Below are 52,639 nucleotides of genomic sequence, written 5' to 3'. Positions count from 1 at the left end.
GCCCGATCTCCCGCTGGCTTGTGCCCCGGCGATGCTCGGCAAAGATCACCGCCCGCTCACCCCCATCCAGATGCAGCCCCCGCCTCTTCATCGCAACCCCCCTCCAAACCTCACGTGTTGCGGTTCATTCTAGAGGAGAAGGTTTCTTAACCTCTGGCAGGTTGCGGAATGCAAGCCTCTCGGCCCTGTCACCCTGTCTCCGACCTGCGCCGCAGGGGCCGTGCTCATCGCCTGCGCGGGGACGACACGCTGCTGGCCCGCCAAATCCGGTGTCGGAGGAGTCCTGCAACCCGCGATCCTCGGGGCCTGGGACGGCGGTCTCGCTCGTCCGGTGACGGCGGCGCGGGTGGGCGGCGGCGGAGCCTCCGGCGGGGATATTTTCGCCAGTATGAAATGCAGACGGGGTGCCTGGGATATGGGTCGGCTGCCTCCGGCGGGGATATTTGGGGCAAAGATGAAAGCGCGGGCGAGCGCGTCGGGGTGGCCGGGCCGTTCGGCGATCATGCTTGACGGTGGGCAAATGCCCACAGTCAAGCTTTTCATCTGAAACGGATTTCCCGGATGGTCCAGCGCGGACAAGGTCTAGATGCGGATCGGGTCCAGCACCTCGGGCTCGATCACCTCGATGCCGGGGGGCAGGCCCGCCTTCAGCAGGCTTGCGTCCTGGGCGAGGATGCCGAAGGTCCGGTAGTGGCAGGGGATCACCCAACGGAAATTGAACCATTTCCGTGCAGCCCAGGCGGCGCGCTCCATGTCCATGGTGTAATGCCCGCCGCAGGAGAGGATGCCGATGTCGGGCTGGTGGTATTCCGCCATCCAGGCCATGTCGGCCATGATGTCGGTGTCGCCCGAGAGATAGATCGTGTGGCCTTCGCCCGTGATCATGAAGCCTGCGGCGTCGCCTGCGGGCAGGAGGCCCCTGGTCCCGAAGTCGATGCTGGCGGAATGGACGGCGTTGACCATTGTCACCTTCGCGCCACCGAGGGCCAGCGTGCCGCCCTTGCCGAAGCCCACCGTCTGAGCCAGCCCTTCGGCGTTGATCCATTCAGAAAGCTCGTGGATGCAGTGAATCTTGATCCCGAGCCTCGATGCCAGCCGCGCCGCATCCGAGGCATGATCGCCATGGGCATGGGTGAGGAGGATGTGGGTGGCGCCGGTGACGGCATCGTCCTCGCGGCCCGCGGGGAACATCGGGTTGCCGGTCAGCCAGGGGTCGACCAGCAGCACGGCCTCTTCGATCTGGATGCGGAAGCCGGAATGGCCGAGCCAGGTGATCTGCATGGGTCTCTCCTTCTTGTGGCAGCAACGCGTCAAGCTAGGGGGTAACTTGTATTGATGACAATCTTGCCGTGACGCAATGCGCGGGAATACCCGCCAGCCCTGTGGCCTCGGCGGCACAGCAAGCGGAAAAGTCGGGCGACGGGGCAGAGACTGCGTGCATGGCGGGCTGACCCTGGGTAAGGGGGTCGCCTTGCAACCGCGCACAGACAGGGAGGCGGACACATGACTGCATATATCCGCCAAGGCAATTCCCGTGGACTGGCCTCCGGGGCAACCGCCGTCACGCGCTGGCTTTGCCGACGCCCGTGAGGCTTGCCGGACCCGAGCGCCAGTGCGCCGGGGTCCATTCCTTCGAGACCGCTGATCGCTGACCTTCGGGCAAGTTGCCTGCATCCGGTCGGCCCCATTCCCCAGGCAGAGGACCGGCTGGCCATGCGCCGCCGGGCATGATCATGACCCATACGACCCTTCCCCGTCCCGTTGCACTGCGTGCGACGCTGGACGAGATCATCGAGACCCACGGGATTTTCCCGGTGCTGCGGACGCTTGTCGCGCGGCCGTTCCGCCGCGCTGCGCCGCTGCCGCCGCTGGGACTGAACGACCACCTGCGGCGCGATATCGGGCTGGAGCCGCTGGACGGCGGTGGCCCGCCCCGGGACCCGCTTCTGTAGGGCGTGCCCCCGGCCCACATCCGCTTGCGGGGCGGGGCGGGGGCGGCTAAACGGGGCCAAACCTCAAGGAGAGCCCGATGGCGATTGACATCGACACCGCCCGCAAGGTGGCAAAGCTGGCCCGCATCCGGGTCGAGGAGGCTGACCTGCCGAAACTGGCGGGGCAGCTGTCGGGCATCCTTGGCTTCATGGAAGAGCTGAACGAGGTCGATGTGACGGGGGTGGAGCCGATGACCAGCGTCACGCCGATGCGGCTGAAGCGGCGGGCGGATGTGGTGACGGATGGCAACATCCAGGCCGAGGTGCTGAAGAACGCGCCGGATGCGCGCGAGGGTTTCTTTGCGGTGCCGAAGGTGGTCGAATGAGCGCGAACAGCTGGACCATCGCGGCGGCGCGGGATGCGCTGCGCAAGGGCGAGATCTCGGCGGTCGACCTGACGATGTCGTGTCTGACGGCGATCGACGCGGGCGACGGGTTGAACGCCTTTGTCCACAAGACGCCGGAGATCGCGCTGGAGCAGGCGCGGGCGGCGGATGCGCGGATCGCGGCGGGAGATGTTCCGGCGATGTGCGGGATTCCCTTGGGGATCAAGGACCTGTTCTGCACCAGGGGCGTGCCGTCGCAGGCGGCGTCGAACATCCTGAAAGGCTTCCGGCCCGAATACGAATCGACTGTGACCTCGAAGCTGTTCGATGCGGGCGCGGTGATGCTGGGCAAGCTGAACATGGACGAATTTGCCATGGGAAGCTCGAACGAAACCTCGTGCTACGGCAATGCGGTCAACCCCTGGCAGCGCAAGGGGTCGAACGTGCAGCTGACGCCGGGGGGGTCCTCGGGCGGTTCGGCGGCGGCGGTGGCGGCGGACCTGTGCCTTGCGGCGACGGGGACGGATACCGGCGGGTCGATCCGGCAACCGGCGGCTTTCACCGGGATCGTCGGGATCAAGCCGACCTATGGGCGGGTCAGCCGCTGGGGGATCGTGGCCTTTGCCTCGTCCCTGGACCAGGCGGGGCCGATGACGAAATCGGTGCGCGATGCGGCGATCATGCTCGGGGCGATGGCGGGGCATGACCCGAAGGATTCGACCAGCGCGGATATTCCGGTGCCGGATTTCGAGGCGGCGCTGACCGGGGACATCCGGGGCAAGGTGATCGGGATCCCGAAGGAATACCGCATGGACGGGATGCCGGAGGAGATCGAGGCACTGTGGACGCGCGGTGTGGAGATGCTGCGCGATGCGGGGGCGGAGGTGCGGGATATCTCCTTGCCGCATACGAAATACGCGCTGCCGGCCTATTATGTGATCGCTCCGGCGGAGGCGTCGTCGAACCTCGCCCGCTATGACGGGGTGCGCTATGGCCACCGGGCAAAGCTGGCGCAGGGCGACGGGATCACCGAGATGTACGAGAAGACCCGGGCCGAGGGCTTCGGGCCGGAAGTGCAGCGCCGGGTGATGGTCGGGACCTATGTGCTGTCGGCGGGATTCTACGACGCCTATTACAACCGGGCGCGCAAAGTGCGGGCGCTGATCAAGCGGGACTTCGAGACGGTGTTTGCCGATGGGGTGGACGCGATCCTGACCCCGGCAACGCCCTCGGCGGCCTTCGGGCTGGGCGAGATGGCGGATGCGGACCCGGTGAAGATGTATCTGAACGACGTCTTCACGGTGACGGTGAACCTGGCGGGGCTGCCGGGCGTGGCTGTGCCGGTGGGGCTGGACGCGCAGGGGTTGCCGCTGGGGTTGCAACTGATCGGGCGGCCCTGGGAAGAGGCGGCGTTGCTGAATTACGCGCATGTGTTGGAAAGCCGTGCGGGCTTTGTGGCCAAAGCGGAAAAATGGTGGTAAGGGGCCGCGAAACGACGCTTTCGAGGCAGTGATGAGCCGTACCTTCCTTCCCGCCGCTGGCGCAACCGTTGCTGCGCTGATGCTGGCCGCCTGTACCCCCTCGACCCCCGACAGCGGGGCGGGCGTGGGCTTCCAGGACTACAACAGCTATATCCGCGGTGCCTCGCCCGCGCCTGCCGGGGCGCCGGTGACGGTGGTGCCTCCGGGCGGCGGCTTCGACCCGGCTGCCGCGGCGGCGGCGATCGACCGGTCGCAGGGCGTGGCCCCGGTGACGGCGGCGCCGGTGGTGGCGCCGACGCCCACGGCGACACCCTTGCCGACCTCCACGCCGACCGACAGCAGCGCGCGTCCGCGCGGCGGGGCTCCGGCGGGGATCAAGGAAGAATCGGGCGAAGTGGCCAGCCACACCGGGATTTCCGACGAGCAGGATTTCGACGCCGTCTCCTCGCGCGAGACCATCGAGAGCGACAAGGAGCGCATCGAGAAGAACCGCGCGGAATATGTGGTGGTGCAGCCGAAGGACCTGCCGCAGCGTCCGGGGGACACCGGGCCGAACATCGTGGAATTCGCGCTGGCGACGACCCATGCGCCGGGCGTACAGATGTACAAGCGGTCGGGGATGAGCCTGCGCAGCGCGGATTCGTCCTGCGCCAAATATTCCTCGCCCGACCAGGCACAGCAGGATTTCCTGGCCAAGGGTGGGCCGGACCGCGACCGGATGGGCATCGACCCGGACGGCGACGGCTTCGCCTGTTCCTGGGACCCGCGCCCGTTCCGCACCGCGCTGCAGTGAGCCTGACGCATCCCTCGCCGAACTTTGGCGAGCGGCGGGGCGGGGCCAGGGTGGAACTGGTCGTGCTGCATTATACCGCGATGCCCTCTTGTGGGGCGGCGCTGGAGCGGCTGTGCGATCCCGGTGCGGAGGTTTCGGCGCATTACCTGATCGACGGGGACGGCAGCGTGCTGTCGCTGGTGGATGAGGGGGCGCGGGCCTGGCATGCGGGGGCGGGGGAGTGGCGCGACGCGGGTGACGTCAATTCTCGCTCGATCGGGATAGAACTCGCCAACACCGGGCGGGAGCCGTTTGCCGAGCCGCAGATGGCTGCGCTGGAGCGGCTGCTGGCGGGTGTGCTGGAGCGGCACGGGCTGGGGCCAGCGGCGGTCATCGCCCATTCCGACATGGCGCCGGAGCGGAAGGGCGATCCGGGGGCCCGCTTCGACTGGCGGCGGCTGGCGCTGCAGGGGTTGGCGGTCTGGCCTGACTTGGTGGATGCCCCCCCACCCCATCCCTCTCCCACGCGGGGGGAGGGAGGCGCTTCACCGGAGATGACGGGCTTCATGTCCGACCTCCATGCCTACGGCTACCCCGACGCGGCGCCGGAGAGCCTGCTTGCCGCCTTCCGGCTGCGGTTCCGGCCCTGGGCCAGGGGGCCGCTGGATGCGACCGACCGGGCGATGGCAGCGGGGCTGCGGCGGTTTCCCGGTTGACGGACGCCGCGCGGATGCCTAACTGACCCCCGCGCGGAGGGCTGGATGGCCGCGGTCCCGGAAGGGGTCGAGGAAAGTCCGGACTCCCGTTGGCAAGGGTGCCGGGTAACGCCCGGCGGGGGCAACCCCAGGGAAAGCGCCACAGAGAAGAGACTGCCCCTGCCGCGAACGAAGGTTCGCCTTCGCGAACGGGAGGGGTAACGGTGAAACGGTGGGGCAAGAGCCCACCGCGGGACTGGCAACAGGACCGGCACGGCAAGCCCCACCCGGAGCAATGCCAAATAGGGGCCTCGCGCGGGGCTGGTCGGGAGACCGATACCGCCGCAGGGACGCCAACGCCCGAGAGGCCCGGGTTGGCAGCTTGACCGCCGTGGCGACACGGTCGGCAGAGGAATGGTCATCCATGGCCGCAAGGCCAGGACAGAATCCGGCTTACAGGCTCTCCGCGCAATTGATGGCCGCAAGCAGTGTGGAGTGCGGTCTTGCAAAAAGTAGCCCATTGGGATATACGTGCGGCATGCAGTCCGTCGCGGAAACCCCGATCTTCACCCGGCAGACGGAGAAGCTGTTCACCGAGGAGGAGAAGCGCGAGCTGATCGACTTTCTGTCAGAGAACCCCTTGGCTGGCGATGAAATCCCGGGAACGGGTGGGGTGCGCAAGGTTCGCTTTGCAGCCTCGGGCCGCGGTAAGAGGGGAGGGGCAAGGATCGTCTACTACTACCTTGACGACACCATGCCGCTCTATGCCCTGCTCGCCTACGCGAAGAACGACCAGGGCGACATGACGCCCGATGAGAAGCGCGCCGTTTCCGCTTTGGCGGCAGCCCTCAAGGCAACCCGGAAGGAGAAGAGATGAGCACCTTCGGCGACGATCTGATCCAGGCGATGTCCGAGGCCCTTGCCCATGCGAAGGGCGAAGGCCCTGCGGTCGTTCATGACCCCATCTCCCCCAGGGAGGTGCGGGAAGAGGCAAGGCTGACGCAGGCACAGATGGCGCCGCTTATGGGCATGAGTCTGTCCGGCTACCGGAAATGGGAGCAGGGCCAGCGCCGGGTCAGCGGTCCGGCGGCAGCCTTGCTGCGGCTGATCCAGAAAGAGCCGGACGCCGTGAAACGCGCGCTGCTTTCGTAGGACGCTTTCCGCCGCCCCGTCCGGTCGCGGCTTGTGCAAATCCCCACGCAGCCCATGGTTTCGCTGTTGACTCTGCCGGATGCGTGGCTAAAAGGCGGGCTTCAAGGATTTGACCGGGGGCCATGGAGTCCCCGATGCAGAGGAAACGACCATGGCAAAGCCCGCCACCATCAAGATCCGCCTGAACTCGACCGCGGGCACCGGCCACTTCTATGTGACCAAGAAGAACGCCCGCACGATGACCGAGAAGATGGTCATCAAGAAATACGACCCCGTGAAGCGGGAGCATGTCGAATACAAGGAAGGCAAGATCAAGTAAGGTCTTCGCCGATCCAAGGGATCAGGGGCCGTGTCCGTGGGACGCGGCCCTTTTCTGTTTCGGGGTAAGCCCGCGCTGACGCGACTGCGGGCGCTTTGGCTTGACCGCGGACCGAGGCGGGGCGAGGACGGACCCGTCGCGAACGGAGGCCGTCATGGAACGCAATCATCGGGAAGAACACTATGTCGCGCGGGTCGGCTGGCTGCGCGCGGCCGTGCTTGGGGCGAACGACGGGATCGTTTCGACTGCCTCGCTGATCGTGGGGGTCGCCGCTGCCTCGGGTCGGGGCGAGGTGCTTCTGGCGGGGATGGCCGGGCTTGCAGCGGGGGCCTTGTCGATGGCGGCGGGGGAATATGTCTCGGTCTCGTCTCAGTCGGATACCGAAGCGGCAGACATTGCGCGCGAGAAGCTCGAGATTGGCGCTGATCCTGCGGAAGAGCTGCGCGCGCTGGCGGGGATCTACGAGGATCGCGGGGTGCCGCCCGATCTTGCGCGGCAGGTCGCCGAGGCTCTGCATGCCAAGGATCCGCTTGCTGCCCATGTGCGCGACGAGCTGGGAATCTTCGAGCATACCGAGGCGCAGCCGCTGGTGGCAGCGGGGGCCTCGGCGCTCACTTTCGCGGTGGGGGCGGCACTGCCGCTGGCGACGGCGGCGCTGGTGCCGGAGGCGGTGATCAGCCTGTGGGTCACGGGACTGTCGCTGGTCTTTCTGGGGGTGCTGGGAGCGGTCGGCGCACGGGCGGGCGGAGCGTCGATCTGGCGTGGGGTCCTGCGCGTGACCTTCTGGGGCGCGGTGGCGATGGCCGTCACCGCACTGGTCGGCAAGCTGTTCGGCGCGGTGGTCTGAGCGACCCTGCGCAAACGAAAAGGGCCGGTCTTGCGACCGGCCCTTTCGCGCTCTGGTTCTGCGGTTATTCCCGGTTGCCCATGAATTGCAGCAGGAACATGAACAGGTTGATGAAGTCGAGGTAGAGGTTCAGCGCGCCCATGATGGCGGCCTTGCCCAGCCATTCCTGATCCATCGACACCGCATGCTGGATATAGGTGTTCTTGATGTTCTGCGTGTCGAAGGCGGTCAGGCCTGCGAAGATAAGCACGCCGATCACCGAGATCGCGAAGGCCAGCGCCGAGGAGGCGAGGAAGAAGTTCACGATCATCGCGACGATCAGGCCGATCAGCCCCATCATCAGGAAGGTGCCCATCGCGCTCAGGTCGCGCTTGGTGGTGTAGCCGTAGAGCGACAGGCCCGCGAAGGCGATGGCGGTGATCAGGAAGGTCTGCGCGATCGAGACGCCGGTGAAGACCTGGAAGATCCAGGCCATCGACAGGCCCATCGCCGCCGCGAAGGCGTAGAAGAAGATCTGCGCGGCAGCCGCCGACATCCGGTTGATCAAGGCGCCGAAGGCGAAGACCATGCCCAGCGGCAGGAACATCGCGACCCAGCCGAGAATGGTCATCTGCCCGGTCGCCGGGTTACGCAGGATCGAGAAAAGCTGGTCCGACGAGCCAACCGCCCAGGCAACACCCGCAGTCACGACCATCGCCACGGACATCAGCCCGTAGACCTTGTTCATATGGGCGCGAAGCCCCTCGTCGATCTGCGCGCGGGCGCCGACGCCTACGCTGCGGATCGTGTCATATTCAGCCATTGAAGCCTCCGATGTTGTCCCTAAGGGCAACGCCGGGGGAACCGGCGCGACCTCATGCGTGAAATATTGGGAATAGGACCCGTGATTTCAAGCACCTTGGTCGCGTCGGGGGAGCGAAACCGTACCGTTTCAGCCCTTCCAGTGCGCAGGGGCGTCCCAAGGGGCACGCTCGGCTTCGGAAAGCGCCTCGGCGCGGGTCAGGCCGATGTCGGCGAGGAGGCGGTCGTCCAGATGGCGCAGGCTGTGACGCGACCGGGCGATGGCGGCGGCGGCAAGCAGACGGTGCGGCATGTGCGCCAGCGTACCGGGGCGCAGGAAGGCGAGCGGGCGGGTGAGGAAACGGGTGGGCATGACGGGCTCCTTCATCGGAATTGGTGATGGTGCGATGTTGTCGCATCAGGATGCTTGAACTATGCGCTCTGCCGGTGCATTATGGAAACGAATGATTGTGCGATGACCCATCAGGATCCGTGATATGCCCCGCAACCTCGACATCGCCTCGCTGCGCTCCTTCGTTACTGTCGCCGATGTCGGTGGGGTGACGCGGGCGGCGGGCTATCTGAACCTGACGCAATCGGCGGTCTCGATGCAGATCAAGCGGCTGGAAGAGGCGCTGGGCCTGTCGCTGTTCCTGCGGGCGGCGCGGAAGCTGGCGCTCTCGCCCGAGGGGGAGCAGCTTCTGTCCTATGGCCGCCGGATGCTGGCCCTGAACGACGAGGCGCTGTCGGCGCTGTCGGCGACGGCCTGCGAGGGCGAAATCCGGCTGGGAGTGCCGCATGACGTGGTCTATCCGGCGATCCCCGGCATCCTGCGGCGGATGGCGCAGGCCTATCCGCGGGTGCGGATCAACCTGGTGTCCTCGTTCACCGTGCTGATGAAGCAGGACTTCGCGCGGGGGGCCTTCGACGTGATCATCACGACGGAGGAAACCCCGGACCCGGTAGCCGAGGTGCTGTCGTCGCGCGGGCTGGTCTGGGTGGGCGCGCCGGACGGGAATGCCTGGCAGCGGCGGCCCTTGCGGTTGGGGTTCAAGGACACCTGCATCTTCCGCCCCCACGCCCAGGCGGCGCTGGAGGCGGCGGGAATACCGTGGGAGATGGCGACGGGCGGGGAAAGCGAGCAGGCGGTCGAGGCGACGGTGGCGGCGGACCTTGCGGTGTCGATGCGGATGGTGGGCAGCATCCCCGAGGGGCTGGAGCCGATCGCGGCGGACAACCAGCTGCCGCAGGTGGCCCCGATGAAGCTGGCGCTCTACCGCGCGAACCGGCGCAGCGACGAGGCGGTGGACCTGCTGGTCAGCGAACTGCGCTGCGCCTACGGGTCCTGAACCCGGATCACAACCTTGCCGGTGGTCTTGCGGTCGCGGAGCAGCGCGAGCCCCTCGGGGAAGGCGTCGAACGGCAGGACCTGGCTGACATGCGGGCGGATCCGCCCTTCGGCCCGCCAGCGCAGGAGCTGCGCCATGCTGTCGGCGACAAGCTGCGGGGCGTGGCTTTCGTAGCCGCCATACCAGAAGCCCGAGACGGTGAGGTTCTTCACGAGGAGGAGGTTCGCCGGAACCTGCGGCACCTCGCCCGAGGCGAAGCCGATGGCCAGAAGCCGTCCGTCCGGCTTGCAGGCGCGCAGGGCGGCGTCGAAGGCGGGGCCGCCGACGACATCATAGACCACATCCACCCCGCCCTGCGCCCGCAGCGCCTCTTTCAGGTCGGGCGCGTCGCTGTCGATCACCGCATCCGCCCCGGCTGCCCGCGCGACTTCCATCCGCGCCGCACCGCGCGCCGAAGCGATGACGCGGGCCCCAAGGAGCTTGCCGATCTCGACCGCCGTCAGCCCGACGCCACCCGCCGCGCCGGTGACGAACAGCGTCTCGCCGGGCTGCAACCGTGCCGTGTGGATCAGCGCAAGATGAGAGGTGCCGTAGGCGATGGGAAACCCGGCGGCTTCCTCGAACCCCATTGCGTCGGGCAGCGGGGTCAGGCGATGGGCGGGCAGGCAAACCCGCTGGGCCAGTGCCCCGGCGGCACAGGTTGCCAGCACCCGCGTACCGGGAGCCGGGCCGCCGACTCCGGGACCCAGGGTATCGACCACACCCGAAAGTTCCATGCCGGGGATGAAGGGCGGGGTCTGACGGACTTGATATTTTCCCTGAATCGCCAGCATATCCGCAAAGTTGAGCCCAACTGCTTCCACTCGGAGAACGATTTCGCCTTTAGCGGGAGTTGGCGCCGGAATATCGACCTGAGCAGGGGCTGCGCCATGATCTGCGATCTGCCAAGCCAGCATCCCTTGCCCCTTTTTCCTTTTGTTGTTTCTACTACCTACGGTGTAGCGTTTTTATCCAAGCTACAGTTTCTTGCAACGCACTGATCGGGCTTTTCGCAAAATGCGACGAATCTTAGAGAATGGATGCAAAATGCAACGCGAAATGCGATACCACTTGGGGGCGAGTGCTGATTCGGTTGCGACTCTCCTGCGAGCATTCGGGGACAACCGTGCCGTGTGTTGTACGCTTGGATAATTGGACATATCCAAAAAGACAGGTTTTGGCGCGGCTGAGGAATATTTCGTTAATACTTCCCGGATCGCCGGACTTGGCACGAAACTTGCTTATAGATCACCGAGGGGAACGTACACTCGATTTTGGAGTCAAGAATGAAGCATCCCGTAGACGCCCATGTTGGCAAGCGCATCCGTCATCGCCGCTGGATGGTCGGCATGACCCAGCAGCAGCTCGCCGACAAGGTGGGAATCAAGTTCCAGCAGATCCAGAAATACGAAACCGGCATGAACCGGGTCAGCGCCTCCCGCCTCTGGGACGTGGCGGATGCGCTGGGCGTGTCGATCTCCTTCTTCTTCGAGGGCCTCGGCGAGGGCCAGTCCAACCCCACCTACGCGCATGGCGACATGATGTCGGACAAGGAAGCGCTGGAGCTGGTCCGGTCCTACTACGCGATCCCCGAGGCGCAGCGCCGTCGGCTGTTCGACCTGGCGCGGGTTCTTTCCGAAGCTGCCTGATCCCGATCTTGACCTCGACCCCCTGGGCGTTTAGCGCGCCCTGGGGGCGGCCCCCTCACGCGGGACCGGCAGGCCAAGGGAGAGAGGATGCGTATTTCCGAGACTTTGGCGTCCGAGCTGATTGCGACGGCGCATGAACTGGCGGATGTGGCGCGGGTCGCCACGCTGTCGCATTTCCGGACGCGGGACCTTGCGGCCGAAACCAAGGAAACCGCGCGCTTCGACCCGGTGACTGCCGCCGACCGCTTGTCCGAAGAGCGGATGCGCGAAGTCCTGGCCCGGCGCCGACCGCAGGATGCCATCCTGGGCGAGGAGTTCGGCGCGCTTGATGGTACTTCCGGCCTGACCTGGGTGCTCGACCCGATCGACGGCACGCGCAGCTATCTGGCGGGCACGCCCACCTGGGGCGTGCTGATCTCGGTCCGCGACGCGGAAGGCCCGCTTTTCGGGATCATCGACCAACCCTATATCGGCGAACGCTTCGAGGGCGGCCTCGGCCGGGCGCGGGTCACCGGGCCGATGGGCGAGGCGGCGCTTGCGGTGCGGGCCACGCGACCGCTGTCGCAGGCAATCCTGTTTTCCACCTTCCCCGAGGTCGGCACGCCCGAAGAAGGCGCGGCCTTCCGGCGCGTGGCCTCGGGGGCGAAGCTGGTGCGCTACGGCACCGATTGCTACGCCTATGCGCTGATCGCGGCGGGCCAGATCGACCTGGTGATCGAGGCGGGCTTGCAGGCCTATGACGTGCAAGCCCCCATCGCGGTGATCGAAGCTGCGGGTGGCATCGTCACCGACTGGCAGGGCCGCCCGGCGCATGAGGGCGGGCGCATCCTGGCGGCGGCGAGCCGGGAGCTGCACGCCGAGGCGCTGACGCTGTTGAACGCCTGAGGGCTGGGGCAGGTTCTTCGGGAAGATTTGAAGGTCCTTTGTCTGCCATCGGCGGTTGGCGCGTGACCGAAGGCTTGCGGGACAGGATCGTCGCCGTTTATGTTTGGCGGGCCTGCCGTGTCCTTCTCCCTTCTGACGGCGGGCACCGGTTTCCCTTGAAACCGAAGGGTGTGCGAAAGGTGCACCATGCCCGATCTCCTGATCCGCAATGCCGATATCGTCGTGACGATGAATGCCCGTCGGGACGAGCTTTCCGGTGCCGATGTTCTTGTACGGGGCGGGGCGATTGCCGCTGTCGGGTCCGGGCTGGTCGCGCCGGGGGCCGAGGTGATCGACGGCGCTGGCTGCGTGGTGACGCCGGGCCTGGTGAACACGCATCACCATCTTTACCAGACCCTGACGCGGGCGGTCCCGGGCGGGCAGGATGCGCTGCTCTTCGGTTGGCTCAAGACGCTCTACCCGATCTGGGCGCGGTTCGGGCCGGAAGAGATGTTCGTCTCGGCCCAGGTCGGGCTGGCGGAGCTGGCGCTGTCGGGCTGCACGATGACTTCGGATCACCTGTACCTCTATCCGAACGGCGCGCGGCTGGACGACACCGTTGCGGCGGCGGGAGAGGTGGGCCTGCGCTTCCACCCGACGCGGGGGGCGATGTCGATCGGCGAAAGCGCCGGGGGCCTGCCGCCGGACAGTCTGGTGGAGGGTGAGGCAGCGATCCTGGACGACATGATCCGGGTGGTGGACCGCTTTCACGATCCGCGTCCGGGGGCGATGCTGCGGGTGGGTCTGGCGCCATGCTCGCCCTTCTCGGTCAGCCGCGAGCTGATGCGCGACACGGCGCTGCTGGCGCGGGACAAGCAGGTGATGCTGCACACCCATCTGGCCGAGAACGACGAGGACGTGGCCTATTCGCTGGAGCGTTTCGGATGCCGCCCCGGCCAGTATGCCGAAGATCTCGGCTGGACCGGGGCGGATGTCTGGCACGCGCATTGCGTGAAGCTGGATGGTTCGGAAATTGAACTTTTCAGCCGGTCGGGGACGGGCGTCGCCCATTGCCCGTGTTCGAATTGTCGACTCGGCTCCGGTATCGCCCCTGTCCGCGCCATGCGGGACGCGGGGATGAAGGTGGGGTTGGGTGTGGACGGCTCGGCCTCGAACGATGCGGGGAACCTGGTGGCCGAGGCGCGGATGGCGATGCTGTTGCAGCGGGTCGCGCGGGGGGCGGATGCGATGAGCGCGCGCGAGGTGCTGGAGATCGCGACCCTGGGCGGCGCGCAGGTGCTGGGGCGGGATGACCTCGGGGTCATCGAGCCGGGCAAGCGAGCGGACCTCGCGATCTGGGACCTGCGTGGGGTAGAGGCGGCGGGGAGCTGGGACCCGGTGGCGGCGTTGGCCCTGTGCGGCCCGACGCGGGTGAGGCATCTGGTCGTCGAGGGTCGGCAGGTGGTGCGGGACGGGCAGATGGTGACGCTGGACCTGCCGCGTGTGCTGGAGCAGCAGCGGCGGCTGGCGGCGCGGCTGGCGGGATAGGGGCTGGTTTTCCTGCCCTTTCGCTTTCCGGACGGGGGCGGCATGGTCGCGGCACCTGATACCTGGGAGAGCCGAATGCGTGTGATTGCGAGCCTTGCCGTTTTTCTTGCCTGCGGCCTTCCCGCTGCGGCGGAGACCGTATTGTCGGAAGCCAGCGGCAACTGGGCCGGGACATCGGGTGACGGCTTCACCTTCCTTGCCCGGCTGTTGCAGAACGAGGACATGGCCCGTCTGGTGATCTGGGGCGGCAATCCGGGTAGCCTGGCGGTGGCCGAGGGCGAGCCTCAGTTCGACAACCCGGTGATTGCCATCGGTGCCTTCGCGACGAAGCAGGCGCTGGAGGTTGTGGAAACCGGGGACGGCAGCACGCTCCAGATCGTGACGGAATATGCCGACGAGGAGGGGACGGGGCGGATCGTCACCGAGGTGCAGTTCCTTGATAACCAGTTCACGGTGGTAGGCTACCATCACACGGGCGAGCCGGCGGGGCGGGCCTTCGCCTGCGAGGTCGACCTGTGGAACATGACGGCGGTCGAGGATGGTGAGACGCGGGTGCTGGAGCCGGTGGAGTTCGAGGCGCTGAACGCGAGCGACTGGACCTGGGACGCGGCCTATGAGCGGGGCTTCTGTCACCGGGCCGAGTGAGGTAGAAGGCGGGCAGGAGGCTGCCCATGTCGCACGATTATGCCGCCCAGCGGCGCGAGACGTTCCAGACTTTCAAGCAGTCGAAGGGGGTGAGCCTGCCGAAGACGGCGGTGGTCGAGTTTGCCTTCTTCATCGAGGAGAACGACGCGAGCTGGCCCGCTTTCGAGCGGGCGCTTCGGCTGGCGGGGTTCCAGACCCGGCGGCTGAAGGATGGCGACACGCTGGTGGCCTCGTTCGGGCCGATGCCGGTCACCGCCGAGGCGATCTGGGAGCGGGAACATGCGGCGACCGAGATCGCGTTGAAGCATGACTTCTACCCTGACGGCTGGGAGCTGGCGGAGTAACTGGTCCCGCTGGTCAGGCGTTTCGGATGCAGGGAAATCAAGGGGTCGCGCGGGCGCGATCGGGTGGTCTTTGCCTTGCTGGCCGGGTGCCGCCACCCCCCATCCCCTCTCTGCGGAGGGGAGGCGCCTGGGGCTGGTGCTGCGCGATGCGACCTTCTGCATCACGGGTTGGGGGCGGCTTTCGAATCGAGCGCCTGCGGCGCAAGTCTTTTGTCTCGGTTCTGCGCGTGAAGGACGCGCAGAACCTCGGGTGTTTGCCTCCGGCGGGGATATTTGCTGCCAGGTGAAAGGGCTGGCCGGTCAGAGGCGGTGGCGTTTTCCACTGATCCAGACCTCGGCAATCGCGCGGTCGTCGCCCATCATGATGGTGGGGAAGAGCTGTTGCCAGAGGTCTTCCGCCCGCCGCGTTGACTGTTCGATGGCGGGTGTGGAGGCGAGGTCGATGATCACGAGGTCGGCCTCCATGCCAGGGGCGATGTTGCCGATCCTGTCTTCGCAGCGTAGCGCCCGGGCCGAGCCTTGTGTGGCGAGCCACCAGAGTTGCGCGGGGTGCAGGGATTGGCCACGGAGCTGCGCCACCTCGTAGGCGGCGGCCATGGTGTGCAGCATCGAGAAGTTCGAGCCGCCGCCGGTGTCGGTGGCGAGGCCAACGCGGAGATGGCTGGCGAGGGTCATGTCGAAGAGGCCGGAGCCGATGAAGGTGTTCGAGGTAGGGCAGTGGACGAGGGACGCCCCCGCCTCGATCAGGCGCGATTTCTCGCGGTCGGTCAGGTGGATGGCGTGGCCGTAGACAGCGCCTTCGCGGAGAAGACCTTGCGCCTCGTAGGTGTCGAGATAGTCGCGGGACTGGGGGAAGAGGTCTTTCACCCAGGCGATTTCGTCGGTCTGCTCGCTGAGATGGGTCTGCATCAGGCAGTCGGGGTATTCCCGCCAGAGTTGGCCGAGCACATGAAGCTGTTCCGGCGTCGAAGTCGGCGAGAAGCGGGGGGTGATGACGTAGGAGAGGCGGCCCTTCGCGTGCCATTTTTCCAGCAGGGCCTTGCTGTCGTCATAGGCGGACTGGGCGGTGTCGCGGAGGCCTTCCGGGGCGTTGCGATCCATGCAGGTCTTCCCCGCGAAGACCCGCATCCCGCGCGACTGGGCGGCGGTGAAGATGGCGTCGACGCTGGCCGGGTGGATCGTCGCGTAGGAGCAGACGGTGGTGGTGCCGCGGGCGAGGATCAGGTCGAGGTAGCGGTTGGCGATCTCCTCGGCGTAAGCGGGATCGCTGAACCGCATTTCCTCGGGGAAGGTGTAGGTGTTCAGCCAGTCGATCAACCGCTTGCCCCAGGAGGCGATGATCGCGGTCTGGGGGTAGTGGACATGGGCGTCGATGAAGCCCGCGGAGATTAGCTTTTGCCCATGGTCATGCAAGCGGGCCTGGGGGAAGCGGGCGCGCAGGTCGGCGGCTTCACCCAACGCAGCGATGCGGCCAGCCTCCACGGCGACGGCGCCGTGGTGCAGGACTTGGGCGGCGGAGAGCCCGTCGCGAAACGGATCGCCCGTGTAGCGGAGAACCTGGCCCAGGATGAGATCGGTCATGACATGCCCCTTGAACCGGGTCAGACTAGGCGGTTTCCGGGCAGCGGTAAATTTGCCGTTGCAGATCATGGCTTGAAACTGTTTCGCAAAAGCGCGAAGGCGCAGGGGCGGGCGACAGGTGCTGCCGTTGCCGGAAAAGCCACCGAAGGGTGGCGAAAGAGCGGGGGGGCGCATGGCGGAGACGACGGTCAGAACGACGCCGGACGTGATGGATGCGGCCACGCTGGAAGCGACGCTGGATGCGGCGCTGGACGCTGCCCGCGCCGGGGACAGCGCGCGGGTCGAGGCCCTGCTCGATCCGGTGCACCCGGCCGACGTGGCCGACCTTCTGGAGCAGGTCAGCGAGACCGACCGCGAGGCGCTGCTGGCGATGGGTTCCGCCGTCATCGACGGCGAGGTGCTGTCGGAGATCAGCGACGCGATCCGCGAGGACGTGCTGGATGCGCTGCCGGACGATGTGGTGGCGGATGCGCTGCGGGAGCTGGATTCCGACGATCTCGTCGACATCGTCGAGGATCTGGAGGCGGAGGACCAGGGGCGCCTTCTGGGCGCGATGGACGCGGCCGACCGGATGGCGGTCGAACAGGCGCTGGCCTGGCCGGAACATTCCGCCGGCCGATTGATGCAGCGCGAAACGGTGGTGGCGCCCGAGCACTGGACCGTTGGAGAAGCGATCGACTTCCTGCGGAAAACCGATCACCTGCCCGATCAGTTCTATCATGTGATCCTGGTCGATCCGCGGATGCAGCCGGTGGGTTACGTGACGCTGGGACGGGTATTGTCGGCAGGCCGGTCCGTGCGGCTGAAGGATATCACCGAGGACAGTTTCCGCACCGTGGCCGCGACGGATGAAGAGGCGGATGTGGCCTATATCTTCAACCAGTATCACCTGATTTCCTGCCCTGTGGTCGATGGTTCGGGCCGGCTGGTGGGCGTGATCACCATCGACGATGCGATGATCGTGCTGGACGAGGAGCATGAGGAGGACATGCTGCTGCTGGCCGGGGTCGGCGAGGAAGCGAGCGTCAGCGACGGGCCGGTGGAGACGGTGAAGCAGCGGCTGCCCTGGCTGGTGGTGAACCTGTTCACGGCATCGCTCTCGGCGCTGGTGATCAGCCAGTTCCAGAACACGATCGCGACGCTGGTGGCGCTGGCGGCACTGATGCCCATCGTCGCCTCGACCGGAGGGATCGCCGGTACGCAGTCGCTGGCCGTGGCGGTGCGCGCGCTGGCGACGCGCGACCTGACGCGAGCCAATGCGGGGCGCGTGGTGCGGCGGGAATTGCTGGCCGGGTTGATGAACGGGGTGGGGCTGGCGCTGATCCTGGGGGCGGCGGGGGTGCTGATCTTTGGCGACTGGCATCTGGGGGCGGTGCTGGCGCTGGCGATGATGGTGAACCAGGTGGTTGCGGCGCTGGGCGGCGTGCTGGTGCCCCTGACGCTGGAGCGGATGGGGCTGGACCCCGCCCTGGCTTCGGGGACCTTTGTCACCACACTGACGGATGTGATGGGGTTCTTTGCCTTTCTGGGGCTGGCGACGGTGATGCTGACATGACGGACGGGAAGGCCGAGGATTTCAAGGCGGCGGCGCGGGCCGAGGCCTTTGCGCGGCGGGCGGAGGCTTTTGCCGGGGGGCAGGGGCAGGCGGCGGAGATACTCGCGGATTTCCTGGCGCCGCATCGGGGGAAGGCGCTGTCAGGCTACATGCCGATGCGGTCGGAGATCGACCCCTTGCCGGCGATGGCGGCGCATCAGGGGCCGGTGGGGGTGCCGGTGATTGTGGCGAAGGCCTCGCCGCTGCGGTTCCGGGAATGGTCGCCGGGGTGCAGGCTGGTTCAGGGCGCGTTCAAGGCGATGATCCCCGAGGAGGGGGCCTGGGTGGAGCCGGAGGTCATGATCGTGCCGATGCTGGCCTTCGACGCGCGCGGCTACCGGCTGGGCTATGGCGGGGGGTTCTACGACCGGACGCTGGAGCTGCTCAGGTCGCGGGGGCCGGTGCTGGCGGTGGGGTTTGCCTTTGCGGCGCAGGAGGTGGCCGAGGTGCCCACGGATGCGTTCGATCAGCGGCTGGATGCGGTGGTAACGGAAAAGGGCGTCACGGTTTTCGCGTGACGCCCAAAATTCTTGAGGAAGAATTTTGACAAATTCCTTGCTTAAGGAACTTGGGCCTCTCAGTGCGCGATTTCTTCCTGGCGAACGAACATGTTGCCCCAGGCGCGGTCGATCAGTTCGGGGGTCATCTGGTAGGGGATGTTCTCGAACTCGCAGACCGCGATCATCTGGTCGATCAGGAAGATCGGCTGGTAGTTCGCGTAGTTGTTGGCGATGGTCGGGAACTTGACCTTCATCAGGTGCATCAGCGCGGTTTCGTCCAGCGGCATCTTCTTCTTGCGCGCGACCATGGCGAAGATCTTCAGGAAGTTCTCCTGGCTTGGCCCGTCGATCTTGATCTTGAAGAAGATCCGGCGCAGGGCGGCGCCGTCGAAGATCTGGTTCGGGTGGAAGTTGGTCGAGAAGATGACCAGCGTGTCGAAGGGGACGGTGAATTTCTCGCCGGATTGCAGGGCGAGAATGTCGCGAGATTCCTCCAAGGGCACGATCCAGCGGTTGACGATCTTCTGTGGCGGTTCCTGCTGGCGGCCAAGGTCGTCGATGATGAAGATGCCGCCGGTGGCCTTGAGCTGCAGGGGCGCCTGGTAGGTGCGGGCGGTCGGGTTGTAGTTGAGATCGAGCATGTCGAGCGACAGTTCGCCGCCGGTGATCACCGAGGGACGCTCGCAATAGACGTAGCGGTTGTCGAAGCGGTTCGAGGTGCGGCGCAGCGAGTTCGGGTCGTCGACGGCGGCCTCGGCGGCGGAATGGACGATCGGGTCGTAGACCGAGATGATCTGGCCGGAATATTCGATGGCGCGGGGGACATAGACCTTGTCGCCGAGGGCGGCACGGATGCCGTGGCTGATCGAGGACTTGCCGTTTCCGGGCGGGCCGTACAAGAGGATCGAGCGGCCCGAGGTCACGGCGGGGCCGAGGTTGTCGATCAGGTCGGGCGGCAGGATCAGGTGGCCCATGCCGGAGAGGAGCTGTTCGCGGTTCAGGCGGATGTCACGGACGGACTGGCGCTTGATCTGCACCTGGTAATGGTCGAGCGGCACCGGCATCGCGCCGTAGTATTCCGACTGCGAGAGCGAATCCAGCGCGCGGGCCTTGCCGGCGTCGGTCAGTTCATAGCCCATCTCGTTGCCGGCGGTGGCGTGCATGGTGCCGGTCGCGGTGACGAGCTTCTGCGTGCGGCAGAGGTCCATCAGTTCCTGCGTCAGCGGCACGGGCAGACAGATCGACCTGGACAGGACCGAGACCTGGTCCTGGTTGGTGCGGAACATCGTTTTCAGGAAGATGTCGCGCATCATGATGGTCGACAGCCCCGTATCGGCCAGCGAACGGGGCGACGGGGGCGGTTGAACCCCGGAAACAGGGGGGGAAACCGGGGCTTCAGCGTTCATTTCACAAGCTCCGTGGACAATCGCGGCGAAGGGCTTTGATTTGAGTCGTAAACGTAACTTGTGTCAGCCCTGTGGCCAGATGGCGGCAAGAAGGTAGAAGACCACGATTGCCGAAAGCGCCAGGCCGAAGGGGAAGTAGCGCCGCCGGGTCCAGCTTTCCCAGTCGGGCGTCGCATTCCGCACGAAGGGCAGGCTGCGCAGGAGGCGGTGCAGGAACAGCGCACCGACCATGCAGACGAAGGTGATCAGCAGGATTTCACCGATGTCCCCGCCGACGAAGAGTCCCGCCATCGCGGCGGCGAACTTGGCGTCGCCCGCCCCGAAGGTGCCGGTCAGATACAGAAGGAAGCCGGCCACGAAGACCACGGCCATCAGCGCGAAGCCCCAGAACCACAGCGCCCAGGTGGGTACCACAAACCAGCCTAGAAGCGGCCAGACGGCAGCCATGGCAAGCACGGAGGCGTTCGGGATCTTCATCGCCTTCAGGTCGGACCAGGCCGCCCATATCGCAATGGGCAGCACCGGAACCAGAAGGATCATCGCATCGGTCGGTTCAAGCATCAGGTCTTCACATTGGCATCAAGGGCTTCAAGGCTGCGCACGGCGGCTTCGAAATATTTGGGATGGGTCTCGATCGCCTGGTTCAGAAGACCTTTGCCAACCGTGACGTCGCCTTGCTTGATTGCGGCGAGAGCCATGGAATACAGGAGCTCGGCCCGTTCGGTCTGGGTCATCTTGACGACCGGCAGGTCATATTTGCGCTGCGCTGCCCGGGCGAGGACCAGGTTGTTCTTGGCGGTGAAAAGCTGCGGATCATAGGTCAGCGCCTCGATGAACAGCTTTTCGGCGCCCTGCTTGTCGCCGCGGGTCAGCTTGGAGAAGCCCCAGTTGTTCAATGTGCTGGCCGGGGTGGTGGTCAGTCCGACGGCGGTTTCATAGAAGCTGTCGGCCTTCTTCCAGTTCTTGTCACTGTCCGCGACCATCGCTTCCAGACGGTAGCGGTCGAAGCTTTCGTGGGTCGGCGGAATCTGGTTCAGCTCGGCCTTGGCCTCGCCCCACAGGTTCGACCGGATCAATGCATCGGCCAGCATCACGCGGTCTTCCGGCGTGGATTCGGGATGGGCCACGACGTTGCGCCAGACCTGGGCGGATTCGGTGGTCTTCTGCGCCCGGATCAGCGAGCGGGCCAGCCCGCGCATCACGTCGATGCGGTCGGGGTTCTGTTGCAGCGTGCGGGTGAAATACTCCACCGCCTCGTTCGGGTCGGCGACCGAGAGCATCACGTCGTTGAGATTGGATTCGTCGATGACGTTGACGTCCTTGAGGGCCCTTTGCACCTGGGCGTCAGAGCTGTTCTGACAGGCCGACAAAATCACTGCGCCGCCAAGGCACAGCATGAGGGAAACCGGATGGCGCATCTTCAGCGTCCTTTTTATTGACTGCCCGTAGCTTGACTGGGCGCGTCTCCGCCTAGAGATCGGAGAGAAGGACGAACTTGCCCTTTTCCTGCCGGACGAGACGGAACCCGCCTGTTTCTTGTTCTTGGGTTGGATCATACACACTCGCTTCGCTTTTCGCGATAGCGAGCATCAGATTTTCGCGGATCGAGTCCGTTTCGCCACTATCCAGCGCGAAGGCCTTCTGGAACATCACGCGGGCCTCGCCGTAATTGTCCTGCTCCATCAGCGTGACGCCCAGGTTGTTCAAGGCGGGGACGAAATTCGGATCAAGCTCCAGCGCGCGGCGGAGGAGCTTCTCGGCCTGGCCGAGGCGCCCGAGCGCCAGGTTGGCCGAACCGATGGACGAGAGCACGTCGGCGTTGATGCCGACCTCTCCCGCGCCGCGCAGATATGCCTTGAGCGCAAGCTCGGGCTCGCCCGCTTCCATGAGCCGGTGGCCAACGGTCATGCCGTCGACCCCGTGACCTTTCGCGTCGATGCCGTAGGGGGAATTCCTGGAAACGCCACTGGTCGGCGTACAGCCGACCAGCAGAGCAGTGCAGACGGTCAACATCGCCGCTTGGCGCAAGTCACACCCTGTTCGAACCTCAGAGGCCGCTTGCAAGCTGGCCCAGCATTGTCACCATGCCGTAGATGGACGGCCCGATGAGAATGACCAGAAGGGGCGGAACTGTAAACAGCATAGTGCCGAGGGTGAGTTTCGTCGGCAACATGTTGGCCTTCTCTTCCGCGCGCATGATGCGCTTGTCGCGCATGTCTGCGGAATAGACCCGGAGCGCGTCGGCGACCGAGGTGCCGAAGGTCGCGGACTGGATGATCGTGGTCACGAAGGACGCGACGTCGGGCACGCCCACCCTCTCGGCCATGTCCTTGAGGACCGAAATCCGTTCCTTGCCGGCCTTGACCTCTTGCGCGACCATATCGAATTCATCGGCGAGGGCGGGATAGCCGACACGGCTTTCCTTGCCGACGCGGATGATCGACTGGTCCAGCGACTGACCGGCCTCGACGCAGACGAGCATCAGGTCGAGCGCATCGGGGAAGCCCTGGATGATCTCGGTCTGGCGCTGGTTGACGCGTTTGTTCACCCAGTAGCGCGGGAGATAGTAGCCGATGGCGCAGGGCAGGAGGCTGTACAGGAGGAGGTCGGTCATCGACATCTCCTGCGAGAAGGACTTCACGAGCGCGAAGATCAGCCCAGCGATGAGGAACAAGGTCGCCAGCAAGAACTGGATGGCGTGGAACATCCTGACCGAGTTCTTGCCGGTGTAGCCGGCCCGCAGCATGTTGAGCTTGGCGGCCGACAGTTCTTCCTTCTTCTGGGGTTCCAGGAAGTGGGCGAACTTTTCAAGTTTGTCGACCTTTTCCGTCTTGCGCAGCGCGCGCTTCTTTTCGCTGCCGGTATTGGGAACCTGGTCCTTCAACTCGCGGAAACGGTCGCGCTGCCGTTTCATCACCACCGGCAGGGCCAGAAGGATCAGCAGCATCCCGAGCAGGCCGACGCCGAGGAGCGGTGCCATTGGGCCGAAGCGGTCGGTCAGCCCGGTGAGGAAATCGGAAAAGAAGCTCATGGTCGACCTACACTTTGATGTTGGTCATCACCTTCATGTAGATGATGTTGATGATCAGGAACGTGACGACGAAAAGCGCCGCGGGGACATAGGCCGAGGTCGTCTTCACCTCGTCGTAGTAGTCGGGCTGGATGACGTTGATCATGACCAGCGCGACGATCGGGAAGCCCGAGAGGAACATGCCGGACCATTTTGCCTCGGCCGTGATGGCGCGGACGCGGCGGAAGAGCTTGAAGCGGGCGCGGACCACCTTGGACAGGCCTTCGAGGATCTCGGCCAGGTTGCCGCCGGACTGCTGCTGGATCGAGACGGCGACGGCGAGGAAGCGCAGGTCCTGGCTGTCCATCCGTTCGGCGAAGGCCTTCAGCGATTCCGCCACGTCGCGACCGTAGGCTGCCTCGTCGGCGATGACGCCGAATTCCGAGCCGAGCGGGTCCGGGATTTCCTTGGCGACGATACCGATGGCGGTCGAGAACGGGTGGCCGACGCGCAGCGAGCGGACCATCAGTTCGATGGAGTCGGGGAGCTGTTCTTCCAGGAGGCTCATCCGCTGCTTGGCGGTGCGGTTGACCCAGACGAAGACGCCGCCGACGCCCATGGCGATGCCGAGCACGATGCGGAGACCCAGATCGGCCGCGGTGAAGACCGAGAGCATCAGGAAGGCGAAGACCGACAAAAGCGCCATGATCCCGATCAGCGCCTGGGGCGAGAAGGCGATGTTCGCCCGCTGCGCCTTCTTGGCCAGCATGGAATAGAGCGGAATGTTCTTCGCGGTCAGGTGCTGGTTCATCTCCTTGCGGAGTTGTTCGAGCACCTGTTCGCGGTTCGCGTTCTTTTCCAGCAGCGACAGGCGCCGGCTGACCTTCGAGTTCAGGCTGATGGATTTCCCGAACACGATCAGATAGATGCCGTTGACGATCACGACGACCGCAACGAAGATCATGAGGTAGATGAGGGGGGCGGTGCTGATCTGCATGGCGGTCAGACGATCGGTTCGTAGATCGAGGCGGGCAGGTCGAAGCCCCATTGGCGGAAGCGGTCGGAATAGGTCGAGCGGATCCCGGTCGCGTTGAAACGGCCGATGATCTTGCCCGAAGGCTCGACGCCGAGGCGTTCGAAGCGGAACACCTCCTGCATCGAGATGACCTCGCCCTCCATCCCGGTGATCTCGGTCACGGAAGTCATGCGGCGGGTCCCGTCCTGCAAGCGGCTGGCCTGGACCATCAGGTTCACCGCCGATGCGATCTGGCTGCGGACCGCCTTCAGCGGCATCTCGATCCCGGCCATGGCGACCATGTTCTCCAGACGGCTGATCGCGTCGCGCGGGTTGTTGGCGTGGATCGTCGTCATCGAGCCGTCGTGGCCGGTGTTCATGGCCTGGAGCATGTCGATGACCTCCTCACCCCGGGTTTCCCCGACGATGATGCGGTCGGGACGCATCCGCAGCGCGTTGCGCAGGCAGTCGCGCTGGGTGACGGCGCCCTTGCCCTCGACGTTCGCCGGGCGGCTTTCCATCCGGCCGACATGGACCTGCTGGAGCTGGAGTTCGGCGGTGTCCTCGATGGTCAGCACGCGTTCGTGGTTGTCGATGAAGGACGACAGCGCGTTGAGCGTGGTCGTCTTACCGGAACCCGTACCGCCGGAAACGATGATGTTGAGGCGGCAGGAGACGGCGGCCTGGAGATAGGCGGCCATTTCCTCGGTGAAGGCACCGAAGCGGACCAGGTCCTCGATGCGAAGCTTGTCCTTCTTGAATTTCCGGATCGACACCAGCGAGCCATCCACCGCGATCGGCGGGATCATGCAGTTGAAACGGCTGCCGTCCTGAAGACGGGCGTCGCAATAGGGGTTCGATTCATCGACGCGGCGGCCCACGGCGGAGACGATCTTGTCGATGATCCGGAGGAGGTGGCGTTCGTCGCGGAAGGTGACGTCGGACAGCTCCAGCTTGCCCGCGCGTTCGACGAAGATGCGCTTCGGGCCGTTGACCAGGATGTCGTTGATCGATTCATCCTTCAGCAGGGGCTCCAGCGGGCCAAGGCCCATGACCTCGTCATAGAGTTCCTGCGTCAGCGCGAGGCGGTCTTCCTTGTTCAGTGCGACGGACATTTCGTCCAGCGCCTCGGTCGCCAGTGCGGCGATCTCGCCACGCAAGGATTGCTCGGTGGCGGATTCGATGGCCGAAAGGTTCAGGTCCTCCAGCAGGCGCTTGTGGATCTCGACCTTCAGCTCGGTCAGCCGTTCCTTGCGCTTCTTCTCCTTGTCGGCGGCAATCACCTCGGCGGCGGCGCGTTGCTGGACCGGGGCCGAGGCCTGGGCGCGGCCGGTAAAGCCGGCTTTGTCGGCCGGGGCCGTAGCGGAAGCGGGCGCGCCAGATGCAGGGCGGGCGCCGGGGCTGTCTTTCTTGAAACGGCTAAACACTGGTCATTCCCCTTGTTCAGGCTCTGGCAACTTCTGCCGATTTGTTTATTTCATACAATGACTTGGCAAGTTTTTGCAGTTCCTTGCGCAGCGGGTTCTTTCCCGCGCTCTCGGCGATGGGCAGGCCGTGATCGTTGGCCTGCGTCACCTGTTCGCCGCCGTCGGGCAGCTGGACCTCGATGTCGATGTCCAGGCTTTCGGCCATGCGCTTGACGCGGGCCTTGGCAGAGAGGTCGGTGAATTTCGGCGCGCGGTTCAGCACATAGCGCACCTTGTCGTGCGGCAGAGCCTCTGCCTTGAGCGCGCGGACGAAGCGCAGGATGTTCTGGGCGGACCGCAGGTCCAGTTCGAGCAGCGCGAAATAGACATGAGAGCGGGTCAGCACGGCCTCGGTCCAGGCGACGACGGTCGAGGGCATGTCGACGATGACGAAGTCGAAGTTCGCCTGGGCGGTGTCGAGGATGCGGCCGATATCCTCGGGCGAGACCATCTCCAGGGGAAGCATGTCGGAGGGAGCAGTGAAGACATGCAGCTTGTCGTTGAAGGTCAGCATCGACTTGATCAGCGAATCCGCGTCGATCGAGGCGGTGTCGGTGAGGATTTCCAGCACCGCTTCCTTGCGCGGCAGGTCGAGATAGGTGGCCACAGAGCCGAATTGCAGGTCGAGGTCGATGACGCAGACGCGCATCCCTTCGGTATCCGGCAGAAGCGCCAGCTCCCAGGCGAGGTTGGCGGCAAAGGTGGTGGCGCCGACGCCGCCGGCCATGCCATGCACCGGCAGGATGACGCCGTTGCGGTCGCCCTTGGGCTTGAAGACCGGATTGAAGGCGCCGGTTTCCGGGTCATAGCCTTCTGGCATGACCGGGGCGGGCTTGCGCAGCCGCTCAATCGCATCGTGCAGCGCACCCTCGGGCAGGGGATAGGGCACGAAGTCATCGGCCCCGAGCTTCAGCATCTGGTGCAGGACCGAGGGGCTGACCTGGTTGGCGATCAGCAGAACCTTGATCTTCTTGGCTTTCGCCGCCTTGATCACGTCGTTCATCTTCGACAGTTCGGATTCATCCTCGCTGTCGACGGCGATGGCGACGAACTGCATCCCGGTGCTGTCGGGCTGCTTGAGGAAGACGAGAGCATCCTCGAAGTTCAGGTCGCCCCAGGCTTCGCCCAGCTCCTGCTCCATGTCGTCGATGAGCAGGTCGAATCGCTGCACGTCACGGGAAATGGTGCAGGCGAGGATCGGTGCCGGATCGCTCTGAACTGTGGCTTTGCTCGTCATCTCGCGTCGCGTCCTTTCGGTACGGGGCCGTTATCTACTGTTCTTCCAACGGGTTACCGCACAAGTCTTGCGCCGGTGTCACCCAAGGACCAAAGACCCCTGAACTTACCCTACAGGCCGGACCTTGTTCAAAAATGGTGGCGATAATTGGGCTAAAAATGCCTGTTTCTGGGATTATCACGAATATGGAAACGAAGAGGCCGGGCACTGGGCCCGGCCTCTGTCCTGGCAAGAGAGAGGAGATCAGCCGCCGCCGTTGCCCTCGCCGTCTGCGGCATTGCCGTCGTGCGGGCGGACACCGCTCTGGACGTAGTCGCGCCAGATGATCGCGGCATACTTGCCGTTCAGCACCAGCGGATGCGACTTCACGAAGCCCGACACCTCGGTCACGGTGCGGCGGTTGCGGACTTCGGCCTCGTTGGTCGCGATAAGCGGCCGGGTTTCGCCGTAGGAGACCACCGCCTCGAGCCGCGAGCGGCTGATGCCGAGCGAGGTCAGGTAGGCGACTGCCGCCTTCGCCCGGCGCAGGCCGAGACGCTGGTTGTAGCCGTTCGAGCCGACCTTGTCGGTATGGCCGAAGACGCGGAAGCGAACCTCGGGGAACTGGCGGATGAAGTTCGCCTGTTTTTGCAGGATCGCACGCGCCTCGTCCGAGAGCTCGGAGCTGTTGAAGGCGAAGTTGATCGTGTCGGGAACCTCGGCCGCGAAGCGCTCGGCAAGCGCCACGGTGTAGGACATCTCGCCCGTCTGGATGAGCGTGTTGTTCATCGTGGCGTTGCCGAACTGGCCCTTGTCGACTTCGGAACCAAGTTCGCGGTCCCAGCTTGTCGAGGTCTCGCCGCAGGCGGTCAGTGCGAGGAGGGCGGAGGCTGCAAGCAGCTTGGGAAGCATGCGGGTCATCTCCTTACTCCATCACATAGCCGTAGGACGAGCTGAAGTCCTGCCGCGCCACCTCGGCCGCCGCGCCCTTCTTCGGGCCGGAGGCCACGTCGCCGAACAGGAACAGCTCGCGTTCGGTCGGGATTCGGACCCGGTCGGTCGGCAGCGCCAGCGCTGCGCCCGCGACCGGCGTGACCAGGTGCGGCGTCACGATGACGACCAGTTCGGACTGCGAACGCTGGTATTCCGAGCTGCGGAACAGTGCGCCGAGGATCGGAATGTCGCCGACCCAGGGCAGTTGCGAGTTCACGTCACGGAAATCATCCTGAAGCAGACCCGCGATGGCGAAGCTTTCCCCGTCGCGCATTTCCACCGTGGTCGAGGTCTCACGCCGCTTGAAGGCAGCGATGGTGAATTCGCCCGAGGTGAAGCCGTTCGCCGGGTCGATCGAGGACACGGCCGCGTCGATGGTCAGGTTGATGATGTCCTGGTCGACGACCACCGGGGTGAAGTTCAGCTCCACGCCGAAGGGCTTGAATTCGACCGAGATGGTGTCGTTGTCCTGCGCGACCGGAACCGGATATTCGCCGCCGGCCAGGAACTTGGCTTCCTGCCCGGAAAGGGCGGTCAGGTTCGGTTCGGCGAGGGTGCGGACCATGCCCTTGGATTCCAGGGCCTCGAGCAGGACGTCGAACTCCAGCCCGCCGATCGAGCCGCCCAGACCGATGGCGCCGGTGACATTGGCACGGTAGGGCACGTTCTCGCCCGCCGCGATCAGAGCGCCCGAGCCAAGCAGCGTGCCTGTCTCGCCGCCGAACTGGCCGCCGTCGCCCAACCTCAGCGAGGACGAGAAGTTCTTCGTCACCGAACGGTTCATCTCGGCGAAGCGCACCTTCAGCATGACCTGCTGGGTGCCCCCCACGACCATGAGGTTCGACACCCGTTCCGGCGCATAGCGGTTGGCGAGGTCGAGCGCGCGGTCAAGCTTGGCGGTCGAGGAGACCTGGCCCGAAAGCACGATGCCGTCGTTGGCGGTGCGGACCTCGATGTTCTCGCCCGGGAGGATCTGCTGGAGACGCTCCTTGAACTCGGCGATGTCGGGCGTGACATGCACGTCGACGTTCGAGATCAATGTGCCTTCCGGAGACAATAGCGTGAGCGTCGTCCGCCCCGGCGCCTTGCCCAGCACATAGATGGACTTGTCCGACAGCGTCGAGATGTCGGCAATGCCGGGGTTCGCAATCGAAAGCTCGGCGAACGGAACGTCGCTTTCTACGACAACGGCCCGGTTCATCGGAACGTTGAGGGATTCGCTGGCCTGGCCCTGCATGACGCGCAGGACTTCGGCGGAGACCGGCGTCAAAGCCGAAGATGCGAGAATCGCACCAAGATAACCTGCTACCAGGAGTCGTTTCATGTTCATGTGATCTGCCCTTTCGACCACGCCTCGTTTGGGTCTTGAACGCCCTTATCGGAGGCAGAATGGACCAGTCCCTGTTTTTTTGCAAGAATCAATGCTTTGGGGGAAATAGTTGATGTGGATAAACTGCAACAGGTCGCAACGGGTTGGAAAAATGAAAGGGCGCGACCCCATATGATGTGGCCGCGCCCTGTGGTTGAAAGGAGCTTGGTGTCAGTTCTTGCAGGGGATCTCGACACCGGTATCGACAAGCACGCCACCGCTGCGCTGCTTGGCATAGCACTTCTTAACTTCGGGCACGACGACCTCGGGCGCCACGACTTCCTCGACGATGCCGAGCATGGCCTTGGTGTCGGTTTCGACCGTGCCTTCAATGGTTTCGCTGGAGTCCCGTGCGAGCGAGAGCGTCAGACGACCCGTGGACTGGGCCTGGGCCAGACGCGCAACCTGCTCTGGCGTGGCGGCGACTGTCACCGTTTTCGCAACTTTGTCGGAGGCGACCTGTCCCTCGTTGATCGCGTTGTCGACGGCGATGACTAGGACGGCGCTTTCGATCTGCCGGGTTATCCCGCCCTCGATACCCGCGACGCTGCCGGTCCACAGGATGTCGATGTAGTCGTCGGGCTTGACGAAGTTCGAGACCCCGCTGTCCATGCCGATCTTGATCGCGAAGGCGCGCTTGCCCTTCTCGAGCTTCGAAGTCAGGCTGGCGAGCTTTCCCGGCTCGGTCACGCGGCTGGCCAGCACCGGCTCGAACGCTTCGGTCGAACGCATGATGTAGCGCGGACCATCGGCGTTTTCCGGGAAGAGGGTCGCCTTGTCGGTGAAGACCGTCTTGGGAAGCGCCTTTTCGGGCCAGTAGATCAGTTGCACGTCCCCTTCGGCGAGCGCGTCGCCATATTTCTTGGGCTTGGCGAAGACATAGACCTCGACCAGCTTTCCGGCTTTGGCGTTGAAGGCCTTTTCCTGCTGAAGCGCGCCTTCAAGATCGGCCATGTAATCCTGGATCATGTAGACGGCCATGCCGGCCAGGGCCATGCCGACAAGAAGGACCAACGCGAATACTGCTCTCATTTCAACCTCTACTGGTGGGAGCTGCCCATGGTCTTACCCTGGCGGCCCGGCGGTGCTTCTAGTGCCGCATCGGTGGACCATCAAGGTGACGGGCGATCGCGTGGCGGCGGAACAGGTTCCAAGATCGAGACAATGACGCCCGAATACGGCGAAAGTTTAACGGATGTCGGGCACGTTGCGAATGAGGTCCGGAAATGACGGGGCCGCCGAACATGCGCAAGGGCCGCACCTCCGGAGAAGTGCGGCCCGCTGTCGGATCGGCACGACGGTGGATCAGCAGGTGACCGTGTCGTCGGTGAGCAGGCATTCCTGCGCGTCGCCGAGCTTCTCGCCGATGCCGAAGGCGAGGCTGGAGACGGCCGGCCGGACGAAGGTGAAGACAAGCAGGCCGAGGCCCACGACGGCGGCGGTCAGAACTACCCAGTCAACAGTCACAGCACCGGCTTCGTCTTTCAGGAAGGCGGAGAACTTGGTCATGGTCTTGTCCCTTTCTAAGGCGTTCATATGCATCACTCAACCGGTCCGAGCAGGCGAGGCCTTGAGCCGTCGTTCGGTATGCAGCCATTTGACCTTGCAATCATGGCAGGAATTTGTGCGCAGCGGGGTATTTCCGGGGTTGCGCGGGGCTGTCTGTAGGCTGTGCCTGCGCAGGTGCGCTGCCCTCGGTGGTGCGCAGCCCGGTTGGCCAGTTGATCCGGACGGACCAGGACAGGGCCACAAGAATCAAACTGGCCGCGCCTCATCCGAAGCGCGGCCAGTTGATTTAGTTCGCAGAAAGATCAGTCGCAGTCGGTGCCGTTCGACGACATGCAGGTCTGAGCGTCGCCCATTTCGGTGGCGATGCCCGAGGCCAGGCTCGAAACGGCCGGACGGACGAACGTGAAGACCAGGAGGCCCAGGCCCACGACGGCGGCGGTCAGAACCACCCAGTCAACGGTCACGGCGCCGGCTTCGTCTTTCAGGAAAGCGGAGAACTTGGTCATTTTGGGTCCCTTTCTAAGGTGCTCACTTAACATTCAACCGCTCCGATCTAGGCCTCAACTCTCGCCGTCGTCGTTCGGTATGGGGATATAAAGCCCCTCAAACATGGCAGCAGTTTGGACGACATTCGCAGAATCTTGGTCCTTAGAAAGAATCCGCGCGTTTCTGGACAAGATGCTGAAAGTAAAGGAAAGAAAATTTAGGAATCTGTTCACTCTTGCGTGGTATGGCGTGGTTTTTTCGCCAATTCAGGCAGAAATGCCATGATTGATCCGCAAAAGTTCTGGTCGCTGGCGTTGGAACCTGCGATTCTCCCGGCAAAACGACAAGGCGAGCAGGCCACAGACATGCGGAAGACTTCATGGATCGCAGCGATTCTCTGCGTGGCCACCCCGTGGGCGGCAGGGGCAGAGGATTTCAGCTTCAAGCGGGTCAAGGTGGGCGACAGCCTGCCGGGCAAGCGGATCACCGTGCAGATCGACCCCGAGGAACAGGCGCGCTACCTGGCGGCGCTGCCGAAGGTCGACCCGAACCCGGTGCATGACCACGAGGAGCCGAAGGTCGCGGACGAGGCGACCGGCAAGCCGGGGCCGGCACCGGCCTCGTCCTATGCCTGGTACTGGGACAAGGTGCCGGCCGATATCGGTGCGGCGGCGGACCGTTTCGACATCGCGCTGGCCTCGCTGTCGGAGGGGCCGGACGGCACGGTCGTGGGCGCACCGCGCCTGCAGCACATGCAAGACGTGGCGGATACCTACGGCAAGGACATCCTGCGCGCGACGCTGGACACGCGGGTCTCGCCCGCGCTGGTGCTGGCGGTGATCGGGATCGAGAGCGCGGGGCGGTCGGATGCGGTCAGCTCGGCAGGCGCGGTGGGGCTGATGCAGCTGATCCCGGCGACGGCCGAGCGCTTCGGGGTGAAGGATTCGACCGATCCGGTGCAGAACATCAAGGGCGGGGTCGCCTATCTGGACTGGCTCTTGAAGGAGTTCGACAACGACCCGGTGATGGTGCTGGCGGCCTACAACGCGGGCGAAGGGGCGGTGCGCGCCAATTCCGGCGTGCCGCCCTATGCCGAGACGCGCGACTATGTGCCGAAGGTGCTGGCCGCCTGGCAGGTGGCGCAGGGGCTTTGCGTCAGCCAGCCGATGCTGGTGACGGACCCTTGCGTCTTCCGCACCGATATCGCGGGGCTTTAGACGAAGACGTCAGCCCATTCCGGATGCTTCTTCCGGGTGGCGTTCACGAAGGGGCAGAGGGGGACGATCTTGAACCCGTCCGCCCTCGCCGCATCGACCAGCGCCTGAACCAGGGCCAGGCCCGCTCCGGTGCCCCGGAAACTGTCCGGGACGCCGGTGTGGTCGGCGATGATCAGGGTCGGCGTTGTCACCGAATAGGTCAACTCGGCCTCTCCGCCCTCGCGGCGGATGACGAAGCGGCCTTTGGTTGCCCCGTGTTCGCGGGTGACGATGTGGTCAGACAATCGTTGCCTCTGTCGCAGCGCGCAGTTCGGCTTCCGTGACGCCGGGGGCGAGTTCCACGAGATGCAGGCCCTTGTGGCCGACATCGAAGACGCCGAGGTTGGTGATGATCCGGTCGACCACGCCCTTGCCGGTCAGAGGCAGGGTGCAGGCTTTCAGCACCTTGGATTCGCCGTGCTTCGAGGTGTGGTCCATGACGACAACGACGCGGCCCACGCCTGCAACCAGGTCCATCGCCCCGCCCATGCCCTTGACGAGCTTGCCGGGGATCATCCAGTTCGCGAGGTCGCCGTTTTCGGCCACTTCCATAGCGCCCAGGATCGCCATGGCGATCTTGCCGCCGCGGATCATGGCGAAGGATTGGGCAGAGTCGAAATAGGCGGTCTGCGGCAGTTCGGTGATGGTCTGCTTGCCCGCGTTGATCAGGTCGGCATCCTCCTCACCCTCGAAAGGAAAGGGACCCATGCCGAGCATGCCGTTTTCCGATTGCAGGGTCACGTTCACGCCTTGGGGGATGTAGTTCGCCACCAGCGTCGGGATGCCGATGCCGAGGTTCACATACATTCCGTCCCGCAGTTCCTGCGCGGCACGGGCGGCCATGCCGTTGCGGTCCCAGCCCTTGGTTTCCTCGGCCATCATGCGTTCTCCCGCTTGCGGGTGGTGCGGTTCTCGATCCGCTTCTCGTGGGTGCCGGTGACGATGCGGTGGACGTAGATCCCCGGCAGGTGGATGGTGTCAGGGTCGAGGCTGCCGAGCGGCACGATCTCCTCGACCTCGACCACGCAGGTCTTGCCGCAGGTGGCGGCGGGGACGTTGAAGTTGCGCGCGGTCTTGCGGAAGACGAGATTTCCGCTCGGGTCGGCCTTCCAGGCCTTGACGATCGACAGGTCTGCGACAATGCCGCGTTCCAGGATGTAGGTCTTGCCGTCGAAGTCGTGGTGTTCCTTGCCCTCGGCGATCACCGTGCCGACGCCGGTCGCGGTGTAGAAGCCGGGAATGCCCGCGCCGCCTGCCCGCATCCGTTCGGCCAGCGTGCCCTGCGGGTTGAATTCCAGCTCCAGCTCTCCCGACAGATACTGGCGCATGAATTCGGCGTTCTCGCCGACATAGGACGAGATCATCTTCTTGACCTGCCGGGTTTCCAGCAGTTGCCCGAGGCCGAAGCCGTCGACGCCCGCGTTGTTGGACGCGATGGTGAGGGCCTTGGTCCCCGCCTCGCGGATGGCGGCGATCAGAAGCTCGGGGATGCCGCAGAGGCCGAAGCCGCCTGAGGCGATCAGCATGCCGTCGTGCAGGAGCCCGTCAAGGGCCGCGGCGGCGCTTGGGTAGGTTTTGTTCATGGGTCGTCTCCTCCCGGTTCCGCACATGGGAACATCGGACCGGGACGATCCTGAAAGATTGCGCCGTGAGCTGCCATCCGTAAGAATACGTATGTGGCTACGTAGAGGCGGCGATGCGCGACTATGAGAGGCTGGCCTTCCTGCATGCGCCGGATGCGACGCTGATCCTGGCGGACCGGGTGATCCTGCGTGCCTCGTTGAGGGTCGAGGCGGTTTTCGGCTGGGCCCCGCGCGAGCTGGAGGGGCAGTCGATCCGGGCGCTGTATCCGGGCCAGACAGACTATGAGTTGATCGGCGACCGTGCGCGGAAGGCGATGGGGGCGGTGCCGGTTTACCGCGACGAACGCTTCATGCGGCGCAAGGACGGCCAGGTGGTGTGGATGGAGGGGCACGGGACCGCACTGGATCGCGACGACCCGCAGCGGCTGGCGGTCTGGACCTACCGGCCACTGGAGACGGGCGAGGCGGGGGCGGGGCCGCTGACGGCGACGGAAAAGCGGATCGCGCGCTATCTGGTGAATGGCTTCACCTCGAAGGAGATTGCGCTGGCGATGGGATCGTCACCGCGCACCGTGGAAGTCCATCGGGCGAACATGATCCGCAAGATGGGGGTCAGGAACAGTTTCGAGCTGGTCAGCCGGTTGCTGGCGGCGGGCTAGGGGGGTGACGAGCGGTCAGCTCTCCAGTTCCGCCCAGTGCAGGAAGGCCGTGGCGTTGTGCTGGATATAGTCGATCTGCACCCGCTGGCTGCCATCGCCCTGTCGGAACTGCCCCTCTTTATACCAGTCGAGTTGCAGCGACAGATTTTCCGCCGCATGGGCGCGTACCCGGGCCAGAAGATCGGCGGACAAGAGGCCGGGCAGGCGGCGGGCGAGAAGAAGGACGCGGGTCAGCGCCTCGGTGCGGCAGGCGATGGGGGTGGACTGGCGGCGGTAGCGATAGAGCGCGTCGCCGAGGATCGCCTCCATCAGCCCGGTAAGATAGGTCGCGCCCAGCGTCTTCGGCACCAGATCGCGTTCGACGGCCTCGCAGGCGGCATAGGCCATCCAGTGACTTTGCTGCGCCCAGCCATAGCCGCGCCGCATGAGCCCGGTGGTGACGCGGGTCAGATCGGCGTCGGTACTGCCGGTGAGCAAGAGGCCGAAGATCGCCTCGCCAGTGTAGTAGTCGGAGCGGAAGGTGGTGACCTCGCCGGTGGCAAGCACGCGCTTGTGGCGGAAATCGTTGCCGTCGATCTCGTCCAGGGCATAGCGGCGCAACCGGGCGACGGTTTCATCAAGGCCGAGAGGCAGGTCGGTCAGGCTGCCTTGAAGCGCGACGATCCGGCCCACTTCTGCCAGCGCCAGAAGGCCGAGGCCGATCCCGCCGAGCTTGACCATGCCCTTGCCGACCAGCGCAAGGCTGGGCTGGTCGGGCCGGGCCCAGGGCGCGGGTTCCAGCTTGCGGCCGAGGAAGCCGGTCGCGCGCCGGATCGCGTCGAGCGTGGCATCGGTCGGTGCGGCGCCGGTCTCGTTCATCGCGCGGGCCATGAACCACAGCGTCCCGCTGTGCCGCAGGAGATTGTAGCCGTCGTGGCGCTGGTCGGTGTCGCCGACCTCATGCGCATAGATGAAGCGGCCACCGGGTAGCGTGATCTGTGCAAGGTGGTCCAGCGATGCCGCCACGATGTCGCGCGAAAGGGTGGGCGTGACCGCGAGGGGTGCTGCTGGCATGGGGGCTCCGTCGGGCTGGAATGACGCGGCGCAAGCTAGACGGTATCGACGGAGAAAGGCAAGGTGCGGGCTTTCCGCCGTCCCGGTCAGAAGCTAAAGTCTCAGGCGTTGCCCGCGTGGTGAAATGGTAGACACAGGGGACTTAAAATCCCTCGGCTGAAAGGCCTTGCCGGTTCAAGTCCGGCCGCGGGCACCACTCCAGATCAGTCAATTCAGAGAAAGCACCGAGGTCGCTGATCGGAATTTCGATCCCCCTCTTCGTCTACCTGTGTCGGCATGTTGCGGCGCCCTCCTGCGCGATAGGAAATTGGGGTGTCGGCGGAGCGGACGGTTTGACCTGAGGGACGGTCGTCGAGCCGTTCTTCGGGCAGGCTGGCGCGCCGATGCAGGCATGATCCATGTCGCCGGGTTCGGACTGCGGGGGCAAGATAGCCCGCCTCGCCCTCGGCATTGGTGCTGTCCCGTTGTTCCTCGTCGATCGGGCGGGAAAGCCCGCGACCTTTGTCAGGATCGGGATGGTGCGGCGTGGCGGTCGCGGCGCATCCGGGAAAGCGGCCGCTCATGCGCGCTGTATCGCGGTGGTAGCATTGGGTCGCAGAGGCCCGTCCGTGGAAGCGCCAGGCCTGGGTCAAGCGGTTGCGTCCGCGACGCCCAGATCGAAGGTTTCACCCGGGAAGAACTTCGCCAGCCGGATGTCGGCCGAACGGGCGTGTCCCTCCATCCCTTCCAGCCGCGAGATCCGGGCGGTGGCCTCGGCCAGCGGGCGGGCGGCGGCGCGGGTGGCGCGCTGCCAGGTCACGGTCTTCATGAACTTGTGGACGGAGAGCCCGCCGGTGTAGCGCGCTGCGCCTGACGTCGGAAGGACGTGGTTCGGGCCCGAGGTCTTGTCGCCGAAGGCCACGGTCGTCTCCTCGCCCAGGAACAGCGAGCCATAGGCGCGCAGCCGCCCAAGCCACCAGTCGAGGTCTAGGGCCTGGACGTGCAGGTGTTCCGGTGCGTAGCGGTCGGCGACCTGGGCCATCTCTTCCCGGTCGGCGCAGAGGATGACTTCGGCCATGTTGTCCCAGGCGGCGCGGGCGCTTTCGCGGTTCACCTCGGGAAGGGAGGCGATCAGCTCGGGCACCCGGCGGATGACCCGCTGCGCCAGCGCCTCATCGGACGTGACCAGCCAGACCGGCGAGTTGTAGCCGTGCTCGGCCTGGCCGACGAGGTCACAGGCGACCATCTCGGCATCGGCGGAGGCGTCGGCCAGGATCATGCTGTCGGTGGGGCCGGCGAACATGTCGATGCCGACCTGGCCGAAGAGCATCCGCTTCGCCTCGGCGACATACTGGTTGCCGGGGCCGACCAGGATGTCCGCCCGGGGCAGTCCGAAATGGCCGTGCGCCATTGCCGCCACGCCCTGAACGCCGCCCAGGTTCAGGATCACATCCGCCCCGCAGAGGTCCATCGCGAAGAGGATCGCCGGCGGAATGCCGACGCCGGGGCGGGGCGGGGAGCAGGCGGCGATGTGCGGTACGCCCGCGACCTTGGCGGTGGTGATCGTCATGATGGCGCTTGCCACGTGACTGTAACGACCGCCGGGCACGTAGCATCCTGCCGCCGAAACCGGAATCTGTTTCTGCCCCGCCGTCAGGCCCGGCAGGATTTCCACCGCGCAGTCCGAGAGCGTTGCCTTCTGTGCCTCGGCAAAGAGGCGGATATTGGCATGGGCGAAGCGGATGTCCTCTTTCAGCCGCTCGGGCACCTGGTCGGCGGCGGCCTTCAGGCTTTCGCGCGAGACGATGATGTCTCCCGACCATTTGTCGAAGGTGCGGGAATAGTCCCGCACCGCCTCTTCGCCCGAGATCGCGATGCGGGCCAGCATGACCTGCACCAGGTCGCGCACGTCCTGATGGTCGGTCTCGGGCGTCGTCGCGGCTTGCTTGAGGTAGATCATCGACGGGTCTTTCCGCTACATCCGGCCCTTCCAGGGCACGAGGCGGCGCTCCAGGAAGCGCATCATCAGGTCGAAGGCAAAGGCGATGGTGGCGATCACGAAGATCCCCATGATCACGACCGAGGTCTGCAGGAACTGGCTGGCCGACAGCACCATGTAGCCAAGGCCGCTTGTGGCCGCGACCATCTCGGCCGCAACAAGGGTGGTCCAGCCGAAGCCGATGCCGACGCGCATCGCCGTCAGGATCTCGGGCATGGCCGAGGGCAGGATCACATGGCGCATCACCTGCCAGCGCGTCGCGCCGAAGGAATAGGCGGCGTGGATCTGCTCGATGGCGGCCGACTTCACGCCGGAGCGCGCGCCAAGCACGATGGGCGCGAAAATCGACAGGAAGATGAGCAGAACCTTGGACGTCTCGCCGATGCCGAACCAGATGATCATCAGCGGCAGGTAGGCCAGAGGCGGGATCGGGCGATAGAACTCGATCGGGGGATCGAAGATGCCGCGCATCAGCGGGCTCATCCCCATGGCGAGCCCGAGCGGCAGTCCGATGGCGCAGGCCAGGATGAACGCCCCGAAGACCCGCGCTGTCGAGATCAGCACATGGTCCAGGAAGGAGGTGTTGGTGAACCCCTCGCGCCAGATCTGGGCGAACTTGTCCAACACCGACTGCGGCGAGGGCACGAAGAGCGGCTTCACCAGGCCAAGCGCGGTGATCAGCCACCAGATGAACAAGAGCGCCAGGACCGAGGCGACCGAGAGCCAGAAGGTGCTGCCCTGGCCGGGAACGCCATAGATTTCGCCGGGCCTGGTGGGGCGCGCACGCGCAAGGCGTGACCAGAGGCCGGGGCCCTTTGCGGGGCGTGGATCGGTCATTCGACAGCCTCCTCATCGGCGAAGATGATGTTCAGCACCTTCTCCCGCAGCGTGATGAACTCGGACGAGGCCTTGACCTGGCGGGCAGGGGTGCCGCCCTGGAACTGGCGCGAGAAGGGCAGATCGAAGACATGGGTGATGCGGCCCGGCCGGGGCGACATCACGATCAGCTTGGTGCCCATGAACAGCGCCTCTTCGACGCTGTGGGTGATGAAGAAAACCGATTTCCCGGTCTCGCCCCAGATCCGCAGGATCAGCTCCTGCGCCTTCTCGCGGGTCAGCGCGTCGAGGGCGCCAAGGGGTTCATCCATCAGCAGGATCCTCGGATCGCAGGTCAGGGCCCGGGCGATGCCCACCCGCTGCTGCATCCCGCCGGAAAGCTTGTAGACGGGCGAGCTTTGGAACCCGTCCAGGCCCAGGAGGCCGATGAATTCGTTGGCGGTGCGGTAGCGGTCCTGCTTGCCGATGCCCTGGATCTGCAGGCCGAAGGCCACGTTGTCGATCACGTTCAGCCAGGGCAGCAGCGCGTGTTTCTGGAAGACCACGGCGCGGTCGGCCCCTGGACCCATCACCGTGCGGCCGTCCAGCGACAGTCCCCCCGAGGTGGGCGACAGGAAGCCGGCGATCAGGTTCAGCAGGGTGGACTTGCCGCAGCCTGAGGCGCCGAGCGCCACGACGAACTCGCCCTCCCCGATGTCGAGGTTGATGTCGCTTAGCGCAGCAACGGGGGGCCGACCGTCGGCCGCCGGATAGATGACCGAGACATGGTCTATTTTCAGGCTCAAGATCCCGTCCTTCTGCGCTGGGGGTGGCGCCGCCCGGGCCGATGCATCCGGGCGGTCGCCTGTTTCCTCACTGGGCCGCAGCGGCGGCGTAGGTCGGGTTCACGAAACCGGAGTAGTCGTCCAGCGTCGCGTCGATCCGGCCGGCACCCTTCAGGAACTCGGCCGTGGCCTTGATCTTGTCGGCGGCAGAGCCCAGCCAGGCATCCTCGACCTGCGTGGCCATCGGCAGGTAGGTGAAGCCCGAAATGATCTCGGGCACCTGGGCCGGGTCGGCCCCGGTCGCGGCGGCAAGCGCCTTGACCTCGGCACTGTCGGCGGTCCAGGCGGCCGGATCGGCCAGATACATGCCGTTGACCTTGTCGAGCGCCTTCAGGAAGGCAACGATCTTGTCGCTGTTCGCCTCGGCGAAGGCCTTGTTCACGACCCAGCCGTCATAGGTCGGATAGCCCCATTCGGCGGTCTGGTCGGCCCCGATGATCAGGGTGCCGGTCTTCAGGATCTCGGACTGCACCGGCTGCCAGACCCACGCTGCGTCGATGGTGCCCTGCCCCCAGGCCGCGGCGATGTCGTCGGGCTTCATGCCGACGATGTTGACATCTGTTTCGCTCAGCCCCTCGTGCTGCAGGGCGCCCATCAGCGAATAATGCGCAGTCGAGCCCATGGGCACGCCCACCGTCTTGCCCTTCAGGTCGGTGACGGAGGCGATGTTCGACCCGTTGCGCGCGATCAGCGATTCCGCTTTGCCAAGCACCCCGGCGTAGGCGATCATCTCGATTTCCAGGCCCGAGCTTGCCGCGATGGCGATGGGCGAGGAGCCCAGTTCGGACAGCACGACATCGCCCGAGGCCATGGCGGCGATCACGTCGGTTCCCGCAGCGAACTTGCGCCATTCGATTTCCCAGCCCGTCGCCTTGGCCAGTTCGTCGGTGGTCGACAGCAGCTGCGTGGGCGTCGGGTTGCCGAAATGGCCGATGATGATCTTCTCGGCCAGGGCCTGTCCGGCAAGCAGGACCGACGCTGCGGCGCCGAGCAGAATATGTTTCAGTTTCAGGCTCATCGTCGTCTCCTCTGTTGGGTAACGTCTTCTTGGTTCAGTTCACGCCGTTTGTCGACCGCGGCCGTCGGTGGCGAAAACCCGGATCGCCTCGACAAGCACGTCCAGAGTATCGAAAGCCACTGCGTCCTCTGCCGTGGCCCCGGGAACAAGCGAGAACTCGGTGCAGGCAATCATCTGCACGGAAGCCCCGCGCTGCAAGAGTCCGTCTGAGGCGCCGCGCAGGATCGCCCGCGCCTCGGGGCCGGGGCCGCCGGCCTTGATCTGTCGGATCGCCCCCAGCATCGCGGCCTCGTCCTTGGGATAAAGCGCGGCGACCCCGGACCGCGCCAGCGCCGCGTCGAAGAGACCGATCCTGCGTACGGCTGGCGATGCCAGGATGCCGACCTGCTCGTCGGGTCCCGCAAGCTTTGCGGCCTTCGTGACCGACAGGTCGACCATGTCGATGAACGGCACCGTCACGGCCGACCGGATCGCCGGGGCATAGTGGTGCGCCGTGTTGCAGGGCATCGCCAGCGCCTCGGCCCCGCCCGCGACCAGGCGTCGGGCCATGTCGGCCAGGACCGGGGCGGGATCCTCGCCCGTGCCCTCGATCAGCCGGCGGATGCGCGAGGGGACCTGGGGGTTCTGGTCGACCAGGAGCGGAATGTGGTCGGCGTCGTCGACAGCGGGAATGGCGTCAAGCACCCTCTGCATCAGCAGGATCGTCGCCTGCGGACCCATGCCGCCCAGGATGCCGACGCGCCGCATCTACAGGTCCCACCCGTGCTTCATGCCATCACATCTCCAGTGCTTTCCGTGCCTCGGCAAAGGCCGCATCATAGCCAAACAACCCCGCCGCCCCGCCCGTGTGCAGGAAGACCACTTTCTGACCCCTGGTGAACCGGCCCTTGCGGACATGGTCGATCAACCCCGCCGCACCCTTGCCGGAATAGACCGGGTCCAGCAAAATGCCTTCCAGCTGCGCGAACATGCGGATTGCCTCCAGCGTATCCTCGCGCGGGATGCCGTAGCCCGCGCCGACATAGTTCGAATCGGCCACCACATCGTTGCGCGCGACGACGCCGGGGCAGCCCAGCTTCTCGGCCGTCTGCTGCGCCAGTGTATAGACGTTCTCTTCCTGCTTCTCCTTCGGGGCGCGGACGCCGATGCCCAGCAGCGGGATGCCCGAGTTCAGGGCCTTCAGCCCGGTGATCAGCCCGGCCTGCGTGCCCGCGCTGCCGGTCGCCGTGACGATATGGTCGATCACCAGCCCGCGGTCATTGGCCTGCGAGACCAGTTCGAAGGCGCAGTTGACGTAGCCGAGCGCCCCGGTCGGGTTCGACCCGCCGCCGGGGATGATATAGGGCTTCCGCCCCTCGCCCCGCAGGCGGTCTGCCAACAGCTCCATCTCGGCGGCCATGTCGACGCCCCCGGCGCGGCGTGAGGTCGTGGCGCCGTGCAGATGGTCCAGAAGCACGTTGCCGTTGGTGTTGTAGTTGGCATCGTTCGAGCCGGTCCGGTCCTCGAGCAGGATGTGGCAGGCGAGCCCCAGCTTTGCGGAGAAGGCCGCCGTCTGCCGGGCATGGTTCGACTGCGTCGCGCCCTGCGTGATCACCGTGTCCGCGCCCTGGGCCAATGCCTCGGCCATCAGGAACTCCAGCTTCCGCGTCTTGTTGCCGCCCGTCGACAATCCGGTGCAATCATCGCGCTTGATCCAGATTTCGGGCCCGCCGAGGTCTTTCGACAAGCGGCCCAGACGTTCCAGAGGCGTGGGAAGATGCGCGAGGAAGACGCGGGGGAAGCGGGCCAGGTGCATCGAGGTCGATCCTTGGGTAACTTGCAGAAGTCAAAGACTTGTCCAGGACAGATGCAATTGCAAATGCGAAATCTGCCGGTTATCTTGCGTATATTGCAAGATCTGGAAATGTGATGCGGCTGGAGTGGCTGGAAGATATCCTGGCGATCAACCAGACGGGCTCGTTCAACAGCGCCGCCGGGCGCCGGAACCTGACACAATCAGCTTTCTCGCGCCGCATCCGGCAGATCGAGGATTATGTGGGGGTCCAGCTTTTCGACCGCAGCCGCAAGCCGGTGCAGCTGCGCCAGATGACCCAGGCCCAGGTCAGCCAGATCGAGCAGGTCGCAGGACTGCTGCGCCAGCTGGTCGTCGATCTGCGGCGGGGCGACCGCGTGGCCTCGAACAGGATCGTGATCGCCAGCCAGCATTCGCTGACGACATCGCTGGCCCCGCAGATCATCCAGGGCATCCAGGACCGCGGCGAAGAGGTCTATGTCCGCCTTCGGTCGGCCAATCTGGACGAATGCTTCGCGCTTCTGCTGTCGCGGACTGCCGACCTGGCCATCGTCTACAGCCTGGAGGATAGCGATCCCTTCGCCGGCGACTATCTGGAAGCAATCGACCTCTGGTCGGACCAGCTCGTCCCGGTCCTTCGCTCGGACCTTGCTCGCGAGGTAATGGCCGGGACAGTGGCGGAGCTGCCTTTCGTTGCTTATCCCAACGAAGTCTTTTTCGGCACGATCATGACCGAGCGGATCCTGCCTGCGCTGGCCGGACGGGCGGTCGCCCAACCCAAGGCGGAAACCGCGCTCACCATCGCCGCGCTTGAATTGGCGGCCGCCGGGGTTGGCACGGCATGGATCCCGCTGACCCTTGCCCGGCTGGCCCTTGCGCAGGGCCGGATCAGTGACCTCTCGCCGGTCCTGCCGAGCTGCCTTCTGTCGATCCGTGCCGTCCGTCTGAAAGGCACCCGCAGCCCGGCCGAAGAGGTGATCTGGAACCACATCTTCGAGATTCGAAGAGCTGGTGCAGTCGGTTCGTGATTTCCGTGTACGGCGCGGTGAAGCGACCAGAAATGATCGCCGGTCGGCGCACCTCGCATCAAATCGAAACAGGCAATGCGGATTTAGCCGGACCGCGCGAGGAGGTAGCGGCGGGTCTCTCGGTCGAAGCCAGTGATGCGCTGCCCTTCGGCAAAAGCCGTCTGCAAGAGCGCGCGAAGGTCGCGGCGCAGGGCCTCGGCGCGCGGCGGATCACTGCGGGCGAGGGACTCGACATCTTCGGGCAGGGCGAGGGGCAGAGGCGTGGCGTCGGCCGATGGCAGGGGCTTGCGGGCCGCAAGGGCCGCGACCTTGGGCGAGGCGAGGTCCCAGTCGACCAAGAGGCGGTCCGAGCCGAGGCCTGCGTTGATCCCGGCCATCTCACCGTAATAATCGGGCAGGTAGGTATCGGATTCGGCGCCGAGGCTGTGGATGTTCAGGCTGGCATTCACGGCCCGTAGCGGGTCGAAGGTCCAGCGCACGCGGGTGATGTTGCGGTGCAAGCACCAGTTGCGCTGGTAGGCCTTGAGCTTGAGGCCGAGGCCCAGGCCGCGCGCCTGCGGCAGGACGGCAAGCCGGTGCGAATGCTGGACCTGCGGGTCGCGGGTGGGGAAGCCGAAGACATAGCCGAGGAGCCGCCCTTCGGCCCAGGCGCCGCCGACAAGCCCGCCTTCGGCCTGGATCACGAACATCAGGTCGGCGGGATCGGGCAGGTCGCCCTCGCCCCAGACCTGGCGTTGCAGATCCTCGGCGGCGCGGAATTCGTCCATCCCGGCAAGGTCGCGCAAGATGACCTCGGTCATGGCCGGAAGTCCTGTGTGGCAAGCGTGGCGGTGGCGAGATAGTCGAGGTCGAGCGTGACGCCGATGCCCGGGCCCTTCGGCACCGACATCCGACCGCCGACGCATTCCAGCTTCTCGCAGATGATGTCGCGGGTGAAATAGCGGCTGGCCGAGGAGGTGTCGCCGGGTTTGGTGAAGTTCGGCAGGGTCGAGAGGTGGATGTTGTGCGCCCGGCCCACGCCGGATTCCAGCATCCCGCCGCACCAGACCGGCACCTGGAAGGCGGCGCAGAGGTCGTGGATCTGCCGGGCCGCCGTGTGCCCCCCGGAGCGTCCGACCTTGATGTTGATGACCCGCGCCGCGTCGGTTTGCAGCGCCTTGCGGGCATGGTCCACCGTGCGGATGCATTCATCCAGACAGAGGGGCGTCCGGATGCGCTTTTGCAGGGTGGCGTGGTCGTGGATGTCGTCCCAGGCCAGGGGTTGCTCGATATAATCCAGTGCGAAATCGTCCATCCGGCGGATCAGGTCGCTGTCGGCGAGCGTGTAGCAGCAATTGGCGTCGACGGTCAGGTGCGCATCGGGGAAGTCGCGGCGCACGGCTTGCAGAAGCGTGATGTCATGGCCGGGCTTCACCTTGAGCTTGATGCGCTTGTAGCCCTGCTCCAGATGCGAGGCCACCCGGTCCAGCGTGTCGGCGATGGGGCCGATGCCGAGTGAGACGCCGACGTCGATGGCCTCGCCCTCGCCGCCGAGCAGGGTCTGGAGCGGCAGGTTCAGCGATTTCGCCCAGAGGTCCCAGAAGGCCATCTCGACAGTGGCCTTGGCCATGTGGTTGGCCCGCCAGGGCGCGAGTTTCCGGGCCAGCGATTCGGGATTGGCGAAGCTTTGGCCCACGACCTGCGGCAAGAGAACGGTGGCGAGAAGGTCCATCGCCCCGGCGACGGTTTCCTCCAGATAATCCGGCAGCGGGTCCATCACGCCCTCGGCATGGCCCTCGATCCCGTCGGCCCGCAAGGTCAGCAGGGGAAACACCTTTTCCGTCAGCGTGCCGGTCGCGATGGTGAAGGGCGTGACCAGCGGCAGGCGCACCAGTCGCAGGGTCGCCCCGTCGATCAGGAGGGGCGCGCGGGTTGCTGTCGGGTCAGGCATCGCGGTCCTCCGCTGCGGGTTGTTCATTTTAGCTTACTTGCATCGTTGACCGAATGAAAGATTCCTGACACGCTCCTCCGCAAGCGGGGGATGCGCCGATGGACCAGGTCGAACTTGCGGGGGCGGAGGACGCGGGCGATGCCCCGTCCGGCGACCTGCGGCAGAGACTGGCGCAGGCGACGGAAGCCGGCACCCCCGCCGAACGGACCCTGGCGCACTACCTGCTGGCGAACCTGCCCTCGCTGCCGTTCGAGACGGCGGCGACGGTGGCGACCAAGGTTGGCGTCTCGGAAGCTTCGGTCGGGCGGTTCTGCCGGTCGATCGGCTATCGCCACCTGAAGGACCTGAAATCCAGCCTTCAGGTCGACCTGGGCGAAAAGGCCTGGCTGATCGGTGACCGGCTGAAGGATTTCCACCGCCGCAGCCAGCAGGGCAACGCCGAGCTTGCCCGCGCGCTGGAGCAGGAGATCGCGGCGCTGGTCGCGGTCTATGAATTTGCCGCGACGCCTGTCTTCCAGGCTGCGGTGCTGCGGTTGGCCCGGCGGCCTTCGGTCTGGGTGGCGGGCTTCCAGACCGAACGCGGCCACGCGGCGGAACTGGTGCACAACCTGCAATACCTGCGGGCCGGGGTGCATCTGGCCGATGTCTCAGGCGGGCATTTTGCCGAAGTGCTGCTGTCGGACGCCGCAGATACCACGCTGGTGCTGATCGACGGTCGCCGTTATTCGCGGCTGACGCGCGACCTGGCCCTTGCCGCACGCGAAGCGGGGATCCCGGTGACGCTGATCACCGACCCCTATTGCGACTGGGCGCCGGGTGTCGTGACCGAGCTTTTCGCCGTGCCGACCGACCTGAACCATTTCTGGGACACCACCGCCGCCATGTCTTCGTTGATCGGGCTGATGGTGAACGGGGTGTTCCGCGAGCTTGGCGCCGAGGTGGAGGAGCGGATGGCCCGCGTCTCGGCGCTCTATGGCGGTTTCATCGGACATACCGTCCCGGGGCGAAACCCGGGCAAGACCTGACACCGAAAAAAGCAAACAGAGAGGACTGTCATGACCCATTCCTTCCGCAAGACCCTGCTTTCCGCCAGCGTCAGCCTGGCCGCAATGCTGGCCGCCCAGGCCGCCACTGCGCAGGAGGCCGTCTTCGTGATGGCCGGCAACGAGGTGGGCGCGCCCACCTACAACCCGATCAAGGCCACGATGCTGAACACGGCGACGGGCCTGATCTTCGACCGCCTGGTCAGCCAGGCCGCCGACCTGTCCTATCACCCCTGGCTGGCCGAAAGCTGGGAAGAGGCCGCCGACGGCATGTCCTGGACCTTCCACCTGAAGCAGGGTGTGACCTTCCACAACGGCGAGCCCTTCAATGCCGAGGCGGTGAAGGCCTGGATCGAGCTGTTCAAGACAACCGAGGGCGAGAACGCCTACATGGCCGAGGCCATTGCCTCGGTCGAGGTGGTCGATGACCAGACCGTCAAGTTTGTCATGTCGCGGCCCGAACCCAACCTGCTGTATAACCTGTCCTCGACCTTCATGAGCGTGGTGGAGCCGAAATCCTTTGCCGCCCTCGGCGACGATTTCGGCGTGACCGAGGTCTACGGCACCGGCCCGTTCAAGCTGGAAAGCTTCAGCATCGGCCAGGAAACCGTGCTGGTGCGGAATGACGACTACACCTGGGGCCCGCAACTGGCGACGAACCACGGCCCGGCCAAGATCGCACGCGCCACTTTCCGCGAGATCCCCGAGGATTCGACGGCCTTCCTCGAACTGAAGACCGGCGGCGTCGACATGCTGCTTTCGGTCCCGCCCGACCTGACCGGAGAGATCGAGAAGGAGGCGAATCTTGCCGTCGTCACCCTGCCGGGCGCCGATGTCTGGTACATGCCGATCAACGTGACCAAGGCCCCCTTCGACGACATCCGCGTGCGCGAGGCGGCGGCGAAGGCGATCAACCAGGAGGAAATCCTCGCCTCGGTCTTCGGCGGCGTGGGATCGACTGCGGACACCTTCCTGATTTCCGCCCTGCCGGAAAGCCATGTCTCGGACGGCGCGAAGATCCACTACGACCCCGAGCGCGCCAATGCGCTTCTGGACGAGGCGGGCTGGGTGATGGGGGCGGACGGGGTGCGCGCCAAGGACGGCCAGCCGCTGAAGGTGACGCTCTGGACCCAGAGCGACAGCATCTTCCGCCGCCTGACCGAAGTGGTGCAGGCCCAGCTGAAAGCCGTGGGGATCGAGGCCGAGATCACCACATTCGACAGCTCGATGATCCGCGACCAGTACAAGACGGGCGAGCAGCAGCTGGCGGTGCGGTCCTACAACTGGGACAACGCCGATATCGTCGACTGGTTCTTCGGCGGCGACCGGCTGGGATACCCGAACGTGTCGATGTTCAACGATCCGAAAGCCGAAGAGCTGCGCACCGCCGCGATGACGGGGGCGAAGAACATGGACGAGCGGATCGCCAACTTCACCGCCTATCATGAATATGTGCTGAGCCAGTTCCCGATGGCGCCGATCTACCAGCCGGTCCAGGCGATGGCCTACAACAAGGACCGCATCTCGGTGCCGGAAAAGATCGACGCGCCCTCGTTCGGGTCGGCGATGTTCATGGATCTGGAAGTGAAGGAGTAACCGGCGACAGCAGGAGCACCGGCATGTTCGCCTATCTGGTCCGACGGGTCCTGATGCTGGTGCCGGTGTTCCTGGCGGTATCGGTCGTCATCTTCTCGATCCTGCATTTCATCCCCGGCGACCCGATCGACAACCTCTTGAAGCCCGGGTCGTCGCCCACCGCCCGCGCCGAGATGGAGATGCGCTACGGGTTGGACCGGCCGCTGCCGGTGCAATACGGCATCTGGTTGTCGAAGGTGGTGCAGGGCGACCTCGGCACCGCCATCGTCGCCCGCCGCCCGGTGGCCGACCTGATCGCGCAGTCCCTGCCGCATTCGCTGCGGCTGGGGGGGCTGGCGCTGCTGTTCTCGACGGTGGTCGGCGTGGGGCTGGGCATCGTCGCCGCGCTGAACCGCGACCGTTGGCCGGACCGGGCGGTCATGGGCGGGGTGCTCCTGGGGTCCACCCTGCCGAGCTTCTGGTTGGGGCTGATCCTGATGCTGGTCTTCTCGGTCTGGCTGGGCTGGTTCCCGGTTTCCGGCGCGCGGGGCTGGGGGTCTCTGGTGCTGCCGGTGCTGACCATCGGGCTGGGCGGCACGGCGCTGGTCGCGCGCGTGACACGTGTGTCGATGATCGAAGCGGCGGAGCGCGACTTCGTGCTGCTGCTGCATGCCAAGGGCCTGTCGCCACTGCGCATCCAGCTGCGCCATGTGTTGCGCCACGCGCTGATGCCGGTGGTGACGATCCTGGCGCTGCGGATCGGCTGGATCCTGGGGGGCGCGGTCACGGTCGAGGTGGTCTTCGCCCGGCCCGGTCTGGGCACGCTGCTGATCAAGTCGCTCAGCCAGCACGATTATCCGGTGGTGCAGGCCTGCCTTCTGATGCTGGCGATGGCGGTGATGCTGGGGACTCTTCTGGGCGACGTGTTGCAAGCCCTGATGGACCCGCGCGTCCGGGCGGCGCTGGCATGAGCGCCCCCGCCTCTCTGCGCGCCCCGGCGCCCCTGCGCGCGCTGCGCCGCCCGCTGGGCGCGGTGGCGGGCTTCTGGCTGGCGCTGGTCGTGCTGGCGGCGGTCTTCGCGCCGGTCCTGTCGCCCTATGGCTACGACATCCAGGCGCTGAAAGAGGCCTACCAGCCGCCCTCGGCCGCGCATTGGCTGGGGACGGACGAATTCGGCCGCGACCTGCTGACCCGGCTGATCTTCGGAGCGCGGACCTCGCTGTCGGTCAGCGCCACGGCCATCGCGGTCTCGGTCTTCTGCGGCATGGTGCTGGGCGCGGCGGCGGCCTGGTTCGGCGGCTGGTTCGACCGGGCGGTGACGGTGGTGGCGGACCTGACCTGGTCCTTCCCGGAAATCCTGATCGCGCTGATCCTGGTCGCTATCATCGGCCCCGGCACCTTGGGCACGATGATCGCCATCTCGGTCGCCTATCTGGCGCAGTTCACCCGGCTGACGCGGGCGCAAATCCTGACCCTGAAGGGCGAGACCTTCATCGAGGCCGCCCGCTCGCTCGGCGCCTCGAACGGCCATATCCTGTTCCGTCATCTCCTGCCCAACGCGCTGGCCCCGGTGCTGGTCTCGGCCATGCTGGCCACGGGCGACGCGATCATCCTGGAGGCGACGCTGGGCTTCTTCGGCCTTGGCGCGCAGCCGCCGGTGCCAAGCTGGGGCGGCATGATGTCGGCGGGGTCGGCTCTGGTGTTCAAGGCGCCCTGGGTGATCCTGTTCCCCGGCCTGACCGTGGCGATCACCGTCGTTGCGATCAACCTCTACGGTGACGCGCTGATCGCCGCGCTGGATATCCGGTCCCGGCTGCGGAGGGCGGCATGACCGCGCTTCTGGAGATCGACCGGATCGAGGTCGCCATCGGGGCGGTGCGGCTTCTGGACGGAATATCGCTGTCGGTCGACCGGGGCCGCATCCTGGGGCTGGTGGGCGAAAGCGGCTCGGGCAAGTCGCTGACGGCGCTGGCGGCGCTGGGCCTGTTGCCGCTGATCGGCGGGCGGATCACCGGGGGCGCGGTGCGGTTCGACGGACAGGACATGGGGGCGATGAGCGAGGCGGGGCGGCGCGCGCTGCGTGGGCGGCGGATCGGCTTTGTCAGCCAGAACCCGATGACCGCGCTCGACCCGGTGCAGCGGATCGGGGCGCAGATCGACGTGGTCAGCCGGTTGCATCTGGGCCTGACCCCGGCAGCGGCCCGGGCGCGGACGCTGGAGCTGATGACTCAGCTGCGCATCCCCGAGGCCGCTGCGGTCGCCGAGGCCTGGCCGCACCAGCTGTCGGGCGGGATGAAGCAGCGTATCGTCATCGCGATGGCGCTGGCGGGCGATCCCGACCTGATCATCGCGGATGAGCCGACCACCGCGCTGGATGTGACGGTGCAGGCGCAGATCATCCAGATCCTCGGCGCGCTGGTGCGGGACCGGGGGGTGGCGCTTCTGCTGATCACGCATGACATGGGCGTCGTGGCGCAGCTCTGCGACCAAGTGGCGGTGCTTTATGCCGGACGCCTGGCCGAGGAGGGGCCTGCCGCGCCAATCTTTGCCGCGCCCGCGCATCCCTATACCCGCGCGCTGATCGGCTGCATCCCGCAGGATGGCATGGCGAAGGGCGCGCTGCGCGGCATTCCGGGCGCGGTGCCCGGCGCGCTGGACTTTCCGCCGGGCTGCCGTTTCCACCCGCGCTGCCCGCGCGCCTCGGACCTGTGCCACCGCGAGGCTCCGGGTTTGATCCCGCGCGGCCCGGATCATGTCACCGCCTGCCATCACCCGGAGGGGGCCGCATGACCGGCCCGCTGATCCGCATCGAGGCGCTGACCCGGCGTTTCCAGACCGGCGGCGGGGTGCTGGCCCGCCCGCGCGAGATGCTGGCGGTGCGCGAGGTCACGCTGGACATCGGCAAGGGCGAGGTGGTGGGCGTCGTCGGCGAAAGCGGCTGCGGCAAGTCCACGCTCGCCCGGCTGGTCCTGCGGCTGATCGAGCCGACCTCGGGCCGGGTCAGCTTCGACGGCACGGACCTGTCCAGCCTGTCGCCCGCCGCGTTGCGCCGGATGCGGCGGCGGATGGCGATGGTGTTCCAGGACCCCTATTCCAGCCTCGACCCCCGCTTCACCCTGGCCCGCGTGCTGGAAGAGCCGTTCCGGGTGCAGGGCGAGGCGCTTGCCCTTGACCGGCTGGACGAAATGCTGGCGGCGGTGGGCCTGCCCGCCGCGATGGCGGAAAGCCACCCGCACCAGTTGTCGGGCGGCCAGCGCCAGCGCGTCGGCATCGCCCGGGCGCTGGCCTTGCGGCCCGACTTCGTGGTGCTGGACGAGCCGACCGCCAGCCTTGACGTGTCGATCCAGGCGCAGATCATTGCGCTGCTGGCCGACCTGCGCGACCAGCTGGGGCTGACCTATCTGTTCATCAGCCACGACCTTGGCCTGGTGCGCTATTTCTGCGACCGGATCGTGGTGATGTATCTGGGCGCGGTGGTCGAGGTGCTGCCCACCGCCAAGGCCGCGCCGCGTCATCCCTATACCCGCGCGCTGACGCAATCGGCCTTCGTCCCCGACCCGGCCCGTCGCCGTCAGCTGGCGCCGCTGGCCGGAGAGATTCCGAGCCCGTTCAACCTGCCGCCGGGTTGCGCCTTCGCCAGCCGCTGCCCGCTGGCCAGCGACCGCTGCCGGGCCGAACGCCCGGTGCTGTCGGATGACCCCGACCATCCCGTCGCCTGTTTCCACCCGCTCTGAAAGGCCCAACCGATGCCCTTCCACGTTCTCACCGGCTCATTCGTCCATGAAAGCAACACCTTCAAGAAGGGCGAGACCGGGTTGCAGGACTTCCGCGACGAGGTGTTGGACGAGGGGCAGGCGGCCATCGACCGCTTCGGCGATGTGAACGACGAGCTTGCGGGCTTTCTGGACGTGGGGCGCGCGGCGGGCTGGCGGATCACGCATTCTGTCTCGGCCCATGCCAACCCCGGCGCACGGGTTGCGCGCGAGGCGTTCGAGCATCTGGCGGGGATCATCGTCGAGGCGGCGCGCGCGCATCGGGACACGCTGGACGGCATCCTGCTGTCGCTGCACGGGTCGATGGTCCCGAGCTTCTGCGAGGATGGCGAGGGCGAGCTGCTGCGGAGGCTGCGGGAGGTGGTGGGGCCGGACCTGCCGATCGCGGTCACGCTGGACCTGCATGCGATGGTGACAGAGGCAATGGTGGATCAGGCGCAGATTCTGGTCAGTTACAAGACCTATCCGCATGTCGACATGCGCGTCACCGGACGCCACGCCGCGCGGCTGCTGGATGCCACGATGCGGGGGGACATACGGCCGCGCACCCTGCGGCTGGGCCTGCCGATGCTGGACGAGGCAAATGCCGGGCGCACCGATGTGCCCGAGTCGGCTGCGCTTTACCACCGCGCCGCCACGCATGAAGCCGAGCCCGGCATCCTGGCCGTATCGATCAACGCCGCCTTCTCCGAGGCCGATATAAGCGAGATGGGGGTGACGGTGCTGGTGACGCATGACGAGGGCGCGGCGACCCGCGCGGGGGAGATCGCGCGGGGGCTGGCGCAGACGATCTGGGACCAACGCGCTTCGGTCTCGAACGATTTCCTGACCCCGGAGACGGCGGCGGTCGAGGCGGCTGGCTTCGATGCAGGCCGGGGGCCGCTGGTGATTGCCGATTATGCCGACAACCCCGGCGCGGGGGCCTATGGCGATGCGACGGCGCTGCTGGCGGCACTGTTGAAGGCGGGGGTGACGGGTGGCGCCTTCGCCCCGATGATCGACCCCGGGGCGGCGGCGCTGCTGCACCGGCACCGGGTAGGGGAGACGGTCACGCTCGACCTCGGCGGCAAGTGCGACCCGGCCTTCGGTGGCGGGCCGCTGCGGCTGACCGGCGAAATTCTGCACCTGTCGGACGGGACCTATACCGGCGACGGGCCGATCCTGGGCGGGATCACCCACAGCTTCGGCCCGACCGCGGTCTTCCGGGTGCAGGGCATCGACATCCTTGTCGTCACCCTGAACGAACAGATGCTCGACCTGCAACAGGTCCGGACCTTCGGGATCGAGCCCGCGCGCCTGCGCTTTCTGGTGGTCAAGTCGATGCAGCATTTCCGCGCCGCCTTC

57 protein-coding genes, 1 tRNA gene and 1 other RNA gene (1 of these 59 only partly in view) are annotated in these 52,639 nt (G+C 65.9%); 29 read left to right on the top strand and 30 right to left on the bottom strand.

Features of this window, described 5'->3' with window-relative positions:
• Positions 1-582 precede the first annotated feature (582 nt).
• Positions 583-1,281, bottom strand: coding sequence for a metal-dependent hydrolase (locus JNJ68_RS13780; protein WP_294982954.1), 699 nt, complete (start codon positions 1,279-1,281; stop codon positions 583-585).
• Positions 1,282-1,733: 452 nt separating this feature from the next.
• Between JNJ68_RS13780 and JNJ68_RS13775 the strand changes: the two genes are divergently transcribed.
• The 10 genes from JNJ68_RS13775 to JNJ68_RS13730 all read left to right on the top strand — a co-directional run bounded on the left by JNJ68_RS13775 (position 1,734) and on the right by JNJ68_RS13730 (position 7,583).
• Positions 1,734-1,952, top strand: coding sequence for a hypothetical protein (locus JNJ68_RS13775; protein ID WP_294982953.1), 219 nt, complete (start codon positions 1,734-1,736; stop codon positions 1,950-1,952).
• A gap of 77 nt (positions 1,953-2,029) precedes the next feature.
• Positions 2,030-2,317: an Asp-tRNA(Asn)/Glu-tRNA(Gln) amidotransferase subunit GatC gene (gene gatC / locus JNJ68_RS13770; protein ID WP_294982952.1), complete on the top strand. Its 288-nt coding sequence runs from the start codon at positions 2,030-2,032 to the stop codon at positions 2,315-2,317.
• Positions 2,314-3,798, top strand: a complete 1,485-nt coding sequence (gene gatA, locus JNJ68_RS13765; protein ID WP_294982951.1) for an Asp-tRNA(Asn)/Glu-tRNA(Gln) amidotransferase subunit GatA — start codon at positions 2,314-2,316, stop codon at positions 3,796-3,798. The genes gatC and gatA overlap by 4 nt, the downstream gene beginning before the upstream one ends.
• Positions 3,799-3,829: 31 nt before the next feature.
• Complete coding sequence (locus JNJ68_RS13760; protein WP_294982950.1) at positions 3,830-4,591, top strand: hypothetical protein; 762 nt, start codon at positions 3,830-3,832, stop codon at positions 4,589-4,591.
• Entirely contained in the window at positions 4,588-5,286 is a 699-nt protein-coding gene (locus JNJ68_RS13755) for an N-acetylmuramoyl-L-alanine amidase (RefSeq protein WP_294982949.1), read from the top strand. Before JNJ68_RS13760 ends, JNJ68_RS13755 begins: the two co-directional genes overlap by 4 nt.
• 33 nt (positions 5,287-5,319) lie before the next feature.
• Positions 5,320-5,737, top strand: an RNA gene (gene rnpB / locus JNJ68_RS13750) — RNase P RNA component class A.
• Positions 5,738-5,803: 66 nt separating this feature from the next.
• Positions 5,804-6,142, top strand: a complete 339-nt coding sequence (locus tag JNJ68_RS13745; protein WP_294982948.1) for a type II toxin-antitoxin system RelE/ParE family toxin — start codon at positions 5,804-5,806, stop codon at positions 6,140-6,142.
• The gene (locus JNJ68_RS13740; RefSeq protein ID WP_294982947.1) at positions 6,139-6,417 is read left to right on the top strand and encodes a helix-turn-helix domain-containing protein; all 279 of its coding nucleotides are present in this window, start codon (positions 6,139-6,141) and stop codon (positions 6,415-6,417) included. The genes JNJ68_RS13745 and JNJ68_RS13740 overlap by 4 nt, the downstream gene beginning before the upstream one ends.
• Before the next feature lie 151 nt (positions 6,418-6,568).
• A complete protein-coding gene (rpmG, locus tag JNJ68_RS13735; protein ID WP_135448918.1) occupies positions 6,569-6,736 on the top strand; it encodes a 50S ribosomal protein L33 in 168 nt (55 codons plus the stop codon).
• 154 nt (positions 6,737-6,890) lie between these two features.
• Positions 6,891-7,583 carry a VIT family protein gene (locus JNJ68_RS13730; protein ID WP_294982946.1) on the top strand — a complete coding sequence of 231 codons (693 nt, stop codon included), beginning with the start codon at positions 6,891-6,893 and terminating at the stop codon, positions 7,581-7,583.
• Between the two features lie 64 nt (positions 7,584-7,647).
• Here JNJ68_RS13730 and JNJ68_RS13725 read toward each other — a convergent pair whose 3' ends face one another.
• Together JNJ68_RS13725 and JNJ68_RS13720 are read right to left on the bottom strand one after the other, a co-directional pair.
• The gene (locus JNJ68_RS13725; RefSeq protein ID WP_294982945.1) at positions 7,648-8,385 is read right to left on the bottom strand and encodes a Bax inhibitor-1/YccA family protein; all 738 of its coding nucleotides are present in this window, start codon (positions 8,383-8,385) and stop codon (positions 7,648-7,650) included.
• 129 nt (positions 8,386-8,514) lie between these two features.
• Positions 8,515-8,736, bottom strand: coding sequence for a DUF1127 domain-containing protein (locus JNJ68_RS13720; RefSeq protein ID WP_294982944.1), 222 nt, complete (start codon positions 8,734-8,736; stop codon positions 8,515-8,517).
• A 124-nt stretch (positions 8,737-8,860) separates the two neighbouring features.
• On the opposite strand from JNJ68_RS13720, the gene JNJ68_RS13715 reads away from it, so the two are divergent.
• Positions 8,861-9,712: a LysR family transcriptional regulator gene (locus tag JNJ68_RS13715; RefSeq protein ID WP_294982943.1), complete on the top strand. Its 852-nt coding sequence runs from the start codon at positions 8,861-8,863 to the stop codon at positions 9,710-9,712.
• On the opposite strand, the gene JNJ68_RS13710 is transcribed toward JNJ68_RS13715, so the two are convergent.
• Positions 9,700-10,668 carry an NADPH:quinone oxidoreductase family protein gene (locus JNJ68_RS13710; RefSeq protein ID WP_294982942.1) on the bottom strand — a complete coding sequence of 323 codons (969 nt, stop codon included), beginning with the start codon at positions 10,666-10,668 and terminating at the stop codon, positions 9,700-9,702. The two genes, JNJ68_RS13715 and JNJ68_RS13710, sit on opposite strands and share 13 nt — an antisense overlap.
• Positions 10,669-11,037: 369 nt before the next feature.
• Here JNJ68_RS13710 and JNJ68_RS13705 point away from each other — a divergent pair, with 369 nt between their 5' ends.
• The 5 genes from JNJ68_RS13705 to JNJ68_RS13685 all read left to right on the top strand — a co-directional run bounded on the left by JNJ68_RS13705 (position 11,038) and on the right by JNJ68_RS13685 (position 14,801).
• Positions 11,038-11,400 (top strand): helix-turn-helix transcriptional regulator, encoded by a 363-nt coding sequence (locus JNJ68_RS13705; RefSeq protein WP_294982941.1) that lies wholly within the window; start codon positions 11,038-11,040, stop codon positions 11,398-11,400.
• An 87-nt stretch (positions 11,401-11,487) separates the two neighbouring features.
• Positions 11,488-12,285: a histidinol-phosphatase gene (gene hisN, locus JNJ68_RS13700; protein WP_294982940.1), complete on the top strand. Its 798-nt coding sequence runs from the start codon at positions 11,488-11,490 to the stop codon at positions 12,283-12,285.
• Positions 12,286-12,471: 186 nt separating this feature from the next.
• On the top strand, positions 12,472-13,812 hold the full coding sequence (locus tag JNJ68_RS13695; protein ID WP_294982939.1) for an 8-oxoguanine deaminase: 1,341 nt from the start codon (positions 12,472-12,474) through the stop codon (positions 13,810-13,812).
• A gap of 75 nt (positions 13,813-13,887) precedes the next feature.
• Positions 13,888-14,457 (top strand): hypothetical protein, encoded by a 570-nt coding sequence (locus JNJ68_RS13690; protein WP_294982938.1) that lies wholly within the window; start codon positions 13,888-13,890, stop codon positions 14,455-14,457.
• A gap of 26 nt (positions 14,458-14,483) precedes the next feature.
• Complete coding sequence (locus JNJ68_RS13685; protein WP_294982937.1) at positions 14,484-14,801, top strand: ribonuclease E inhibitor RraB; 318 nt, start codon at positions 14,484-14,486, stop codon at positions 14,799-14,801.
• Positions 14,802-15,101: 300 nt separating this feature from the next.
• Here JNJ68_RS13685 and guaD read toward each other — a convergent pair whose 3' ends face one another.
• Positions 15,102-16,382 (bottom strand): guanine deaminase, encoded by a 1,281-nt coding sequence (guaD, locus tag JNJ68_RS13680; protein ID WP_294982936.1) that lies wholly within the window; start codon positions 16,380-16,382, stop codon positions 15,102-15,104.
• Positions 16,383-16,590: 208 nt separating this feature from the next.
• Here guaD and mgtE point away from each other — a divergent pair, with 208 nt between their 5' ends.
• Both mgtE and JNJ68_RS13670 read left to right on the top strand, forming a co-directional pair.
• Positions 16,591-17,937, top strand: coding sequence for a magnesium transporter (gene mgtE, locus JNJ68_RS13675; protein ID WP_294982960.1), 1,347 nt, complete (start codon positions 16,591-16,593; stop codon positions 17,935-17,937).
• A complete protein-coding gene (locus JNJ68_RS13670; protein WP_294982935.1) occupies positions 17,934-18,494 on the top strand; it encodes a 5-formyltetrahydrofolate cyclo-ligase in 561 nt (186 codons plus the stop codon). Before mgtE ends, JNJ68_RS13670 begins: the two co-directional genes overlap by 4 nt.
• 59 nt (positions 18,495-18,553) lie before the next feature.
• Here JNJ68_RS13670 and JNJ68_RS13665 read toward each other — a convergent pair whose 3' ends face one another.
• The 13 genes from JNJ68_RS13665 to JNJ68_RS13605 form a co-directional block, all read right to left on the bottom strand.
• The gene (locus JNJ68_RS13665; protein ID WP_294982934.1) at positions 18,554-19,882 is read right to left on the bottom strand and encodes an ATPase; all 1,329 of its coding nucleotides are present in this window, start codon (positions 19,880-19,882) and stop codon (positions 18,554-18,556) included.
• Positions 19,883-19,945: 63 nt separating this feature from the next.
• A complete protein-coding gene (locus JNJ68_RS13660) occupies positions 19,946-20,443 on the bottom strand; it encodes a prepilin peptidase (RefSeq protein WP_294982933.1) in 498 nt (165 codons plus the stop codon).
• The gene (locus JNJ68_RS13655) at positions 20,443-21,300 is read right to left on the bottom strand and encodes a tetratricopeptide repeat protein (protein WP_294982932.1); all 858 of its coding nucleotides are present in this window, start codon (positions 21,298-21,300) and stop codon (positions 20,443-20,445) included. Before JNJ68_RS13655 ends, JNJ68_RS13660 begins: the two co-directional genes overlap by 1 nt.
• Before the next feature lie 52 nt (positions 21,301-21,352).
• A complete protein-coding gene (locus JNJ68_RS13650; protein ID WP_294982931.1) occupies positions 21,353-21,895 on the bottom strand; it encodes a tetratricopeptide repeat protein in 543 nt (180 codons plus the stop codon).
• A gap of 34 nt (positions 21,896-21,929) precedes the next feature.
• Entirely contained in the window at positions 21,930-22,913 is a 984-nt protein-coding gene (locus tag JNJ68_RS13645) for a type II secretion system F family protein (protein WP_294982930.1), read from the bottom strand.
• 7 nt (positions 22,914-22,920) lie between these two features.
• On the bottom strand, positions 22,921-23,889 hold the full coding sequence (locus tag JNJ68_RS13640; protein WP_294982929.1) for a type II secretion system F family protein: 969 nt from the start codon (positions 23,887-23,889) through the stop codon (positions 22,921-22,923).
• A gap of 5 nt (positions 23,890-23,894) precedes the next feature.
• Positions 23,895-25,334, bottom strand: a complete 1,440-nt coding sequence (locus JNJ68_RS13635) for a CpaF family protein (RefSeq protein ID WP_294982928.1) — start codon at positions 25,332-25,334, stop codon at positions 23,895-23,897.
• Positions 25,335-25,350: 16 nt separating this feature from the next.
• Positions 25,351-26,610 carry an AAA family ATPase gene (locus JNJ68_RS13630; protein WP_294982927.1) on the bottom strand — a complete coding sequence of 420 codons (1,260 nt, stop codon included), beginning with the start codon at positions 26,608-26,610 and terminating at the stop codon, positions 25,351-25,353.
• Between the two features lie 243 nt (positions 26,611-26,853).
• Positions 26,854-27,510, bottom strand: a complete 657-nt coding sequence (locus JNJ68_RS13625) for an OmpA family protein (protein ID WP_294982926.1) — start codon at positions 27,508-27,510, stop codon at positions 26,854-26,856.
• Positions 27,511-27,514: 4 nt separating this feature from the next.
• Positions 27,515-28,912 (bottom strand): type II and III secretion system protein family protein, encoded by a 1,398-nt coding sequence (locus JNJ68_RS13620; RefSeq protein WP_294982925.1) that lies wholly within the window; start codon positions 28,910-28,912, stop codon positions 27,515-27,517.
• A gap of 210 nt (positions 28,913-29,122) precedes the next feature.
• Positions 29,123-29,983, bottom strand: coding sequence for a Flp pilus assembly protein CpaB (gene cpaB, locus JNJ68_RS13615; RefSeq protein WP_294982924.1), 861 nt, complete (start codon positions 29,981-29,983; stop codon positions 29,123-29,125).
• Between the two features lie 273 nt (positions 29,984-30,256).
• The gene (locus JNJ68_RS13610) at positions 30,257-30,460 is read right to left on the bottom strand and encodes a hypothetical protein (protein ID WP_294982923.1); all 204 of its coding nucleotides are present in this window, start codon (positions 30,458-30,460) and stop codon (positions 30,257-30,259) included.
• A gap of 302 nt (positions 30,461-30,762) precedes the next feature.
• Positions 30,763-30,966: a hypothetical protein gene (locus JNJ68_RS13605; protein WP_294982922.1), complete on the bottom strand. Its 204-nt coding sequence runs from the start codon at positions 30,964-30,966 to the stop codon at positions 30,763-30,765.
• A gap of 345 nt (positions 30,967-31,311) precedes the next feature.
• Here JNJ68_RS13605 and JNJ68_RS13600 point away from each other — a divergent pair, with 345 nt between their 5' ends.
• Positions 31,312-32,163: a lytic transglycosylase domain-containing protein gene (locus tag JNJ68_RS13600; RefSeq protein WP_294982921.1), complete on the top strand. Its 852-nt coding sequence runs from the start codon at positions 31,312-31,314 to the stop codon at positions 32,161-32,163.
• Here JNJ68_RS13600 and JNJ68_RS13595 read toward each other — a convergent pair.
• From JNJ68_RS13595 to JNJ68_RS13585, 3 genes are read right to left on the bottom strand one after another with little or no spacing between them, the layout of a single operon-like run.
• Positions 32,160-32,447: a GNAT family N-acetyltransferase gene (locus JNJ68_RS13595; RefSeq protein WP_294982920.1), complete on the bottom strand. Its 288-nt coding sequence runs from the start codon at positions 32,445-32,447 to the stop codon at positions 32,160-32,162. The genes JNJ68_RS13600 and JNJ68_RS13595 overlap by 4 nt on opposite strands.
• Positions 32,440-33,081, bottom strand: coding sequence for a 3-oxoacid CoA-transferase subunit B (locus JNJ68_RS13590; protein ID WP_294982919.1), 642 nt, complete (start codon positions 33,079-33,081; stop codon positions 32,440-32,442). The genes JNJ68_RS13595 and JNJ68_RS13590 overlap by 8 nt, the downstream gene beginning before the upstream one ends.
• Positions 33,081-33,785, bottom strand: a complete 705-nt coding sequence (locus JNJ68_RS13585) for a CoA transferase subunit A (RefSeq protein ID WP_294982918.1) — start codon at positions 33,783-33,785, stop codon at positions 33,081-33,083. Before JNJ68_RS13585 ends, JNJ68_RS13590 begins: the two co-directional genes overlap by 1 nt.
• A 113-nt stretch (positions 33,786-33,898) precedes the next feature.
• Here JNJ68_RS13585 and JNJ68_RS13580 point away from each other — a divergent pair, with 113 nt between their 5' ends.
• Complete coding sequence (locus JNJ68_RS13580) at positions 33,899-34,444, top strand: LuxR C-terminal-related transcriptional regulator (protein WP_294982917.1); 546 nt, start codon at positions 33,899-33,901, stop codon at positions 34,442-34,444.
• A gap of 15 nt (positions 34,445-34,459) precedes the next feature.
• On the opposite strand, the gene JNJ68_RS13575 is transcribed toward JNJ68_RS13580, so the two are convergent.
• Complete coding sequence (locus JNJ68_RS13575; RefSeq protein WP_294982916.1) at positions 34,460-35,497, bottom strand: hypothetical protein; 1,038 nt, start codon at positions 35,495-35,497, stop codon at positions 34,460-34,462.
• 110 nt (positions 35,498-35,607) lie between these two features.
• On the opposite strand from JNJ68_RS13575, the gene JNJ68_RS13570 reads away from it, so the two are divergent.
• Positions 35,608-35,693, top strand: a tRNA-Leu gene (locus tag JNJ68_RS13570).
• Between the two features lie 432 nt (positions 35,694-36,125).
• Here JNJ68_RS13570 and hisD read toward each other — a convergent pair.
• The 6 genes from hisD to JNJ68_RS13540 form a co-directional block, all read right to left on the bottom strand.
• Complete coding sequence (gene hisD, locus JNJ68_RS13565; RefSeq protein WP_294982915.1) at positions 36,126-37,436, bottom strand: histidinol dehydrogenase; 1,311 nt, start codon at positions 37,434-37,436, stop codon at positions 36,126-36,128.
• 15 nt (positions 37,437-37,451) lie between these two features.
• Positions 37,452-38,312 carry an ABC transporter permease subunit gene (locus JNJ68_RS13560; protein WP_294982914.1) on the bottom strand — a complete coding sequence of 287 codons (861 nt, stop codon included), beginning with the start codon at positions 38,310-38,312 and terminating at the stop codon, positions 37,452-37,454.
• The gene (locus JNJ68_RS13555) at positions 38,309-39,100 is read right to left on the bottom strand and encodes an ATP-binding cassette domain-containing protein (RefSeq protein ID WP_294982959.1); all 792 of its coding nucleotides are present in this window, start codon (positions 39,098-39,100) and stop codon (positions 38,309-38,311) included. The genes JNJ68_RS13560 and JNJ68_RS13555 overlap by 4 nt, the downstream gene beginning before the upstream one ends.
• A 64-nt stretch (positions 39,101-39,164) precedes the next feature.
• Positions 39,165-40,154, bottom strand: a complete 990-nt coding sequence (locus JNJ68_RS13550; RefSeq protein ID WP_294982913.1) for an ABC transporter substrate-binding protein — start codon at positions 40,152-40,154, stop codon at positions 39,165-39,167.
• Positions 40,155-40,193: 39 nt separating this feature from the next.
• Positions 40,194-40,901: an amino acid racemase gene (locus JNJ68_RS13545; RefSeq protein ID WP_294982912.1), complete on the bottom strand. Its 708-nt coding sequence runs from the start codon at positions 40,899-40,901 to the stop codon at positions 40,194-40,196.
• A 28-nt stretch (positions 40,902-40,929) separates the two neighbouring features.
• On the bottom strand, positions 40,930-41,949 hold the full coding sequence (locus JNJ68_RS13540) for a D-cysteine desulfhydrase (protein ID WP_294982911.1): 1,020 nt from the start codon (positions 41,947-41,949) through the stop codon (positions 40,930-40,932).
• Between the two features lie 113 nt (positions 41,950-42,062).
• Between JNJ68_RS13540 and JNJ68_RS13535 the strand changes: the two genes are divergently transcribed.
• Positions 42,063-42,974 carry a LysR substrate-binding domain-containing protein gene (locus tag JNJ68_RS13535; protein ID WP_294982910.1) on the top strand — a complete coding sequence of 304 codons (912 nt, stop codon included), beginning with the start codon at positions 42,063-42,065 and terminating at the stop codon, positions 42,972-42,974.
• 83 nt (positions 42,975-43,057) lie between these two features.
• Here JNJ68_RS13535 and JNJ68_RS13530 read toward each other — a convergent pair whose 3' ends face one another.
• Both JNJ68_RS13530 and menC read right to left on the bottom strand, forming a co-directional pair.
• The gene (locus tag JNJ68_RS13530) at positions 43,058-43,774 is read right to left on the bottom strand and encodes a GNAT family N-acetyltransferase (protein ID WP_294982909.1); all 717 of its coding nucleotides are present in this window, start codon (positions 43,772-43,774) and stop codon (positions 43,058-43,060) included.
• On the bottom strand, positions 43,771-44,904 hold the full coding sequence (gene menC, locus JNJ68_RS13525) for an o-succinylbenzoate synthase (protein WP_294982908.1): 1,134 nt from the start codon (positions 44,902-44,904) through the stop codon (positions 43,771-43,773). The genes JNJ68_RS13530 and menC overlap by 4 nt, the downstream gene beginning before the upstream one ends.
• Before the next feature lie 98 nt (positions 44,905-45,002).
• Between menC and JNJ68_RS13520 the strand changes: the two genes are divergently transcribed.
• The 7 genes in view from JNJ68_RS13520 to JNJ68_RS13490 are tightly spaced (at most 30 nt apart) and all read left to right on the top strand, a layout consistent with a single transcriptional unit that may run on beyond the window.
• Entirely contained in the window at positions 45,003-45,929 is a 927-nt protein-coding gene (locus JNJ68_RS13520) for a MurR/RpiR family transcriptional regulator (RefSeq protein WP_294982907.1), read from the top strand.
• A 30-nt stretch (positions 45,930-45,959) separates the two neighbouring features.
• Positions 45,960-47,543 (top strand): ABC transporter substrate-binding protein, encoded by a 1,584-nt coding sequence (locus tag JNJ68_RS13515; protein ID WP_294982906.1) that lies wholly within the window; start codon positions 45,960-45,962, stop codon positions 47,541-47,543.
• A 23-nt stretch (positions 47,544-47,566) separates the two neighbouring features.
• The gene (locus JNJ68_RS13510; RefSeq protein ID WP_294982905.1) at positions 47,567-48,493 is read left to right on the top strand and encodes an ABC transporter permease; all 927 of its coding nucleotides are present in this window, start codon (positions 47,567-47,569) and stop codon (positions 48,491-48,493) included.
• Entirely contained in the window at positions 48,490-49,353 is an 864-nt protein-coding gene (locus JNJ68_RS13505; RefSeq protein ID WP_294982904.1) for an ABC transporter permease, read from the top strand. Before JNJ68_RS13510 ends, JNJ68_RS13505 begins: the two co-directional genes overlap by 4 nt.
• The gene (locus JNJ68_RS13500) at positions 49,350-50,312 is read left to right on the top strand and encodes an ABC transporter ATP-binding protein (RefSeq protein WP_294982903.1); all 963 of its coding nucleotides are present in this window, start codon (positions 49,350-49,352) and stop codon (positions 50,310-50,312) included. The genes JNJ68_RS13505 and JNJ68_RS13500 overlap by 4 nt, the downstream gene beginning before the upstream one ends.
• The gene (locus JNJ68_RS13495; protein WP_294982902.1) at positions 50,309-51,256 is read left to right on the top strand and encodes an ABC transporter ATP-binding protein; all 948 of its coding nucleotides are present in this window, start codon (positions 50,309-50,311) and stop codon (positions 51,254-51,256) included. Before JNJ68_RS13500 ends, JNJ68_RS13495 begins: the two co-directional genes overlap by 4 nt.
• Positions 51,257-51,268: 12 nt before the next feature.
• On the top strand, positions 51,269-52,639 hold the 5' portion of the coding sequence (locus JNJ68_RS13490) for a M81 family metallopeptidase (protein ID WP_294982901.1). Its footprint extends 129 nt past the window's final position; only the first 1,371 of its 1,500 coding nucleotides appear in the window; it begins with the start codon at positions 51,269-51,271; the stop codon falls past the right edge of the window.

This window comes from Tabrizicola sp., assembly GCF_016793705.1.
Taxonomy (GTDB): domain Bacteria; phylum Pseudomonadota; class Alphaproteobacteria; order Rhodobacterales; family Rhodobacteraceae; genus Tabrizicola.
Note: the sequence above shows the minus strand (reverse complement) of the source record. Positions and strands in the feature narration are given on the sequence as shown.

Coding starts and splice junctions, on each gene's coding strand:
- JNJ68_RS13690 (WP_294982938.1), top strand. CDS start 13,888: ATGCGTGTGATTGCGAGCCTTGCCGTTTTTCTTGCCTGCGGCCTTCCC.
- JNJ68_RS13640 (WP_294982929.1), bottom strand. CDS start 23,889: ATGCAGATCAGCACCGCCCCCCTCATCTACCTCATGATCTTCGTTGCG.
- JNJ68_RS13745 (WP_294982948.1), top strand. CDS start 5,804: ATGCAGTCCGTCGCGGAAACCCCGATCTTCACCCGGCAGACGGAGAAG.
- JNJ68_RS13645 (WP_294982930.1), bottom strand. CDS start 22,913: ATGAGCTTCTTTTCCGATTTCCTCACCGGGCTGACCGACCGCTTCGGC.
- JNJ68_RS13650 (WP_294982931.1), bottom strand. CDS start 21,895: ATGTTGACCGTCTGCACTGCTCTGCTGGTCGGCTGTACGCCGACCAGT.
- JNJ68_RS13575 (WP_294982916.1), bottom strand. CDS start 35,497: ATGCCAGCAGCACCCCTCGCGGTCACGCCCACCCTTTCGCGCGACATC.
- JNJ68_RS13710 (WP_294982942.1), bottom strand. CDS start 10,668: ATGCTGGCTTGGCAGATCGCAGATCATGGCGCAGCCCCTGCTCAGGTC.
- JNJ68_RS13550 (WP_294982913.1), bottom strand. CDS start 40,154: ATGAGCCTGAAACTGAAACATATTCTGCTCGGCGCCGCAGCGTCGGTC.
- JNJ68_RS13780 (WP_294982954.1), bottom strand. CDS start 1,281: ATGCAGATCACCTGGCTCGGCCATTCCGGCTTCCGCATCCAGATCGAA.
- JNJ68_RS13520 (WP_294982907.1), top strand. CDS start 45,003: ATGGACCAGGTCGAACTTGCGGGGGCGGAGGACGCGGGCGATGCCCCG.
- rpmG (WP_135448918.1), top strand. CDS start 6,569: ATGGCAAAGCCCGCCACCATCAAGATCCGCCTGAACTCGACCGCGGGC.
- JNJ68_RS13655 (WP_294982932.1), bottom strand. CDS start 21,300: ATGCGCCATCCGGTTTCCCTCATGCTGTGCCTTGGCGGCGCAGTGATT.
- JNJ68_RS13495 (WP_294982902.1), top strand. CDS start 50,309: ATGACCGGCCCGCTGATCCGCATCGAGGCGCTGACCCGGCGTTTCCAG.
- JNJ68_RS13560 (WP_294982914.1), bottom strand. CDS start 38,312: ATGACCGATCCACGCCCCGCAAAGGGCCCCGGCCTCTGGTCACGCCTT.
- guaD (WP_294982936.1), bottom strand. CDS start 16,382: ATGACCGATCTCATCCTGGGCCAGGTTCTCCGCTACACGGGCGATCCG.
- JNJ68_RS13725 (WP_294982945.1), bottom strand. CDS start 8,385: ATGGCTGAATATGACACGATCCGCAGCGTAGGCGTCGGCGCCCGCGCG.
- hisN (WP_294982940.1), top strand. CDS start 11,488: ATGCGTATTTCCGAGACTTTGGCGTCCGAGCTGATTGCGACGGCGCAT.
- JNJ68_RS13630 (WP_294982927.1), bottom strand. CDS start 26,610: ATGACGAGCAAAGCCACAGTTCAGAGCGATCCGGCACCGATCCTCGCC.
- JNJ68_RS13715 (WP_294982943.1), top strand. CDS start 8,861: ATGCCCCGCAACCTCGACATCGCCTCGCTGCGCTCCTTCGTTACTGTC.
- JNJ68_RS13510 (WP_294982905.1), top strand. CDS start 47,567: ATGTTCGCCTATCTGGTCCGACGGGTCCTGATGCTGGTGCCGGTGTTC.
- menC (WP_294982908.1), bottom strand. CDS start 44,904: ATGCCTGACCCGACAGCAACCCGCGCGCCCCTCCTGATCGACGGGGCG.
- JNJ68_RS13625 (WP_294982926.1), bottom strand. CDS start 27,510: ATGACCCGCATGCTTCCCAAGCTGCTTGCAGCCTCCGCCCTCCTCGCA.
- JNJ68_RS13620 (WP_294982925.1), bottom strand. CDS start 28,912: ATGAACATGAAACGACTCCTGGTAGCAGGTTATCTTGGTGCGATTCTC.
- gatC (WP_294982952.1), top strand. CDS start 2,030: ATGGCGATTGACATCGACACCGCCCGCAAGGTGGCAAAGCTGGCCCGC.
- JNJ68_RS13505 (WP_294982904.1), top strand. CDS start 48,490: ATGAGCGCCCCCGCCTCTCTGCGCGCCCCGGCGCCCCTGCGCGCGCTG.
- JNJ68_RS13720 (WP_294982944.1), bottom strand. CDS start 8,736: ATGCCCACCCGTTTCCTCACCCGCCCGCTCGCCTTCCTGCGCCCCGGT.
- JNJ68_RS13500 (WP_294982903.1), top strand. CDS start 49,350: ATGACCGCGCTTCTGGAGATCGACCGGATCGAGGTCGCCATCGGGGCG.
- JNJ68_RS13730 (WP_294982946.1), top strand. CDS start 6,891: ATGGAACGCAATCATCGGGAAGAACACTATGTCGCGCGGGTCGGCTGG.
- JNJ68_RS13670 (WP_294982935.1), top strand. CDS start 17,934: ATGACGGACGGGAAGGCCGAGGATTTCAAGGCGGCGGCGCGGGCCGAG.
- JNJ68_RS13685 (WP_294982937.1), top strand. CDS start 14,484: ATGTCGCACGATTATGCCGCCCAGCGGCGCGAGACGTTCCAGACTTTC.
- JNJ68_RS13760 (WP_294982950.1), top strand. CDS start 3,830: ATGAGCCGTACCTTCCTTCCCGCCGCTGGCGCAACCGTTGCTGCGCTG.
- hisD (WP_294982915.1), bottom strand. CDS start 37,436: ATGATCTACCTCAAGCAAGCCGCGACGACGCCCGAGACCGACCATCAG.
- JNJ68_RS13540 (WP_294982911.1), bottom strand. CDS start 41,949: ATGCACCTGGCCCGCTTCCCCCGCGTCTTCCTCGCGCATCTTCCCACG.
- JNJ68_RS13605 (WP_294982922.1), bottom strand. CDS start 30,966: ATGACCAAGTTCTCCGCTTTCCTGAAAGACGAAGCCGGCGCCGTGACC.
- JNJ68_RS13660 (WP_294982933.1), bottom strand. CDS start 20,443: ATGCTTGAACCGACCGATGCGATGATCCTTCTGGTTCCGGTGCTGCCC.
- JNJ68_RS13515 (WP_294982906.1), top strand. CDS start 45,960: ATGACCCATTCCTTCCGCAAGACCCTGCTTTCCGCCAGCGTCAGCCTG.
- JNJ68_RS13585 (WP_294982918.1), bottom strand. CDS start 33,785: ATGAACAAAACCTACCCAAGCGCCGCCGCGGCCCTTGACGGGCTCCTG.
- cpaB (WP_294982924.1), bottom strand. CDS start 29,983: ATGAGAGCAGTATTCGCGTTGGTCCTTCTTGTCGGCATGGCCCTGGCC.
- JNJ68_RS13600 (WP_294982921.1), top strand. CDS start 31,312: ATGCGGAAGACTTCATGGATCGCAGCGATTCTCTGCGTGGCCACCCCG.
- JNJ68_RS13580 (WP_294982917.1), top strand. CDS start 33,899: ATGCGCGACTATGAGAGGCTGGCCTTCCTGCATGCGCCGGATGCGACG.
- JNJ68_RS13535 (WP_294982910.1), top strand. CDS start 42,063: ATGCGGCTGGAGTGGCTGGAAGATATCCTGGCGATCAACCAGACGGGC.
- JNJ68_RS13695 (WP_294982939.1), top strand. CDS start 12,472: ATGCCCGATCTCCTGATCCGCAATGCCGATATCGTCGTGACGATGAAT.
- JNJ68_RS13590 (WP_294982919.1), bottom strand. CDS start 33,081: ATGGCCGAGGAAACCAAGGGCTGGGACCGCAACGGCATGGCCGCCCGT.
- JNJ68_RS13705 (WP_294982941.1), top strand. CDS start 11,038: ATGAAGCATCCCGTAGACGCCCATGTTGGCAAGCGCATCCGTCATCGC.
- JNJ68_RS13545 (WP_294982912.1), bottom strand. CDS start 40,901: ATGCGGCGCGTCGGCATCCTGGGCGGCATGGGTCCGCAGGCGACGATC.
- JNJ68_RS13665 (WP_294982934.1), bottom strand. CDS start 19,882: ATGAACGCTGAAGCCCCGGTTTCCCCCCCTGTTTCCGGGGTTCAACCG.
- JNJ68_RS13610 (WP_294982923.1), bottom strand. CDS start 30,460: ATGACCAAGTTCTCCGCCTTCCTGAAAGACGAAGCCGGTGCTGTGACT.
- gatA (WP_294982951.1), top strand. CDS start 2,314: ATGAGCGCGAACAGCTGGACCATCGCGGCGGCGCGGGATGCGCTGCGC.
- mgtE (WP_294982960.1), top strand. CDS start 16,591: ATGGATGCGGCCACGCTGGAAGCGACGCTGGATGCGGCGCTGGACGCT.
- JNJ68_RS13530 (WP_294982909.1), bottom strand. CDS start 43,774: ATGACCGAGGTCATCTTGCGCGACCTTGCCGGGATGGACGAATTCCGC.
- JNJ68_RS13740 (WP_294982947.1), top strand. CDS start 6,139: ATGAGCACCTTCGGCGACGATCTGATCCAGGCGATGTCCGAGGCCCTT.
- JNJ68_RS13775 (WP_294982953.1), top strand. CDS start 1,734: ATGACCCATACGACCCTTCCCCGTCCCGTTGCACTGCGTGCGACGCTG.